The 57,119-nt window shown below is 73.5% G+C and carries 45 protein-coding genes, 1 tRNA gene and 1 other RNA gene (1 of these 47 running past the window's edge); 24 read left to right on the top strand and 23 right to left on the bottom strand.

Going from position 1 to position 57,119, the window contains the following annotated elements:
• Positions 1 to 778, bottom strand: partial view of a SidA/IucD/PvdA family monooxygenase gene (locus tag QDR37_RS00235; RefSeq protein ID WP_279711531.1) — the 5' portion only. It extends 944 nt beyond the left edge of the window; 778 of the gene's 1,722 nt are visible here — the first part of the coding sequence; it begins with the start codon at positions 776 to 778; the stop codon falls past the left edge of the window.
• A gap of 279 nt (positions 779 to 1,057) precedes the next feature.
• On the opposite strand from QDR37_RS00235, the gene QDR37_RS00230 reads away from it, so the two are divergent.
• The 3 genes from QDR37_RS00230 to QDR37_RS00220 all read left to right on the top strand — a co-directional run bounded on the left by QDR37_RS00230 (position 1,058) and on the right by QDR37_RS00220 (position 4,048).
• On the top strand, positions 1,058 to 2,008 hold the full coding sequence (locus tag QDR37_RS00230; protein ID WP_279711530.1) for an SPFH domain-containing protein: 951 nt from the start codon (positions 1,058 to 1,060) through the stop codon (positions 2,006 to 2,008).
• A 745-nt stretch (positions 2,009 to 2,753) separates the two neighbouring features.
• Positions 2,754 to 3,410, top strand: coding sequence for a transglycosylase family protein (locus QDR37_RS00225; protein ID WP_279711529.1), 657 nt, complete (start codon positions 2,754 to 2,756; stop codon positions 3,408 to 3,410).
• 134 nt (positions 3,411 to 3,544) lie between these two features.
• Positions 3,545 to 4,048, top strand: coding sequence for a flavin reductase family protein (locus tag QDR37_RS00220; protein WP_279711528.1), 504 nt, complete (start codon positions 3,545 to 3,547; stop codon positions 4,046 to 4,048).
• A gap of 42 nt (positions 4,049 to 4,090) precedes the next feature.
• Here the strand turns inward: QDR37_RS00220 and QDR37_RS00215 are convergent, their stop codons facing one another.
• A complete protein-coding gene (locus QDR37_RS00215; RefSeq protein ID WP_279711527.1) occupies positions 4,091 to 5,224 on the bottom strand; it encodes a hypothetical protein in 1,134 nt (377 codons plus the stop codon).
• A 77-nt stretch (positions 5,225 to 5,301) separates the two neighbouring features.
• Positions 5,302 to 5,568: a hypothetical protein gene (locus tag QDR37_RS00210; protein ID WP_279711526.1), complete on the bottom strand. Its 267-nt coding sequence runs from the start codon at positions 5,566 to 5,568 to the stop codon at positions 5,302 to 5,304.
• A gap of 102 nt (positions 5,569 to 5,670) precedes the next feature.
• Here QDR37_RS00210 and QDR37_RS00205 point away from each other — a divergent pair, with 102 nt between their 5' ends.
• The 5 genes from QDR37_RS00205 to QDR37_RS00185 all read left to right on the top strand — a co-directional run bounded on the left by QDR37_RS00205 (position 5,671) and on the right by QDR37_RS00185 (position 12,024).
• Positions 5,671 to 7,590: a prolyl oligopeptidase family serine peptidase gene (locus tag QDR37_RS00205; protein WP_279711525.1), complete on the top strand. Its 1,920-nt coding sequence runs from the start codon at positions 5,671 to 5,673 to the stop codon at positions 7,588 to 7,590.
• 78 nt (positions 7,591 to 7,668) lie between these two features.
• Complete coding sequence (locus tag QDR37_RS00200) at positions 7,669 to 8,505, top strand: DUF1684 domain-containing protein (RefSeq protein WP_279711524.1); 837 nt, start codon at positions 7,669 to 7,671, stop codon at positions 8,503 to 8,505.
• 157 nt (positions 8,506 to 8,662) lie between these two features.
• The gene (locus tag QDR37_RS00195; protein ID WP_279711523.1) at positions 8,663 to 10,354 is read left to right on the top strand and encodes a bifunctional 3'-5' exonuclease/DNA polymerase; all 1,692 of its coding nucleotides are present in this window, start codon (positions 8,663 to 8,665) and stop codon (positions 10,352 to 10,354) included.
• A 36-nt stretch (positions 10,355 to 10,390) separates the two neighbouring features.
• A complete protein-coding gene (locus QDR37_RS00190) occupies positions 10,391 to 11,350 on the top strand; it encodes an NADP-dependent oxidoreductase (RefSeq protein ID WP_279711522.1) in 960 nt (319 codons plus the stop codon).
• A 167-nt stretch (positions 11,351 to 11,517) separates the two neighbouring features.
• Positions 11,518 to 12,024, top strand: coding sequence for a DUF3145 domain-containing protein (locus QDR37_RS00185; protein ID WP_279711521.1), 507 nt, complete (start codon positions 11,518 to 11,520; stop codon positions 12,022 to 12,024).
• A 632-nt stretch (positions 12,025 to 12,656) separates the two neighbouring features.
• Here QDR37_RS00185 and QDR37_RS00180 read toward each other — a convergent pair.
• From QDR37_RS00180 to QDR37_RS00150, 7 genes are all read right to left on the bottom strand, one after another.
• Positions 12,657 to 13,892, bottom strand: coding sequence for a beta-ketoacyl-[acyl-carrier-protein] synthase family protein (locus tag QDR37_RS00180; protein ID WP_279711520.1), 1,236 nt, complete (start codon positions 13,890 to 13,892; stop codon positions 12,657 to 12,659).
• A 24-nt stretch (positions 13,893 to 13,916) separates the two neighbouring features.
• A complete protein-coding gene (locus QDR37_RS00175; protein WP_279711519.1) occupies positions 13,917 to 14,165 on the bottom strand; it encodes an acyl carrier protein in 249 nt (82 codons plus the stop codon).
• Between the two features lie 74 nt (positions 14,166 to 14,239).
• Positions 14,240 to 15,244: a ketoacyl-ACP synthase III gene (locus QDR37_RS00170; RefSeq protein WP_279711518.1), complete on the bottom strand. Its 1,005-nt coding sequence runs from the start codon at positions 15,242 to 15,244 to the stop codon at positions 14,240 to 14,242.
• Positions 15,241 to 16,146, bottom strand: coding sequence for an ACP S-malonyltransferase (locus QDR37_RS00165; RefSeq protein ID WP_279711517.1), 906 nt, complete (start codon positions 16,144 to 16,146; stop codon positions 15,241 to 15,243). The genes QDR37_RS00170 and QDR37_RS00165 overlap by 4 nt, the downstream gene beginning before the upstream one ends.
• A gap of 87 nt (positions 16,147 to 16,233) precedes the next feature.
• A complete protein-coding gene (locus QDR37_RS00160) occupies positions 16,234 to 17,514 on the bottom strand; it encodes a helix-turn-helix domain-containing protein (RefSeq protein WP_279711516.1) in 1,281 nt (426 codons plus the stop codon).
• Positions 17,515 to 17,537: 23 nt separating this feature from the next.
• Positions 17,538 to 20,279: a pyruvate dehydrogenase (acetyl-transferring), homodimeric type gene (gene aceE, locus QDR37_RS00155; protein WP_279711515.1), complete on the bottom strand. Its 2,742-nt coding sequence runs from the start codon at positions 20,277 to 20,279 to the stop codon at positions 17,538 to 17,540.
• A gap of 96 nt (positions 20,280 to 20,375) precedes the next feature.
• Positions 20,376 to 20,448, bottom strand: a tRNA-Val gene (locus tag QDR37_RS00150).
• A gap of 100 nt (positions 20,449 to 20,548) precedes the next feature.
• On the opposite strand from QDR37_RS00150, the gene QDR37_RS00145 reads away from it, so the two are divergent.
• Both QDR37_RS00145 and QDR37_RS00140 read left to right on the top strand, forming a co-directional pair.
• A complete protein-coding gene (locus tag QDR37_RS00145) occupies positions 20,549 to 23,224 on the top strand; it encodes a hypothetical protein (protein ID WP_279711514.1) in 2,676 nt (891 codons plus the stop codon).
• Positions 23,221 to 23,967: a hypothetical protein gene (locus QDR37_RS00140; RefSeq protein WP_279711513.1), complete on the top strand. Its 747-nt coding sequence runs from the start codon at positions 23,221 to 23,223 to the stop codon at positions 23,965 to 23,967. Before QDR37_RS00145 ends, QDR37_RS00140 begins: the two co-directional genes overlap by 4 nt.
• A 52-nt stretch (positions 23,968 to 24,019) precedes the next feature.
• Here the strand turns inward: QDR37_RS00140 and rnpB are convergent.
• Together rnpB and ppgK are read right to left on the bottom strand one after the other, a co-directional pair.
• Positions 24,020 to 24,410, bottom strand: an RNA gene (gene rnpB / locus QDR37_RS00135) — RNase P RNA component class A.
• Positions 24,411 to 24,439: 29 nt separating this feature from the next.
• On the bottom strand, positions 24,440 to 25,258 hold the full coding sequence (ppgK, locus tag QDR37_RS00130) for a polyphosphate--glucose phosphotransferase (RefSeq protein WP_279711512.1): 819 nt from the start codon (positions 25,256 to 25,258) through the stop codon (positions 24,440 to 24,442).
• A gap of 80 nt (positions 25,259 to 25,338) precedes the next feature.
• On the opposite strand from ppgK, the gene QDR37_RS00125 reads away from it, so the two are divergent.
• Positions 25,339 to 25,515: an SPOR domain-containing protein gene (locus tag QDR37_RS00125; RefSeq protein WP_279711511.1), complete on the top strand. Its 177-nt coding sequence runs from the start codon at positions 25,339 to 25,341 to the stop codon at positions 25,513 to 25,515.
• Between the two features lie 12 nt (positions 25,516 to 25,527).
• Here QDR37_RS00125 and panB read toward each other — a convergent pair whose 3' ends face one another.
• Positions 25,528 to 26,343: a 3-methyl-2-oxobutanoate hydroxymethyltransferase gene (panB, locus tag QDR37_RS00120; protein ID WP_279711509.1), complete on the bottom strand. Its 816-nt coding sequence runs from the start codon at positions 26,341 to 26,343 to the stop codon at positions 25,528 to 25,530.
• Between the two features lie 127 nt (positions 26,344 to 26,470).
• Here panB and QDR37_RS00115 point away from each other — a divergent pair, with 127 nt between their 5' ends.
• Both QDR37_RS00115 and QDR37_RS00110 read left to right on the top strand, forming a co-directional pair.
• Positions 26,471 to 27,811: a glutamine synthetase family protein gene (locus tag QDR37_RS00115; RefSeq protein ID WP_279711508.1), complete on the top strand. Its 1,341-nt coding sequence runs from the start codon at positions 26,471 to 26,473 to the stop codon at positions 27,809 to 27,811.
• Positions 27,780 to 30,764 carry a bifunctional [glutamine synthetase] adenylyltransferase/[glutamine synthetase]-adenylyl-L-tyrosine phosphorylase gene (locus tag QDR37_RS00110; protein WP_279711507.1) on the top strand — a complete coding sequence of 995 codons (2,985 nt, stop codon included), beginning with the start codon at positions 27,780 to 27,782 and terminating at the stop codon, positions 30,762 to 30,764. The genes QDR37_RS00115 and QDR37_RS00110 overlap by 32 nt, the downstream gene beginning before the upstream one ends.
• A gap of 115 nt (positions 30,765 to 30,879) precedes the next feature.
• On the opposite strand, the gene glnA is transcribed toward QDR37_RS00110, so the two are convergent.
• The 3 genes from glnA to QDR37_RS00095 all read right to left on the bottom strand — a co-directional run bounded on the left by glnA (position 30,880) and on the right by QDR37_RS00095 (position 33,582).
• Complete coding sequence (gene glnA / locus QDR37_RS00105) at positions 30,880 to 32,316, bottom strand: type I glutamate--ammonia ligase (protein WP_279711506.1); 1,437 nt, start codon at positions 32,314 to 32,316, stop codon at positions 30,880 to 30,882.
• 130 nt (positions 32,317 to 32,446) lie between these two features.
• Positions 32,447 to 32,887 (bottom strand): DnaJ domain-containing protein, encoded by a 441-nt coding sequence (locus QDR37_RS00100; protein ID WP_279711505.1) that lies wholly within the window; start codon positions 32,885 to 32,887, stop codon positions 32,447 to 32,449.
• A complete protein-coding gene (locus QDR37_RS00095) occupies positions 32,884 to 33,582 on the bottom strand; it encodes a DUF4191 domain-containing protein (RefSeq protein ID WP_279711504.1) in 699 nt (232 codons plus the stop codon). The genes QDR37_RS00100 and QDR37_RS00095 overlap by 4 nt, the downstream gene beginning before the upstream one ends.
• A 105-nt stretch (positions 33,583 to 33,687) precedes the next feature.
• Between QDR37_RS00095 and QDR37_RS00090 the strand changes: the two genes are divergently transcribed.
• Entirely contained in the window at positions 33,688 to 34,926 is a 1,239-nt protein-coding gene (locus QDR37_RS00090; protein ID WP_279711503.1) for a hypothetical protein, read from the top strand.
• Here the strand turns inward: QDR37_RS00090 and sucB are convergent.
• From sucB to QDR37_RS00075, 3 genes are all read right to left on the bottom strand, one after another.
• Positions 34,923 to 36,497 carry a 2-oxoglutarate dehydrogenase, E2 component, dihydrolipoamide succinyltransferase gene (gene sucB / locus QDR37_RS00085; RefSeq protein ID WP_279711502.1) on the bottom strand — a complete coding sequence of 525 codons (1,575 nt, stop codon included), beginning with the start codon at positions 36,495 to 36,497 and terminating at the stop codon, positions 34,923 to 34,925. The two genes, QDR37_RS00090 and sucB, sit on opposite strands and share 4 nt — an antisense overlap.
• Positions 36,498 to 36,561: 64 nt before the next feature.
• Positions 36,562 to 37,935: a dihydrolipoyl dehydrogenase gene (lpdA, locus tag QDR37_RS00080; RefSeq protein ID WP_279711501.1), complete on the bottom strand. Its 1,374-nt coding sequence runs from the start codon at positions 37,933 to 37,935 to the stop codon at positions 36,562 to 36,564.
• Between the two features lie 128 nt (positions 37,936 to 38,063).
• Positions 38,064 to 39,563 (bottom strand): leucyl aminopeptidase, encoded by a 1,500-nt coding sequence (locus tag QDR37_RS00075; protein WP_279711500.1) that lies wholly within the window; start codon positions 39,561 to 39,563, stop codon positions 38,064 to 38,066.
• 73 nt (positions 39,564 to 39,636) lie between these two features.
• Between QDR37_RS00075 and QDR37_RS00070 the strand changes: the two genes are divergently transcribed.
• From QDR37_RS00070 to QDR37_RS00060, 3 genes are all read left to right on the top strand, one after another.
• Positions 39,637 to 40,554 carry a PAC2 family protein gene (locus QDR37_RS00070; RefSeq protein WP_279711499.1) on the top strand — a complete coding sequence of 306 codons (918 nt, stop codon included), beginning with the start codon at positions 39,637 to 39,639 and terminating at the stop codon, positions 40,552 to 40,554.
• Positions 40,551 to 41,909, top strand: a complete 1,359-nt coding sequence (locus tag QDR37_RS00065) for an MFS transporter (protein ID WP_279711498.1) — start codon at positions 40,551 to 40,553, stop codon at positions 41,907 to 41,909. The genes QDR37_RS00070 and QDR37_RS00065 overlap by 4 nt, the downstream gene beginning before the upstream one ends.
• Before the next feature lie 177 nt (positions 41,910 to 42,086).
• A complete protein-coding gene (locus tag QDR37_RS00060) occupies positions 42,087 to 43,412 on the top strand; it encodes an RNA polymerase sigma factor (RefSeq protein WP_279711497.1) in 1,326 nt (441 codons plus the stop codon).
• A gap of 285 nt (positions 43,413 to 43,697) precedes the next feature.
• Here QDR37_RS00060 and QDR37_RS00055 read toward each other — a convergent pair whose 3' ends face one another.
• On the bottom strand, positions 43,698 to 43,931 hold the full coding sequence (locus QDR37_RS00055) for a hypothetical protein (RefSeq protein WP_279711496.1): 234 nt from the start codon (positions 43,929 to 43,931) through the stop codon (positions 43,698 to 43,700).
• 177 nt (positions 43,932 to 44,108) lie between these two features.
• Between QDR37_RS00055 and QDR37_RS00050 the strand changes: the two genes are divergently transcribed.
• The gene (locus QDR37_RS00050) at positions 44,109 to 46,193 is read left to right on the top strand and encodes a DNA topoisomerase IV subunit B (RefSeq protein WP_279711495.1); all 2,085 of its coding nucleotides are present in this window, start codon (positions 44,109 to 44,111) and stop codon (positions 46,191 to 46,193) included.
• An 80-nt stretch (positions 46,194 to 46,273) separates the two neighbouring features.
• Here QDR37_RS00050 and QDR37_RS00045 read toward each other — a convergent pair whose 3' ends face one another.
• Positions 46,274 to 48,712, bottom strand: a complete 2,439-nt coding sequence (locus QDR37_RS00045; protein ID WP_279711494.1) for a DNA topoisomerase IV subunit A — start codon at positions 48,710 to 48,712, stop codon at positions 46,274 to 46,276.
• Between the two features lie 158 nt (positions 48,713 to 48,870).
• On the opposite strand from QDR37_RS00045, the gene QDR37_RS00040 reads away from it, so the two are divergent.
• Positions 48,871 to 49,980, top strand: coding sequence for an alkaline phosphatase family protein (locus QDR37_RS00040; RefSeq protein WP_279713517.1), 1,110 nt, complete (start codon positions 48,871 to 48,873; stop codon positions 49,978 to 49,980).
• A 10-nt stretch (positions 49,981 to 49,990) separates the two neighbouring features.
• Here QDR37_RS00040 and sepH read toward each other — a convergent pair whose 3' ends face one another.
• Positions 49,991 to 51,208 (bottom strand): septation protein SepH, encoded by a 1,218-nt coding sequence (gene sepH / locus QDR37_RS00035; protein ID WP_279711493.1) that lies wholly within the window; start codon positions 51,206 to 51,208, stop codon positions 49,991 to 49,993.
• A gap of 271 nt (positions 51,209 to 51,479) precedes the next feature.
• Between sepH and QDR37_RS00030 the strand changes: the two genes are divergently transcribed.
• The gene (locus tag QDR37_RS00030; RefSeq protein WP_279711492.1) at positions 51,480 to 51,773 is read left to right on the top strand and encodes a DUF4193 domain-containing protein; all 294 of its coding nucleotides are present in this window, start codon (positions 51,480 to 51,482) and stop codon (positions 51,771 to 51,773) included.
• 101 nt (positions 51,774 to 51,874) lie between these two features.
• Here QDR37_RS00030 and QDR37_RS00025 read toward each other — a convergent pair whose 3' ends face one another.
• Positions 51,875 to 52,336, bottom strand: coding sequence for a DUF3093 domain-containing protein (locus QDR37_RS00025; protein ID WP_279711491.1), 462 nt, complete (start codon positions 52,334 to 52,336; stop codon positions 51,875 to 51,877).
• Between the two features lie 54 nt (positions 52,337 to 52,390).
• Between QDR37_RS00025 and dut the strand changes: the two genes are divergently transcribed.
• The 4 genes from dut to acnA all read left to right on the top strand — a co-directional run bounded on the left by dut (position 52,391) and on the right by acnA (position 57,111).
• Positions 52,391 to 52,846, top strand: coding sequence for a dUTP diphosphatase (gene dut, locus QDR37_RS00020; RefSeq protein WP_279711490.1), 456 nt, complete (start codon positions 52,391 to 52,393; stop codon positions 52,844 to 52,846).
• Positions 52,843 to 53,472 (top strand): DUF3710 domain-containing protein, encoded by a 630-nt coding sequence (locus tag QDR37_RS00015; RefSeq protein ID WP_279711489.1) that lies wholly within the window; start codon positions 52,843 to 52,845, stop codon positions 53,470 to 53,472. The genes dut and QDR37_RS00015 overlap by 4 nt, the downstream gene beginning before the upstream one ends.
• Entirely contained in the window at positions 53,469 to 54,173 is a 705-nt protein-coding gene (locus QDR37_RS00010; RefSeq protein ID WP_279711488.1) for a DUF3159 domain-containing protein, read from the top strand. Before QDR37_RS00015 ends, QDR37_RS00010 begins: the two co-directional genes overlap by 4 nt.
• 88 nt (positions 54,174 to 54,261) lie before the next feature.
• Positions 54,262 to 57,111, top strand: coding sequence for an aconitate hydratase AcnA (acnA, locus tag QDR37_RS00005; protein ID WP_279711487.1), 2,850 nt, complete (start codon positions 54,262 to 54,264; stop codon positions 57,109 to 57,111).
• Positions 57,112 to 57,119: the final 8 nt, after the last annotated feature.

Raw genomic sequence — 57,119 nt, 5'->3', positions numbered from 1 at the left:
CCTCGATCTCGGCCGTCGAGCTCTGCGAGGTGTGCAGGCTGCGGCCGCGGAACACCTCCGCGCCGGGGAGCCGCGGCACGGCGCCGTAGGCGGCCATGGACGCCCAGACGACGAGGTCGTACGGGCCCGAGGTCCGCCGCTTCCCGGTGCGGGGGTCGGTGATCGAGAGCGTCGCGGTGCGATCGTCCGACGAGTAGGAGAGGGAGTCGACGTTCGACGAGAGCTGCACGGCCGGCATCAGGTCGTTCGTGTCGGCGAACCGGTGGATGTACCGCTCCACCTCCTCGGCCATGACCTTGCCGCCCTGCACGTCGGGGTCGTCGCTGTAGGGGAGGCCGTCGAACGAGGTGACGGTCATGCTGCCGTGGATCTGCAGGCCGTGGTAGCGCAGGTGCGGCGACCAGGTGCCGCCGATCGTGTCGTACCGCTCGAACACGTCGACCTGGTCGACGCCGAGGGTCCGGAAGCGCGCGAGGGCCTGCAGGCCGCTCCAGCCGCCGCCGATGATCGCGACGCGGAGGTCCTCGGGGCGGCGCCGGTACCGCAAGGTCCGCACCCAGAGCCGGCGGACGCCGATCCAGAGCAGCACGAGCGGCGAGAGCACGAGGAACGCGCCGTAGAGCAGGAGCGCGCCGACGGCCACGAGCAGCCAGCCGGCGGGCGCCCACCAGGGTCGCGGCTCGGCCGGGGTGCCGAGCTCGGAGTAGCGCGTCACCATCGACGGCGGGGTGAGCAGGGGGGCCGAGGCGGCGCGGACGCCCTCGGACGCAGGCCTCATGGCGGGATGGTACCTATCGAAGGGCTCCGGTCGAAGGGCCTGTGCGCACGCCGTCCGGGGCGGTCCGCCGGCTCGGACGGCGTTCGGCCAGCCGGACGATGCGGGTCCGCCTGCCGGTGGCGCGCGATGTGCGGGAGCTCGCCCTCCGGCGGGATGACGTGGTCGTGCTCGCCGGTGTCCCCTGAGGCCGCCGCTCCGGCTCCCGGGAGGTGCCGGCGGCTTCTCCACAGGCCTCGGATCGCCCCGCTGATCAGGGGTTCGCGCGGCTAGCGTCGTCGCGTGTTCGCCGCCGCCCTGGTCTTCATCGTCCTCGCCGTCGTCGCGCTGCTGGCCGGCGTCGCGCTGCGGCGGCGGGAGCGCGCTGCGGCCGCCCAGCGCGGACCGCGGGCGTCCCGCTTCGTGCTCGCCGGCGGCGGCGGCCTGCTCGGTCTCGGCGTGCTGCTCACGGCGCTGTCCGCGTTCTACGCGCAGGACACCGGCGACGCGAGCGTCGTCGTCTCGTGGACCGGCGACATCCTCGGGCAGGAGGTCGCACCCGGCCTGCACGTGAAGGCGCCCTGGAGCACGGTGCAGACGTTCAACGTGCGCAACCAGCAGGTGGTGTTCGCGGGCAAGCGCGCGACGACCGACTACACGGGCGGATCCGCGCTCGGGCCCGACATCGTCGTGCAGGACGCGGACGGTGTCGCGAGCGACATCGACATCGCGGTGCGCTACTCCATCCGGCCCGACCAGGTGACGACGATCTACCGGCAGTTCCGCGACGAGACGAACTTCGTGTCGCAGTTCGTCACGCAGGACATCCGCTCGACCGTGCGCGACGCCCCGAACGACTTCTCGACCCTGCAGCTCATCACCAAGCGCGTCGCCGTCAACGACGCGATCCAGCGCGCGCTCGAGACGCGGTGGAAGGGCACCGGCGTCACGGTCGACTCCGTGAGCCTGCAGCAGATCACTCCGCCGGCGAGCGTCTCCGGCGCCTATGCGGCGGCGCAGGAGGCGCAGATCAAGGTGACCACCGAGCAGAACAACCTGAAGGCGGCGCAGGTCTCGGCGCAGCAGCAGGTGGTGCAGGCCGAGGCCAAGGCGAAGGCGAACGACACCCTGAACCGGTCCCTCACCGCGAACGTCCTGAAGCAGAACTACATCGACACGCTGTCGCGCCTCGCCGCGTCGGGCAACGTCGTCGTCGTGCCCGAGGGCTTCGGCGGCATCGTCAACGTGAAGTAGGGGCGAGTCGCCCTCGAGCCGATCCGGGAGCCGCTGAGCGCTCCGACAGAGGACGGAAAGCAGGGCGGCGGCACCCCTGGGAGCGGGGGCGACGAAGGTCCCGAGCGGCGACTTCGGAAAAAAAGATGTTCAGATGTCTGAACGCAGCTCTCTTGACGATAAAGAGGTCGCCCGCGTCGTGGTCGGCGGATGTCGCCGCCGACGTCCGCAGCTGAGCCGTCCGCAGCTCGTGGGGAGCGTTGCAGACGGTCCTCCCGCGCCCCTCCGACGAGGTACCCCTGGTCGCAGGCCGGATTGCTCCGCCCAGCCTTGATCGGCCGCTCATAGCATCCGTGGCGCTGATGTTCGGGTGGCATCCGGACCGTGTGCGGCCCGCGCCCCCTTGTTGCGCCGCGGACGCACGGACTCCATGCAACCCCCTCACCGCTCGCGTTCGCGGGAGCGAGAATGCCTGCTCAGAAGCCATACTGGGTCGCTGTCCAGGAGCGCCATCCGACACGCCGAGCGGTACGTATCGGTTTTGCAAATCCTTCCCGGGTCTGTCTACTCTCGACCCGCTCGACCGGCGCCGCGCTCCAGGAAGCTGCGGAACCCCCGCCAGGTCGAGACGTACGCCCGGTGCTGCCACGCTGCACGCTGCCCACATGCAGCACCGTTCGACTTGACCGCTATTCGTCAGGGTGGGCAGCGGTGCGACGACGTCCGGGGACGGACACGAGCACGAGCGACCCGCCGGAGCACGTACATGAAGATCCTGAAGAGCACCCGTGCCGCCGCCGGCGGCCTCGCCCTCGCCGCCCTGACCGCGGTCGGCGTCGGCATCTCCGCGGCCCCCGCCAACGCCGCCTCGGAGTCCACCTGGGACTCCCTCGCCCAGTGCGAGTCCAGCGGCAACTGGGCCATCAACACCGGCAACGGCTTCTACGGCGGCCTGCAGTTCACCCTGAGCACCTGGCACGCCTTCGGTGGCGCCGGTGAGCCGCAGTACGCCAGCAAGGCCACCCAGATCGCCGTCGCCGAGCGCGTGCTCGCCAGCCAGGGCTGGAACGCCTGGCCGGCCTGCTCCGCCAAGCTCGGCCTGACGGACTCCGCCAACCCGACCCCGATCCCGGCCGCGCCGGCCGCCCCCGCGGTGCAGGCCGCTCCGGCTGCCCCGGCTGCGCCGGCCCCGGTCGCCAAGGCCGCGCCCGCCGCGCCCAAGGCCACCGCTCCGGCTCGTCACGTCTCGTCGGTCGCGCTCTCGGGCAAGACCTACACCGTCCGCTCCGGCGACACCCTGTCGAAGATCGCGACCCGCCTCGGTGTGACCGGCGGCTGGGAGCGTCTCGCCGACGCGAACGCGAGCATCGTTCCGAACCCGAACCTCATCTTCCCGGGCCAGGTCCTGCGCCTTCCCCGCTGAGTCGGTTCTCCTCGAAGGGCGGTCGTCCGCTCCTGGCGCACCCCATGTGCGCCGGGACCGGGCGGCCGCCCTTCGGCGTCTCCCCGCGACAGCCACGACCGGGGGGCGGCAGGAGCACGCCGTAGCCTGGTGCGGTGACGGAACCGGGCACGGCGGAGACGCTCGACGAGGCGGACTTCCGCTCCGTGCTCGCCCGCTTCGCCACCGGCGTCGTCGTGGTCACGGGCAGCACCGAGGACGGTCCTGCCGGTCTCACCTGCCAGTCGTTCTCCTCGCTCTCGCTCGACCCGCCGCTCGTGCTGCTCAGCACCGCGCGCACGTCGAAGACGTGGCCGCGCATCGAGCGGACCGGCCGGTTCGCCGTCAACGTGCTCGCCTCGGGCCAGCGCGACCTGAGCGACCGGTTCGCCGTGAGCGGCGGCGACAAGTTCGCCGGTCTCGACTGGCGCCCCGGCGTGCTCGGCAACCCGCTGCTGCCCGGCGCGCTCGCGCACCTGGAATGCGCGGTGCACGCGGTGCACGACGGCGGCGACCACGTGATCGTGGTCGGTCGCGTCCGCGCGCTGGAGGCGCCCGGCCTCGACGACGACTCGCCGCTCGTCTACTACCGGAGCGCCTACCGCACCCTGTCCGGCTGACGATCGGCGGCCGGCTCCCGGCACCGCGCCGACGGAACGCGCTCAGTACCAGTAGGGGATGTGCGAGGTCTCGAACGAGTAGGCCGCGCACGGGGTGCCGTAGCGCCCCTGGATGTAGCCGAGACCCCACTCGATCTGCGTCGACGAGCTGGTGCGCCAGTCGGAGCCCGCGCTCGACAGCTTGTCAGCCGGCAGCGCCTGCGGGATCCCGTAGGCGCCCGACGACGCGTTGTAGGCGTCCCAGCGCCAGCCGGACTCGATGTTCCAGAGGCTGACGAGGCAGTTGAACTGCGAGGAGTCCCAGCCGTAGGCACCCATCCGGCCCGCCGCGTAGCTCTGCGCGCCCGCAGGGGAGAGGGAGCCGGCCCCGCCGCCGCCGCCGAGGGTCTCGTTCGCCCCGCCGCCCGCGCCCGCCGCAGCGGCTCGGGCCTTGGCGGCCTGCGCCTCCTTGTACGACTCCTCGAGCGACGCGGCGCGGTCCTGCAGCTGGGCGAGCTTCGCCTGCAGGTCGGCGACGCGCTGCTTCGTGCTCGCCACCTGGTTGTCGGCCGCGACCTGCGCTGCGTGCGCGGCGTCGGCGAGCGCCTTCGCCTTCTTCGCGAGCTCGTCGCGGATCCGCGCCTGCACATCCGCCTGCGCCGTGAGCGCCTGCGCGCTCCGCTCGTCCTGCACCGCCGCCTGCAGCAGCGCCGACGACGAGTCGCCGATGCGGGACAGCGCGCCCAGCTGGTAGAGCAGCGCGCCGGACTCCTTGCCGGAGAGCCACACCGAGAGCGTCGGGTCGCCGCCGCGGTAGAGCTGGGTCGCCACCGCGGCCGCCGTGCGCTTCGCCTTCTCGGCCTTCGCCTTCGCGGCGGCGGCCTGGCTCCGCAGCCCGTCGAGCGTGCGCTGGGCCGACTGCACCTGCGCCTGAGCCTGCGCCGAGGCGGCCGCCGCCTTGACCGCCGCCGCCGAGGCCCGCGCCGCGCCGGCCTGCGCCTCGCGGAGCAGGCCCTGGATCTTCTTCACCTCAGCGGCCTTCGCGGCGGCGTCGTGCTTCGCCTGCTGCACCTCGGCCCAGGTCGGGTCGCCCGCACGGGCGGCGTCGGCGCGGCCGCCGAACGCCAGCGGGGTCAGCCCGACGGCGAGCGCCACCGCGACGACCGCGAGCGCAGGCCGAGGTCCCCTCTTCCGCACGGCGTCAGGCTAGGACGCGGGACCCCGTTCCCGCGCCGGACACCACGGCGAGGGCGAAACCCGCAGGGTCGAGCGCCTCAGCGGTAGGTGCGGATCACCCGCCAGCCGCCGTCGCACCAGAGCAGGTCGAACACCAGGGTCTCGGCCGCGGCGTCGCTCGTGCCCTGGAAGCGCCACCCCCGCACGGGCAGCGGATGCGTGAGCAGCGTGCCGAGGGCGTCCTCGATGCGGGTCGGCTCGTCGGTGACCCGGTACTCGCGGGCGTGCCAGACCAGCCGCTCGGGGACCCCGTCGGCGGTCCGGAGCTCGGCGGCGCGATCCGCCCACGTCGTCGTGAAGTCCATGCCGCTCCTCCGTCCGCTCGAACACGTGTTCGAGTCCTCACTGTAGATCGGTCGGCCGGTGGTCGCAACGGACGGACACGCCGGCTCTTCTACGGTGGAGCCATGACCGGGAGCATCGAGGCGCCGTACGGCGAGTGGCGTTCGCCGCTGACCGCGGCGGACGTCGCCGAGGGGGCGCACCAGCCCGTCGAGGCCGCCTACGTGGGGGACGAGATCTGGTGGACCGAGCCGATCCCGGGGGAGCGTCGCATCACGCTCCACCGTGAGGGACCGGACGGCGCCGAGGTGCTGCTGCCGGCGCCGTGGAACATCCGCAGCCGTGTGCACGAGTACGGCGGGGGCGCGTGGGCGGCGGGCGAGGCGGGGGTCGCGTTCGTCCGGTACGAGGACCAGCGCCTCCACCGCTTCGACGGCGCAGGCACCGAGCCCGTGCCGCTGACGCCCGACGGCCTCGGCATGCGCTTCGGGGGGCTGTCCGTGGTCGGGAGCGACGTGCTCGCCGTCCGCGAGACGCACGTCGGAGAAGGACCGGGCGATCTCGAGCGCGACGTCGTCCTCGTGCCGCTCGACGGCTCCGCCGCGGACGACCCCGGCCGCATCACGAGCGTCGTCGGCGGGTCCCGCTTCCTCGCCCAGCCGCGGATCTCCCCGGACGGCGGATCGATCGCGTGGATCGCCTGGGACCACCCGGACATGCCGTGGGACGGCACCGAGCTGCGCGTCGCGCGGCTCGAGGACGGCCGGGCGACCGGTGTCCGCACGCTCCTCGGTCATCGCCGCGAGTCCGTCGTGCAGCCCGAGTGGCTCGATGACGCGACGCTCGCGGTCTGCTCCGACCGCACCGGCTGGTGGAACCTCTACCGCGTCGCCGCGGCGGGGGGCGAGCCGGAGCCGCTGCACCCGGAGGAGCGCGAGACCGGGGGCGCCCTGTGGGTGCTCGGGCTGCGCTGGTACCTGCCGCTGCCCGACGGCAGGTTCCTGCTCACCTCCACGCTCGGCGCCGACGAGCAGGCGCTGCTCGACCCGTCGACGGGCGAGGCCCGCGTGCTCCGCGAGCGCCGCTCGTACACCGACTGGCAGGCGCAGCGGCAGGGGCGCGCGCTCCTCATCGACCAGGCGGCGGGGGAGCCGGGTGCGCTCCGCGAGCTCGACGTCGCCACCGGCGTGTTCCGCGTCGTCCGGGCCGGCGTCGAGGGCCTGCCGCTCGAGGTGTTCCCCGAGGCGGAGCTGCACGAGGTCGACGGCGTCCACGCCGTCGTCTACCGGCCGAGGAACCCCGCGTACACCGCGCCGGAGGGCACCCTGCCCCCGTTCGTCGCCTTCGTGCACGGCGGCCCGACGACCCACGTGGGCCCGCAGCTGTCTGCGAAGTACGCCTACTACACGAGTCGCGGCATCGGCGTCGTCGACATCGACTACGGCGGCTCGACCGGCTACGGCCGCGCCTATCGGGAGCGGCTGAACGGGCAGTGGGGCGTCGTCGACGTCGCGGACGTCGTGACGGTGGTGCGCGGGCTCGGCGCGCGCGGCATCGCCGATCCCGAGCGGCTCGCGATCGAGGGGGGCTCAGCCGGCGGCTGGACCGTGCTCGCCGCGCTCACGACGACCGACGTCTTCGCCTGCGGCGCATCGTTCTACGGCGTCGCCGACGCGGTCGCCATCGCCGCCGACACCCACGACTTCGAGGCGCACTACACGGACGGACTGATCGGCCCGTACCCCGAGGCCGCCGCGACGTACGCCGAGCGGGCGCCGATCAACCACGTCGACGGGCTCCGCGTCCCCGTGCTGCTGCTCCAGGGCGCGGACGACCCGGTCGTGCCGCCCGCCCAGTCGCGCACCTTCCGCGACGCGCTCGCCGCTCGCGGCATCCTGCACGCCTACCTCGAGTTCGAGGGCGAGTCGCACGGGTTCCGTGGCCGGGACGCGCTCGTCGCCTCGCGCGAGGCGTGCCTCTCCTTCTACGGTCAGGTGCTCGGCTTCACGCCGCCCGGCGTGCCGGTGCTGCCGCTCGAGCGCTGAGCCCGCCTCGCGCGGGAAGGGAACCACGCCCGCGCGCGTTGCCTCCCTTCAACCCCGCCCACCTCCGGAAGGACCACGATGACCGACACCGCGACCGCCGCCCCCGCCACCGCCGCAGACCGCTACGAGCGGTTCCACGCGCTCCGGGAGCAGTCGGTGCGGACGCCGACCGGGTTCCTCGCCCTCGTGAACACCCAGTGGGTCAGCGAGGAGCAGACGATCTGGGGCGTGCCGGGCGTGTGGGCACCGCGGCCCGAGGCCGAGTCCGGCCTGCTCCTCACCGCCTCGGCGAGCGACGGCATCCGCGTCGACGGCGAGCTCGTCGACGGCCAGGTCGTGGTGCGCGGCAAGGACGACCCGGCGCCGGGCGCCATCGTCTTCGACGACCACACGACCGGGACCGTCATCCGCGGTGAGGACGGCCAGTACGCGCTCCGGGTCTGGGACGCGCAGTCGGAGGACATCCAGCGCTTCGGCCGCATCGACGCCTTCCCCCACAACCCGGGCTGGATCGTCACCGGGCGCTTCACCCCGAACCCCGCCGGCACCACGGTCGGCTTCTCGCACATCAAGGACGAGGGCGCGACGCGCGAGCTGCCCGTGCCCGGCGACATCGTCGTGACGCTCGAGGGCACCGAGTACCGCATCGCCGCGTTCAGGGACGGCAACCGCCTCCAGCTCGTGTTCGCCGACGCGACGAGCGGCGACGACACCTACGGCGTCGGGCGCTTCCTCTTCCTCGCGCCGAACCCCGACGGCACGATCACGCTCGACTTCAACTACGCGGTGCTGCCGCCCTGCGCCTTCAGCTACAACTTCAACTGCCCGATGCCTCCGAAGCAGAACCGGTTCCCGTTCCGCATCGAGGCGGGGGAGAAGCAGGTCCTCGACCGCGAGGGCCAGCCCCTGCACTGACGCCCGTTCGACGAGCGGCCCGCTACCGCGTGTAGGTACTTCGTCCCGGTGTAGGTGGGAAACCGCGTTCCGCACCTACACCAGGACGGATCACCTACGGCCGGTGCGCGGACACCGTGCCGCGGGCGGTGTCGTCGCCTCCGCCTACGGTGTCGGCGTGACCCTGACCGCGCCCGCGCACCACGCGACCGCTGCGGCCGTGGTGCCGGCGGTCGCGCTCGAGGCGCACGACGACGGCTACCGGCTCACGCCGCTCGCCGACGACGGTGCGGCGGATGGAACGGCCGAGCGCGTGCCGGCCGCGGCCCTGCCCGAGCGGGTGGCCGGGCTCGAGGCCGCCGGCGTGCGCTGGGTCTGGGACACCGCGGCGGTCTACCCGGCGCTGCTCGCCGCGGGCGTCCGTGTGGAGCGGGCGCACGACGTCCGCCTCGCCCGCGCCATCCTGCGCGGCACGACCGTCCCGCTGCCCGCCTACGCGAACCTGCCTCGCGACGGCTGGGACGAGCCCTCGGCCGACCCGGCCGACGGGCTGTTCGCGCTCGACCGCGCCGCGGCCGACGTGTCCGCCGCCGACGAGCACCGGCGCCAGCAGCAGGTCGTCGCGGCGTCGCCACGGCCGGGTGCGCTGCGGCTGCTGCTCCGCGCCGAGTCCGCGGGAGCGCTCGCCGCGGCCGAGATGTCCGCGGCCGGGCTGCCCTGGCGTGCGGACGAGCACGAGCGCATCCTCGCCGGGCTGCTCGGCCCGCGGGTGCCGTCCGGGCAGCGGCCGGAGGCGCTCGAGGTCCTCGTCGCACACATCCGCGAAGCGCTCGGCGCCCCGCGGCTGAACCCGGACTCGCCCGTCGAGCTCGTCCGCGCCCTGCGGGCGGCCGGGCTGACCGTCGAGACGACGCGGTCGTCGGAGCTCCGCCGCCTCGAGCATCCGGTGATCGAGCCGCTCCTCTCCTACAAGAAGCTGTCCCGGCTGCACACGGCGAACGGCTGGCACTGGCTCGACACCTGGGTCGCCGACGGCCGGTTCCGGCCCGACTACGTCGTCGGCGGGGTCGCGACCGGCCGCTGGGCCACCCGCGGCGGTGGGGCGCTGCAGCTGCCGAAGCAGGTGCGGGGCGCGGTCGTCGCGGATCCCGGCTGGCGGCTGGTCGTCGCCGACGCCGCGCAGCTCGAGCCGCGGGTGCTCGCGGGACTCGCGCGCGACCGGTCGATGGCCGAGGCGGGCCGCGGACGCGATCTGTACGACGGCATCGTCGCCACAGGGGCGGTGGCCGACCGCAGCGCCGCCAAGTACGGCATGCTCGGCGCCCTCTACGGCGCGACCCAGGGGGCGGGTGGCCGGCTCGTGCCGCGGCTCGCCGCGCGGTTCCCGCAGGCGCTCGGCCTCGTCGAGCAGGCGGCGCGGGCGGGGGAGCGCGGCGCCGTCGTCGGCACGCTGCTCGGCCGCGGATCGGGATCGCCCTCCGACGCCTGGCGGGCTGCGCAGGCGGCCGCGTCCGACCTCGACGCCTCGGACGCGGTCGTCCGGCGCGCACGGTCGCTCTCGCGCGAGCACGGCCGCTTCACCCGGAACTTCGTGGTGCAGGGCACCGCTGCGGAGTGGGCGCTCTGCTGGCTCGCCGACCTCCGGCGCCGGCTCTGGGCGCTCGGCGCCGGGCGCCTCGCGGAGCGCCCGCACCTCGTCTACTTCCTCCACGACGAGGTCCTCGTGCACACGCCCGAGCACCTCGTCGACGAGGCGGCCGAGGCGGTGCGGGAGGCCGCGGCGGCGGCGGGGCGACTGCTGTTCGGCGACTTCCCCGTCGACTTCCCGCTCGACGTCGCCGTCGTCGAGCGCTACAGCGATGCGACCTGAACGCGTGCGCAGCGGGATCGGAGTTGAATCGCTGTCATGACGCTCGACGCCCCGCTGTCCGCCCGCCAGGTCCTCGCTCCCCGCTACGGCGGCCCCGACGTGCTCGAGGTCGTCGACGTCGAGATCCCGCAGCCCGGCCCCGGCCAGGTCACGATCGATGTCCGCGCCGCCGGCGTGAACCCTGCGGACTTCAAGGGCTTCTCGGCCGGCCCGAACCGCGACGAGGCGAAGCTGCCGATCCGGCCGGGCTACGAGGTGGCGGGAGTGATCGCCGCGATCGGCGCCGACACGGAGATCGCCACGGGAGGCGGCGCGATCGGCGACCCGGTGCTCGCCTTCCGCGTGAGCGGCGGCTACTCCTCGGCGATCACCGTGCCGGCGGCGAACGTGTTCGCCAAGCCCGACGCGCTCGACTTCCCGTCGGCGGCGAACCTGCTGCTCGTCGGTGCCACCGCCGCCGACATGCTCCGCGTCGTCCCGGTCGAGCGCGGGCAGACGATCCTCGTGCACGGCGCGTCCGGCGCCGTCGGTGTCAGCCTCCTCCAGCAGGCGGCCGAGGTCGGGGTCTCCGTGATCGGCACGGCGAGCGAGCGCAGCTTCGAGACCGTGCAGCGCTTCGGGGGCATCCCCGTCGCCTACGGGAGCGGCCTCGAGCAGCGCGTCCGCGACCTCGCGCCGAACGGCATCGACGGCGCGTTCGACTGCATCGGCACCGACGAGGCGGCCGACGTGTCGCTCGCCCTCGTACCGGCCGACCGCATCGTCACCATCGCCGGCTTCGCTCGCGCGAAGCGCGACGGCTTCCACGCGGTCGGCGGCAGCGATCCGGAGAGCTCGCGGTTCCGCAACGAGATCCGCGCGCGGCTCGTCGAGCTCGCCGCGCAGGGCAAGCTGGTCGTGCCCGTCGCGCGAACGTACCCGCTCGCGGAGGCCGGCGAGGCGCTCGCATTCCTCGCCGAGGGGCACCCGGGAGGCAAGCTCGCGCTGCTCCCGTAATGGGGTCGCGCCGACGGCGCGCCGATCTCCTTGCGATTCCGGCGTGTCGTCGGCCATACTTCCGGGGAGCCGGATAGGGCTCCGCTAATTTCATATCGGTGGCATCGGGTCGCACCGTTCACCAGGTCGTTGGGGAAGACGCATCTGTTCGAACGGAGGACGAATCCATGGTCACCACCTCCGCCCGTGGCGTGCTGTACGTGCACTCGTCGCCGCGTGCACTGTGCCCCCACGTCGAGTGGGCGGCCGGGCGCGCGATCGGCCGTGCCGTGAGCTTCACCTGGGCTGATCAGCCTGTGCTTCGCGGAGCGATGCGCACGGACTACTACTGGGAGGGCGCGCCGGGCACCGGTGCCGCCATCGCTTCGGCGCTGCGCGGCTGGGAGCACCTGCGCTTCGAGGTCACCGAAGACGCCCGTGACGGCGTCGACGGCAGCCGCTGGCTGCACACCCCCGACCTCGGCATCTTCCACGCCCAGACCGACGCGGCGGGCAACGTCGTGGTCCCCGAGGACCGGATCCGGGCCGCGATGGACGTCGCCGGCACGAGCGTCATCGACCTCCATCGTGAGCTGCGGCTCGCGCTCGGTCAGGCCTGGGACGACGAGCTCGAGCCCTTCCGTCACGCGATGGGATCCTCGTCCGTCACCTGGCTGCACCGCTCCGCGGTCTGATCCGGGACTGCCGGAAAAAGAGGGTGACACTCTCGTAATTACCGGCGTGTCACCCTCGTCCCGGAAGCCCTTCCCCGGTACGTTCGAGGTGTCAGCGAGTGCGTCTCTTTCAGTGTTCGGGCTGTATGGGTAGCGGCCCTCGAACCTCTGCACCGCTGCATGAGGAGCCCCCGTCCGGATGGGTACCGCACGGGGGCTCCTCCCTGTGCTGATCGGCGCGCCGCCGCTTCTGCGGCGCGCGTCGCGGGCGGTCCAGCCGGACCGGCGTGGCGGCCCGGCCTCTCGGATCAGGGTCGAGGCCGTCTCGGTCGCTGGTGTCGTCGCTGCTCGGCCTTCGCCCCGCGCGACTCGTCAGCGCGTCCTAAGGGGCCCGCGGCCAGCGGGCTGGTCTCGGCTTCTGTAGGGCGTGAGGACTGCTGTAGGCGCTCGTACGGCTGCAGATGTCCCGGCGGCATACGCACCGGCTATCGGGTGTCCTGAGCCGCCTGCGCCGCTGCTGCAGCTCCTGCAGGGCTTCGGGACGTCTGGAGGCGCTCGTACCGCTGCAGGTGTCCGACGGCATACAGGCGCGGGCGGGGCGCCGGGGACGACGAAGGCGGGGCCCCGCAGGGGCCCCGCCTTCGTGTCGTCGGTCAGGCCGTGGCGAGCACGATCACCGCGTTGTGGCCGCCGAAGCCGAACGAGTTGCTGAGCGCCAGCACCTCGCCCTCCGGCAGCTCGCGCGGGCTCGACGCCACGTCGAGCGGGATCTCGGGGTCCTGATCCGTGAGGTTGATCGTCGGCGGCGCGACCCGCTCCGACAGCCCCTTCGCGGTGAACAGCGCCTCGATGGCGCCGGCGCCGCCGAGCAGGTGCCCGGTCGACGCCTTCGTCGCGCTCACCACGATGTCGTCGAGGTGCCCGCCGAACACCTTGCGCATCGCCTGGTACTCGGCGATGTCACCGACCGGCGTGCTCGTCGCGTGCGCATTGATGTGCCGGATGTCGTCCGCGGCCACATCCGCGTTCTGCATCGCCTGCGTCATGGCGCGGGGCACCGAGCCCTCCGGGTCGGGCGCGCTGATGTGGTACGCGTCGCTCGTGACCGCGCCGCCGAGGATCCGCGCGTAGATGCGCGCCCCGCGGGCGCGGGCGTGCTCCTCGGTCTCGAGCACGAGCGCCGCGGCGCCCTCCCCGAGCACGAAGCCGTCGCGCCCCTTGTCGTACGGGCGCGACGCGGCCGCGGGATCGTCGTTGCGCTTCGACAGGGCCTGCATCTGCGCGAACGCCGCGAGCGGCAGCGGGTGGATCGAGGCCTCGGTGCCGCCCGCGATGATCACGTCGGCGAGACCGGCCTGCAGGTGCGCGACCGCGTTGCCGACCGACTCGGTGCTCGAGGCGCAGGCGGACACGGCGGTGCGTGCACCGGCCCGCGCCTTGAACTCCATCTCGATCGTCGCCGCCGGAGCGTTCGGCATGAGCATCGGGACCGTGAGCGGCGGGACGCGCCGCGCTCCCTTCTCACGAAGGGTGTCCCACGCGTTCAGCAGGGTCCAGACGCCGCCGATGCCGGTCGCCCAGTCGACGCCGAGCCGCTCCGGGTCCACGTCGGGCCGGCCCGCGTCCTCCCACGCCTCACGAGCCGCGATGAGCGAGAACTGGCTGCCGCGGTCGAGGCGCTTCGCCTCGACCCGCTCGAGCGCGGTGTCGGGCTCGTGCTTGACGGACGCGGCGAACGTCACCGGCAGCTGCAGCTCGGACACCCAGGGGTGCTCGAGCGAGCGGGCGCCGGACTCGCCGCCGAGGAGGGCCGACCACGACTCGGCGACGTTCGCCCCGAGGGGTGAGAACGTGCCGAGACCGGTGACGACGATCGTGGGTGCGGGCATCGGTGCGCTTCGGCTCCTAGCGGCTCAGGACTGGGCGTTGACGATGAAGTTCACCGCGTCGCCGACGGTCTTCAGGTTCTTGACCTCTTCGTCCGGGATCTTCACGTCGAACTTCTCCTCGGCGTTCACGACGATGGTCATCATCGAGATCGAGTCGATGTCGAGGTCGTCCGTGAACGACTTGTCCATCTCGACCGTGTCGGTCGCGATGCCCGTCTCGTCGCTGACGAGCTCGGCGAGGCCGGCGAGGACTTCTTCGGTGGACTGAGCCATTCGTGGTGCTCCTTGTCGTAGGGAGTGGTCTGGGCGGGTCGGTTGGAAGTGTATTGGGCGGGCTCGGACGGCTCTCAGGGCAGCCGCACGACCTGGGCGCCGAACACGAGTCCGGCGCCGAAGCCGATCAGCAGCGCGAGGCCGCCGGACGCCTCCGGGTGCTCCGCGAGCAGCGCGTGCGCGGCGAGCGGGATCGAGGCGGCCGAGGTGTTGCCGGTCGTCACGATGTCGCGGGCGACGAGCACCGATTCCGGCAGCTTCAGCTGCTTCGCCAGCTCGTCGACGATGCGGACGTTGGCCTGGTGCGGGATGAACGCGGCGAGGTCGGCCGCCTGCAGGCCGGCACGGTCGAGCGCCTGCTGCGCGACCTTGGCCATCTCCCACACCGCCCAGCGGAAGACGGTCGGCCCCTCCTGGCGGAGGGTCGGCCAGTCGACCGCGCCCGCGCCGTCGCGGTACGCCACGAGCGGGCTGTCCATGCCGACGACGTCCCACTTCGAGCCGTCCGACCCCCAGACGCTCTGCGAGACGCCCGGCTCGTCGGAGGGCCCGAGGATCGCGGCGCCCGCGCCGTCGCCGAGCAGGAACGAGATCGTCCGGTCGGTCGGCTTGGCGTACTGCGAGAGCTTCTCGGCGCCGACCACGAGCACGTTGCGGGCGAGGCCCGAGCGGATGAACGCGTCGGCCTGCGCGATGCCGTACGTGAACCCTGCGCACGCCGCGGAGATGTCGTAGGCGGGGGCCGGCGTCGCGCCGATGCGCTCGGTGAGCAGCGCGGCGAGCGACGGGGTCTGCACCGAGTTCGACACGGTCGAGACGATGACCGCGTCGATCGTCGCCGGGTCGATGCCCGCGCTCGCGATCGCCTCCTTCGACGCCTGCTCGGCGAGGTCGACGGTGTCGAGCTCCGCCGAGGCACGCCGTCGCTCGACGATGCCGGTGCGCTGCCGGATCCACTCGTCGGAGGAGTTGATCGGGCCGGCGATGTCGTCGTTCGTGACGATGAGGTCGCCGCGCGAGGCGCCGAAGGCGAGGATGCGGGAGCCGGGCGCGCCGGCGGCCTGAGGGAGGGCGGTCATGCGGTCCGATCGATGAGGTCCTGCGCCGCGGCGAGGTCCGCGGGCGTCTTCACCGCGACGGCCGGCACACCCTTCAGGGCCCGCTTGGCGAGCCCGGTGAGGGTGCCGGCCGGAGCCAGCTCGATCAGCCCGGTGATGCCGGCGGCCGAGAACGACTCCATGGTGCGGTCCCACCGTACCGGCGACGCGACCTGGCCGACGAGCAGCTCGAGGAAGCGCGTCCCGTCCTTCACCTCGCTGCCGTCGGCGTTCGTCCAGAGCCGAGCCGACGGGTCCTTCGGGGCGAGCGCGGCCGCGAAGTCCCGCAGCGCGTCGACCGCGGGACGCATGACGGGGGAGTGGAACGCGCCCGCCACCTGCAGCGGGACGACGCGCGTCTTCGCGGGCGGCTCGGCGGCGAGCGCCTCGATCCCCGGCAGGTCGCCGGCAGCGACGATCTGGCCGCCGCCGTTGAAGTTCGCGGGCACGAGCCCGAGCTCCTCGAGGCGCGCGAGCACGACGGCCTCGTCGCCCCCGACGACGGCGGCCATCCCGGTCGGACGGCTCGCCGCGGCCTCGGCCATCGCACGGCCGCGCACGGCGATGAGGCGCATGCCGGCCTCCTCGTCGAGCACACCCGCGGCCACGGCGGCCGTGATCTCGCCGACGGAGTGCCCCGCGACCGCCTTCACCGGCCTATCGAGCGCGGTGAGCGCGACGAGCCCGGCCGCCACGATGAGCGGCTGCGCGACGTCGGTGCGGCGGATCGTGTCGGCGTCGGCCGTCGTGCCGAGCTCGACGAGGTCGAGCCCCGCCGCCTCCCCGAGCCGCTCGAGGTGGTGCTTCGCGGCGGGGTCCTCGACCCACGGCGCGAGGAACCCCGGGGTCTGCGAGCCCTGGCCGGGCGCGACGACGACGATCACGGCACCCAGTCTGCCGGACGGCTCGCGCGCTTCTCTGAGATCCCTGCCAACGAACCGGGGCAGTCGCTGTCGGGAAGCGACAAGCGATCAGCGCGCGGTGCGGCGTCTCGTCGGCACCGGTTCGCTGATCGCGCCGAGGATGAGCGCGGCGTGCAGGATGAGCGCCTCGCGGGCCCCGGTGGCGTCCCAACCGAGCAGCTCGGTGATGCGCTTCAGCCGGTACCGCACCGTGTTCGGGTGCACGAAGAGCTCGCGGGCGGTGGCCTCGAGGCTGCGGCCGTTGTCGAGGTAGGCCCAGAGCGTGGCGAGCAGTTCGGGGGAGGAGTGGTCCTTCAGGGGCCGGTAGATGCGGCCGACGAGGGTCGTGCGGGCGAGCGGGTCGCCGGCGAGCGCCCGCTCGGGCAGCAGGTCGTCCGCGAGGACCGGCCGCGGCGCCGAGCGCCACGCCCGCACCACCGCGAACCCGGCCAGCGCGGCGCGGGCGCTGCGCGACGCCTCGACGAGGTCGGGCACGGCGTGCCCGAGCACCACGGGCCCAGGCCCGAAGCCCGGCTCGAGGCGGGTGGCGATGTCGAGGAACGTCAGCTGTGGAGCGCCCTCCTCGCGCGGCTCGTCGCCGCCCTCGGTGGACGCGGGCGCGTCCTCGACGTCGGGCCGGCTGCGGCTCACGTGCTCACGGGGCGGGATGCTCCAGCCGGTGCCCTCGAGCGCCCGGCCGATGACGAGCACGAGGCGGTTGCCCTGCACACCAATGAGCACGTCGGCCGCGAGGTGACGCGCGGTGCGGCGCAGCTGGTCGACGTCGAGCACGGGCGGCGTGGTGCCGACGAGCACCGCGACCTCGCCGTGGCCGTGCCAGCCGAGCGCGGCGATGCGGCTCGGCAGCGCGTCGTCCGCCTCACCCGAGAGGATCGAGTCGACGACGAGCGCCTCGAGCCTGGCGTCCCAGAGCCCACGCGCCTCGGCGGCGCGGGCGTAGACGTCGGCGGCGGCGAACGCGATCTCGCGCGAGTAGAGCAGCATCGCCTCGCGCACGGAGTCCTCGTTGCCGGCGACGCGCTCCTCGACGACCTCGACCGTCGCGCGGATGAGCTGCAGGGTCTGCTGCAGGCTCACCGACCGGAGCAGCTCGCGCGGCGCCGTGCCGAAGACGTCGGCGGCGATCCATGGGGTCGACGTCGGGTCGTCGTACCAGCTGATGAACGAGCGGATGCCCGCCTGGGCGACGAGGCCGACGGCGCTTCGTCGCCCGGGCGGCATCTCCCGGTACCAGGGCAGGGTGTCCTCGAGGCGCTTCAGCGTCGCGGTCGCGAGCTCACCCGCGATCTGCCGGAGCCACGCGAGGGTCTCCGGCTTGCTGCGCGCCACGGACGGTCCGACTCCTGCCTACGTCAGCTCTCGCCGCCGGCGGTGCCCGTGGTACCCGCGTTCACGTCGAACAACCGGTAGCGGTCGATCGCCTGCTGCGGCACCTCGGTCCCGACCTTCCCCTCGGCGGCGAGCAGCTCGAGCGCCCGCACGACGACGCTCGGGCCGTCGATGTGGAACCACCGGCGGGCGGCCGCGCGGGTGTCCGAGAAGCCGAAGCCGTCGGCGCCGAGGGTCGCGTAGGTGCGCGGCACGAACTCGCGGATCTGGTCGGGGACCGAGTGCGCGTAGTCCGTGACGGCGACGACGGGGCCCTCCGACTGCTGCAGCCGCTCGGTGACGAACGGCGTGCGGGCCGGCTGCTCCGGGTGCAGGAACGCCTCGTTGCGGGCGTCGAGCCCGTCGCGGCGCAGCTCGGACCAGGAGGTGACGCTCCACACGTCTGCGGCCACACCCCAGTCCTTCGCGAGCAGCTCCTGCGCCTCGAGGATCCACGGCACCGAGACGCCGGAGCTGAGCAGCTGCACGCGCGGCCCGTCGTGCTCGGCGCGCTTCAGCAGGTAGATGCCCCGCTTCACGCCCTCGACGTCGAGGCCCTCCGGCTCCGCGGGCTGCGGCATCGGCTCGTTGTAGACCGTCAGGTAGTACATGACGTTCGGGTCGCGGTGGCCCTGGCCGTCGGGGCCGGGGCCGTACATGCGGTCGAGGCCGTCGGCGACGATGTGGCCGATCTCGTAGCCGTAGGCCGGGTCGTACGCGATGACGGCCGGATTCGTCTCGGCGAGCGTCGGCGAGTGCCCGTCGGCGTGCTGCAGGCCCTCACCCGTCAGCGTGGTGCGGCCGGCGGTCGCGCCGATGAGGAAGCCGCGGGCCATCTGGTCCGCCGCGGCCCAGAGCGCGTCGCCCGTGCGCTGGAACCCGAACATCGAGTAGAAGACGTAGACCGGGATGAGCGGCTCGGCCTGCGTCGCGTACGAGGCGCCGAAGGCGGTGAACGCGGCGACCGCGCCCGCCTCGTTGATGCCGACGTGCACGATCTGGCCCTGCGGGCTCTCCTTGTAGGCGAGGAGCAGCTCGCGGTCGACCGACGTGTAGTGCTGGCCGCGCGGGTTGTAGATCTTCGCCGTCGGGAAGAAGGCGTCGATGCCGAACGTGCGGGCCTCGTCGGGGATGATCGGCACGACGCGCTCGCCGAAGTTCTTCGTGCGGACGAGGTCCTTCAGCAGGCGGACGAACGCCATGGTCGTCGCCACGGGCTGGGTGCCCGAGCCGCGCTTCACGACCTGGTAGGCCTTCTCCTCCGGCAGGTTCACCGGGGCGTGGTTCGTGCGGCGCTGCGGCAGGTAGCCGCCGAGCGCACGGCGGCGCTCCTGCAGGTACTGGATCGCGTCGTCGTCCTGACCCGGGTGGTAGTACGGCGGCAGGTACGGGTTCTCCTCGAGCTGCGCGTCGGTGATCGGCACCTGCATCTCGTCGCGGAACTGCTTCAGGTCGCCGAGGGTCATCTTCTTCATCTGGTGCGTGGCGTTGCGACCCGCGAAGTGCGGTCCGAGCCCGTAGCCCTTGATGGTCTTCGCGAGGATGACGGTCGGCTGGCCCTTGTGCAGCATGGCCGCCTGGTAGGCCGCGAACACCTTGCGGTAGTCGTGGCCGCCGCGCTTCAGGTTCCAGATCTGCTCGTCCGAGAAGTCCTCGACGAGCCGCGCGGCGCGCGGGTCGCGGCCGAAGAAGTTCTCGCGGACGTACGCGCCGTTCTCGGCCTTGTACGTCTGGTAGTCGCCGTCCGGGGTCTGGTTCATGAGGCGCAGCAGGGCGCCCTCGGAGTCGCGGGCGAGCAGGTCGTCCCACTCACGGCCCCAGATGACCTTGATGACGTTCCAGCCGGCTCCGCGGAAGAAGCTCTCGAGCTCCTGGATGATCTTGCCGTTGCCGCGCACCGGGCCGTCGAGGCGCTGCAGGTTGCAGTTGATCACGAACGTGAGGTTGTCGAGCCCCTCGTTCGCCGCCACCTGCAGCTGGCCGCGGCTCTCGACCTCGTCCATCTCGCCGTCGCCGAGGAACGCCCAGACGTGGCTCTCGGAGGCGTCCTTCAGGCCGCGGTTCGTCAGGTACTTCGCGAGCTGCGCCTGGTAGACCGCGTTGATCGGCCCGAGGCCCATCGACACGGTCGGGAACTGCCAGAAGTCCGGCATGAGACGCGGGTGCGGGTACGAGGGGATGCCGTGCGGGGCCTTCGAGCGCTCCTGGCGGAAGCCGTCGAGGTCCTGCTCCGACAGCCGGCCCTCGAGGAAGGCGCGGGCGTACATGCCCGGGGACGCATGCCCCTGGAAGAACACCTGGTCGCCGCCGCCCGGGAAGTCGGGTCCGCGGAAGAAGTGGTTGTAGCCGACCTCGTAGAGCGTCGCCGACGACGCGTACGTCGAGATGTGGCCGCCCACCGAGATGTCGGGCCGCTGCGCGCGGTGCACGGTGACCGCCGCGTTCCAGCGGATCCACTTGCGGTACCGCCGCTCGATCTCCTCGTCGCCCGGGAACTCCGGCTCGTCCTCCACCGCGATGGTGTTGACGTAGTCGGTCGTCGGCACCATGGGGATGCCGAGGTGCAGCTCCTGGGACCTGCTCAGAAGGCTGAGCATGATCTCCCGCGCCCGCTCGTGGCCCGCCTGCGCGACGAGCGTGTCGAGGGACTCGCGCCATTCGGCGGTCTCGGCCGGATCCCGGTCGAGCGTGCCGGCGAGGTAGGGGTTCTGGTCGTTGATCGCCACCCGCGTCTCACTTCCTGTCGAAGCGGCGCGAGTCTAGTCCGCGGGATCGAGGTCGCTGTCGGCAGGCGCACGGTGTGCGCCCGGACTCGCTCGGGGTGGGCCCTACGCGACTCGAACGCGTGACATCCACGGTGTAAACGTGGCGCTCTACCGACTGAGCTAAAGGCCCGGGGCCGGGGCACCGGCCGCCCGTCACGGTACTCCGCGCGGCGCACCCGGGTCCTCCCGGGCCGCCGGCTCGCCGCCGCCCCGTCGATACGATGACGGCCATGACGGACGACCGGCCCGTGGGAGCTGCGACGGGGCCGTCCGAACGGATCCATGACGACGACGAGCTCGCCGAGGCGATGGCAGCCGAGCTCGCCCGCTACACCGGCGCGATCCCGATCCTGGCGCCCGCTCGCCCCGCCGCGGAGGCGGAGCAGCAGGCCGCGACCGCGGCGCCGCGCACGCCGCGCGTCGAGCCGGCCGCGCCCGTGCCGGTCGACTCCGCGGTGCCCGCGGCGCCGATGCGCTCGGCGAGCGTCGCTCCGACCGGCTCGTCCGGATCCGCCCCGGTCCCGCCCGCACCGTCCGTTCCGATCGTGCCGGTTCCGGCCCCATCGTCGACGGACGTCGATGCGCCCGCCGCTGCTCCCGCGCGGGCGGAGCCCCCGGCGCCCCCGCCTGCCGCCGCGAACGCCGAGCCCTCCCGCTCGCTGCATCCGGCGAAGCACGTCGGGCCCATCACGGGCGCCGTGCCCATCACCGGCGCGCCGTCCGGCAGGCGTGCGGCGCGCGCCGCTGCGGTCCCGCTGTCGGCCGAGCGGCCCGCCGACGCGATGCCGCGGTCCGCCGCGCGCCACGACGCGCCCGCACCCGCGCGGCCGGTCGAGGTCGAGGAGCCGGCCCGACCGGAGCCCCGAGCGCGATTCGAGGAGCCGCCGCTCTTCACGGGTGAGACGCCCGTGCCCTCGATCTACGAGGCCTGGGAGCGCTCGATCCGATCGATCGGGCTGCCGCTGCTCCCGGACGCCTCGCCCTTCCGGCGCCCCGCCGAGGACGCCCCGGTGCAGGGCGACCTGGACGGCGGCCCCCACGACGGCGAGGAGCCCGAGGAGACGCAGGCGCTCGACCGGGCCGCGCTCGGACCGCTCCCCGAGCCCTACCTGCCCCTGCCCGATGACCCCGATCGCCGCGCCGCCGCCGAGCCGCCGCCGGTGGGGGAGCCGGGCGCGCCGGAGCCGAGCGCACCGGAGCGCGAGGAGCCGGAGGAGGCGGCAGCGTCCGTCGACGATGCGCGGTCGCCCGACCCCGACGCCGCGACCGACGCGCTCGCGCTCGACGCGAACGCCGTCGGCGCGTCCCTCCTGCCGCCCGTCGCCCCGTTCCGCCGCGAGCGCGCCGCACGGCGCCGCGAGTCCCGGCGCCGCTCCCGCGCGGACCAGCCGAAGGACGCCGGAGCCGGCACGACGGCGCAGGACGGGGACGAGCACGGCGAGCCTGCCGAGCTCGACGAGGTCGAGACCGGGATCCCGGCGGTCCTCGCGAGCGATACCGCGGCCATCGACCTGCCGCCGCTCGTCGAGACGCCGTCGACCGCGACCGGCTCGATCGCGGTCGTGCCCGGGGAGGCGCCGATCTCGGTGACGGGGTCGCCCTGGGTGGCGACGGGCCTCTGGGTCGGCGCGGTCTCCTCACCGCTCGTCGTGCTGCTCGGGGGCGCGAGCAGCGGGGGGTCGCCGGCGGCGGTCCCCGCGATCCTCGCCGGGCTGCTGCTCGGTGCCCCCGCCCTGCTCCGGCTCGCCGCCTCGGGGCTGACGGGCACCGCGGCGGTCCAGCAGGTCCTCGGGCACCGCCCGGGCGTCGCCGGCGCGGCCGTCCTGCTGCTCGCCCGGCTGGCGGCCGCCACCGTCGCGCTGCTCGCCGTCGGGGACCTCGCCGCGGCGTACACGACGCGGACCGGCGTCGGCGGGTCGGCGGGCACCGCGTCGGTCGGCGCGGTGCTGCTGACCGGGCTCTTCGCCCTCGCCGCGACGGCCTGGCCCCGACGGGTCTCCGTCGGGGTGCTCCTCGCCCTCGGTGCCGTCGGCCTGTTCGGCACGGTCGTGCTGCTCGGCGTGCTCGGCCGCTCCGGCGGGGGAGCGGCGGCCGCCGGCGGGAGCCCGTTCGGCACCTGGGCGGCCGCCTTCGCCGTCCTCGGCCTCGTCCTGCCCGCCGCGTGGCCCGACCTGCTCCGCTCGGGCGCCGCGGGCAGCAGGCGCGAGGCGCTCGCCGCCGCCGCGGTCGCCGCCGCAGCGGGGGCCGTGCTCCTCGGTGCGGCGGCCGTGGTGACCGGCTCGGCGGGCGGCGCGGATGCGGCGTCCGGCCTCGTCGGGGTCTTCGCCGACGCCACGCCCGCCTCGGCCGCCGCGCCGCTCGCAGCGCTGCTGCTCGTCGCCGCCGTGCCGATGCCGGCGCTGCTCCTCCGGTCCGTCGGCGACGGCGCCGCCGTCCTGCTGGGCGGGGGCCGCTCCGGCCGCCTCGGCACCGTGGCGGCGGGCCTGCTCGCGCTCGCGGTCGCGCTCGCGGTGGTCGCGTCCGGCGGCGACGCCGGCACGGCGCTGCCCGTCGTCGGCGCGGTGCTCGGCGTTCCCCTCGCGGTCTGGGCGGGAGTGCTCGCGCTCACGCCGCTGGAACCGCTCGCGGACGCCGTGCGCGCGGTCCTCGTGCGCGGCGCGGTCGCCGCGACGCTCGTCGGTTGGCTGCTCACCGACGCCCTGCTCGTGCCGGGGGAGCGCAGCCCGCTGCTCGGTGCGCTCGCCGCCCCGTGGCGCGGCACGCCCGCGCTCGGCCTGCTGGTGGCGTTCGTGCTCGGCGTCGTGGTCGGTGGCGGCGGCTGGCTGGTCGCCCGCCGTGGGATGCCGCCCTCGCCCGAGCGGATGCGCTCCGGCGAGGAGCAGCCCGTCGATAGTCTGGGCTCGTGAGCATCGCGGGGGTCGTCGCACCGCCCGCCGTGCAGGCGCGGCTGCTCGAGCTGCAGGGCCACGACGACGAGCTGCGGCGCATCGCCGCGCACCGTCGCCGCCTGCAGACGGGCGGCGACCTCGCGGCGGCGATCGAGGAGCGGGCCGCGTCCCGCCGCGCATCGGTCGACGACCGCGGCGCCGTCGACGACCTCCGCACCCGCGTGCGCCGGCTGGAGTCCGACGTGGCGCTCGTCGAGCAGCGGCTCGAGCGCGACCGCGGCCGGCTGGCGGCCACCTCGTCGGCGAAGGACGCGCAGGGCCTCGAGCAGGAGATCGCGTCGCTGCTCAGGCGTCGCTCGACCCTCGAGGACGAGGAGCTCGAGCTCATCGAGGCGCTCGAGGCGGCCGAGGCGCGCGAGGCGGCGTCCCGCGCCGCGCTCACGAGCGCGGAGGAGCGCGTGCGGGCCCTCGAGGCCGATCGCGACGACGCGCTCGCCGGGCTCGACCGGCAGGAGTCCGAGGCGACCGCGAAGCGCGCAGCGCTCGTCGCCGAGCTGCCCGAGGACCTCGTCGCGCTCTACGACCGGCAGCGCACGCGCTACGGCGTCGGTGCCGCCCGGCTCGTCGGCACCGTCTCCGAAGGCAGCAACATGGCGCTCACGGGCGCCGACCTCGCCGAGGTGCGCGCCGCGCCGCCGGACGCGGTCGTGCTCGACCCGGAGAGCAACTGCATCCTGGTGCGCACGCCGCCCGGCCAGTAGGCGGGCGGCTCCTGCCGCCTCCGCCCCGCCTGCCGGCGGGACGGAGCGTGAGGGGGGCGGGTCGGCGATACGCCGGGTTCTGTCCCGCCTCCCGCAACCGGGAGGCGGTGACGGCCATCTATCTCGGGGCTGCGTCGCCGCAGCCCTCCAGCGGTCCACCCGGGACCATCGGCGAGCCACCGTATCGGTCCCTGTTCGACCTTGCTCCGGGCGAGGTTTACCCAGCGGATCCGGTCACCCGGACCCCTGGTGGTCTCTTACACCACCGTTTCACCCTTACCCCGCGCACCTCGCGGCACGCGTGGCGGTCTGCTCTCTGTTGCACTTGCTCTCGGGTCACCCCGGGTGGGCGTTACCCACCGCCCTGCTCTGCGGAGCCCGGACGTTCCTCGGCGACCGCACGGGTCTCCCCGCACGGTCGACGCGACCGTCTGCCGGCCCGTCCCCGCGGAACAGGATAGACGCCGGCAGGTCAGACGCTCGGCGCCCGCTCGTTCGTCTCCCGCACGAGGTGCTCGGCACCCTCGGTGCGCCGCTCGCCGGAGCCGTGCAGCGCGAGCGCCGCGGCGCCGAGGATGCCCGCGTTGTTCCGCAGCTGCGCCGGCACGATCGGGGTGTCGAGGTTCAGCAGCGGCAGGAACTCGTCGGCGTGCTTGCTCACGCCGCCGCCGACGATGAACAGGTCGGGGGAGAACAGCCGCTCGAGCGTCTCGTAGTAGGTCTGCAGCAGGTCGGCCCACTTCTTCCAGGAGAGCTCCTTCTTCTCCCGGACGAGGTTCGACGCGTACTTCTCGTAGTCGTGCTTCGAGCCGATGTCGATGTGCCCGAGCTCGGCGTTCGGCACGAGCAGGTTGCGGTAGATGATCGCGCTGCCGATGCCCGTGCCGAGGGTGGTCATGAGCACGAGCCCGTCGACGTCCTTCGCGGCGCCGAACTCGCTCTCGGCGTAGCCGGCGGCGTCGGCGTCGTTCACGAAGGTGATGTCGCGGGCGAGCGCGCGCTCGAAGAGCTGCTCGGCGGCGAGGCCGATCCACCGCTTCGACACGTTGGCCGCCGACATGGTGCGCCCGTTCCGCACGACGGCGGGGAAGCAGACGCCGATCGGGGCGTCGGCGGCGTGCTCGTCGAGCTCGCCGAGGATGCTGCGAACCACGTCGACGATGTCGTCGGGCTCACCGCCCTCGGGCGTCGAGCGCTTGATGCGCTCGGAGAGCATCTCGCCGGACTGGATGTCGACGAGGCCGCCCTTGATGCCCGTGCCGCCGATGTCGATGCCGATCGCCTGGACCACGAGCGTCACCCTAGCGCGGCGGCATATCCTGCCCCTGGGCCCGAACGAGCCCTGCGGAAGGCCGACCTGAGGAGCGCTGCATGGCCGACGAGCAGTGGTGGTACAACACCCGGACCGGTCAGGTCGAGCAGGGCGCGAAGTCGCCGTGGAGCGACCGCGCGGGCCCCTACAAGACGCGCGAGGAGGCCGAGGGCGCCCCCGCCCGCCTGGCCGAGAACTCGCGGCGCTGGTCCGAGGACGACTCCCGCGACAGCTGACCCGGGTCCGGATCAGTCCGGGTACTCGTGCTCCGGAGCGGGGTAGCCGCCGCTCGCGACGTCCTCGCGGAACGCCTCGGCCGCCTCGGTGAGGGTCGAGCGCAGATCGGCGTACTGCTTCACGAACCGGGGCACGCGTCCGCCGGTGAGACCGGCGAAGTCCGACCAGACCATCAGCTGGCCGTCGACGTGCGGTCCCGCACCGACGCCGATCGTCGGGATCGAGAGCAGCTCCGTCGCCCGCTTCGCGACGCCCGACGGCACCATCTCGAGCACGACGGCGAAGGCGCCCGCGTCCTCGACCGCCTTCGCGTCGGCGAGCAGCTCGTCGGCGTCGGCCCCGCGGCCCTGCACGCGGTGGCCGCCGAGCCGGTGCTCGCTCTGCGGCGTGAAGCCGATGTGCGCCATGACGGGGATGCCGGCCTCCACGAGGCGGGCGATCTGCGTGGCGCTGCGGCGGCCGCCCTCGAGCTTCACCGCCGAGGCGCCTGTCTCCTTCATGAACCGGAAGCCGGTCTCGAGCGCCTGGTCGGGGCCGTGCTCGTACGAGCCGAACGGCATGTCGGCGATGACGAAGGCGCGTCGCACCGCATGCGCGACCGCCCGGGTCAGCGGGATCAGCTCGTCGACCGTCACCGGCACCGTGGAGTCGTAGCCGAGCACGACGTTGCCGGCCGAGTCGCCGACGAGCAGGAAGTCGATGCCCGCCTGGTCGAAGATCTGCGCGGTCTGCGCGTCGTAGCTCGTGAGCCCGGTGATGCGGACGCCGCGCTGCTTCGCCTGCGTGAAGTGGCGGGTGCGCACCTTCGCGCGGGGCTCGTCGGTCATGCCCGACAGGCTAGGGGAGCGCGACGGGAGCCGGGCGGTGCATCGTGCGCCGGACAGGTGCCCTCGGATAGGTTGAGGAGCGGCCCCGGGGCCGGTTCACCAGCACCTGCAGGAGGAGACGCCGACCGTGGTCGACAAGCAGCGCGACTTCGTGCTCCGCACGATCGAGGAACGCGGCATCAAGTTCGTGCGGCTGTGGTTCACCGACGTGGTCGGCACCCTGAAGTCGGTGGCGATCGCGCCCGCCGAGGTCGAGGGCGCCTTCGCCGAGGGCATCGGGTTCGACGGCTCCGCCATCGAGGGCTTCACCCGCTCGTACGAGGCCGACGTGCTGGCCCAGCCCGATCCCGCGACGTTCCAGGTGCTGCCCTGGCGGGGCGAGATCGACCCGACGGCGCGGATGTTCTGCGACATCACCACCCCCGACGGTCAGCCGGCGGCGGCGGACCCGCGCAACGTGCTGAAGCGGGCGCTCGCGAAGGCCGCCGACCACGGCTTCACCTTCTACACGCACCCCGAGATCGAGTTCTACCTGCTGAAGTCGAGCGACATCGGCCCTGCGGGGCCCGAGCCGGTCGATTCGGCGGGCTACTTCGACAACGTTCCGGGCGGCACCGCGCACGACTTCCGGCGCCGCAGCGTGCGCATGCTCGAGGACCTCGGCATCTCGGTCGAGTTCAGCCACCACGAGGCGGGTCCCGGCCAGAACGAGATCGACCTGCGCTACGCCGACGCCCTCACCACCGCCGACAACGTGATGACGTTCCGCACCGTCGTGAAGGAGGTGGCGATCGAGCAGGGGGTCTACGCCACCTTCATGCCGAAGCCGATGACGAACCAGCCGGGCAGCGGCATGCACACGCACCTGTCGCTGTTCGAGGGCGACTCGAACGCCTTCTACTCGGCGAGCGGCGAGTACCAGCTGTCGACGATCGGGCGCCGCTTCATCGCCGGCCTGCTGAAGCACGCGCCCGAGATCACGGCGGTGACGAACCAGTTCGTGAATTCGTACAAGCGGCTCTGGGGCGGCGACGAGGCCCCGAGCTACGTCTGCTGGGGCCACAACAACCGCTCCGCGCTCGTGCGCGTGCCGCTCTACAAGCCGCGCAAGGGGCAGTCCTCCCGCGTCGAGTACCGCGCCATCGACTCCGCCGCCAACCCCTACCTCTCCTTCGCGCTGCTGCTCGCCGCGGGTCTCAAGGGCATCGAGCAGGGCTACGAGCTGCCGCCCGAGGCCGAGGACGACGTGTGGAAGCTGTCCGACGGCGAGCGCCGCGCGCTCGGCTTCGCGCCGCTGCCGTCGAACCTCGACCACGCCGTGCGGCTCATGGAGGACTCGGAGCTCGTGGCCGAGACGCTCGGCGAGCAGGTGTTCCGCTACGTGCTCGCGAACAAGCGGCGCGAGTGGCAGGCGTACCGCTCGCAGGTGACCCCGTATGAGCTCGCCACCAATCTCGAGCTCCTCTGACCGCCGGGCGTCGCGCTACGGCCGGCTCGCCCGCGCCGGCTTCGCGGACCTCGGCGGCGCCGCCCTTCGGCTCGAGCGGCTCGACGCGCTCGCGGGCGTCGCGCCCGGTTCCGTCCTCGCGCTCTTCGAGCGGCCGGTCGCCGATCCGGACGACGCGCTCACGGGGCTCGAGCGGCTCGCCGAGCGGTCGCCCGAGCGGTTCGTCGAGTCCGTCGCCGAGCCCGGGGCCGCCCGGCGGCTGATCGCGGTGCTCGGGGCGTCGAACGGCCTCGCCGACTTCGTCGTCCGGCACCCCGACGAGGTCGCGGCGCTCCGCGCGCCCCTGCCGGCGCCGCCGTCCGCCGCGGAGCTGCTCGCCGCTCTGCGGGCAGCGGTGCGGGACGACGGCGGCGTCGCCCGGCTGTCCGGCCCCGAGGGGCGCCGCGCGCTCCGCGTGGCGTACCGGCGCGAGCTGCTCCGGATCGCCGCATGGGACCTCGAGCAGGTCTCCGGCACCGAGGCCCTCGAGCCGGTCGCCGCCGCGCTCGCCGACCTCGCCGGCGCGGCGCTCGAGGCCGCCCTCGCCGTCGCCCGCGCCGAGGTCGGGGCCACCGGCGGTGCCGCACCGGTGGCGCGCACCCGGCTCGCCGTCATCGGCATGGGCAAGGCCGGGGCGCGGGAGCTGAACTACCTGAGCGACGTCGACGTGATCTTCGTCACCGAGCGGGCGGACGACGACGAGCGGTTCGATCCCGTCCCGGTCGCGACCCGGCTCGCCGTGACGCTCATGCGGGTGCTCGACGAGACGGACGTCGAGCCCGCGCTGTGGCAGGTCGACGCGAACCTCCGGCCCGAGGGCCGCAACGGGGCGCTCGTCAGGACCCTCGCCTCGCACCTCGGCTACTACGCGAAGTGGGCGTCGCAGTGGGAGTTCCAGGCCCTGCTCAAGGCGCGGCCGATCGCGGGCGACGAGGACCTCGGGCGCCGGTACGTCGACGGCGTCCGCGATCGGGTGTGGACCGCGTCGGCGCAGCCCGACTTCGTGGCAGGCGTGCAGCGCATGCGCGAGCGCGTCGAGCAGCACATCCCCGCCGGTCAGGCCGACCGGCAGCTGAAGCTCGGCCCGGGCGGCCTGCGCGACGTCGAGTTCACCGTGCAGCTGCTGCAGCTCGTGCACGGCCGCACGGACGACGGGGTGCGGCAGCGCGCGACGCTCCCCGCGCTGCGCGCGCTCGCGGACTCCGGCTACATCGGTCGTGCGGAGGGGGCCGAGTTCGGCGAGGACTACCGGTTCCTCCGCCTCCTCGAGCACCGGCTCCAGCTGCGGCGGCTGCAGCGCACGCATCTCATGCCGACCGACGAGGCCGAGCTGCGGGCACTGGCCCGCGGCAGCGGGCTCGCCGCGGGCGCGACCGAGCTCCTCGAGCGCTGGACGCGGGTCCGCGCGCGGGTCCGCGGCCTCTACCAGCGGCTCTTCTACCGTCCCCTGCTCACGGCCGTCAGCCGCCTGCCCACCGACGACCTGCAGCTGACGAGCGCCGCTGCCGCGGACCGTCTCGCCGGCATCGGCTTCCGCGACCCCCGGAGCGCCCTCGGCCACATCGCGGCGCTCACCGAGGGCGTCTCGCGGCGGGCGGCGATCCAGCGCACCCTGCTGCCGGTGCTGCTGCAGTGGTTCTCCGAGGGTCCCGACCCGGACCTCGGGCTGCTCGCGTTCCGTCGGCTGTCCGAGCGGCTCGGGGAGACGGCCTGGTACCTCCGCCTGCTGCGCGACTCGCAGAGCGCCGCCCGGCGGCTCGCGACCGTGCTCGCCGAGTCGCGCTTCGTCACCGGCCTGCTCGAGACGCATCCCGAGGCGGTCGCGTGGCTCGAGCGCGACGCGGACCTGCGGCCGCGCTCCTGCGAGGCGCTCCGCGAGGAGACGACCGCGACCGTGCTGCGGCATCCGGACCGCGACCGCGCCGCCGCCGCGCTGCGCACCGCGCGGCGCCGCGAGGTGCTGCGCCTCGCGCTCGGCGCGCTGCTCGGCACGATCACGGTCCGCGAGCTGGGACCGGCCCTGTCGGACGTGACGACGGCCATGCTCGTCGGCGCGCTGCGCTCGGTGCGCCGTGACGAGGGGCCCTGGCCCGAGTTCGCCGTGATCGCGATGGGCCGGTACGGCGGCGCGGAGCTCGGGTTCGGCTCCGACGCCGACGTGATCGTCGTCTTCCGCGCGATCGCCGGCATGACGCCCGAGGTCGCGCACCACCAGGCGGAGGTGCTCGTCGCCGAGCTGAAGCGCCTCACGGCCGATCCGCGCCTGCCCCTCGACCTCGACTTCGACCTGCGGCCCGAGGGCCGGAACGGCCCGGTGGTCCGCTCGCTGCGGGCGTACGAGGCCTACTACGCGCGCTGGTCGGTGACGTGGGAGTCGCAGGCGCTGCTCCGCGCCCGTGGCGTCGCGGGCGACCGGGCCCTCGTCGAGGACTTCGAGGCGCTCGCCGACCGGATGCGGTACCCGGACGGGCTCGACGACGCCGCGCAGCGCGAGATCCGGCGCATCAAGGCGCGGATGGAGGGGGAGCGGCTGCCGAAGGGCGCCGACGCGAGCCGGCACCTCAAGCTCGGCCGCGGGGGCCTCTCCGACGTGGAGTGGATCGTGCAGCTGCTCCAGCTGCGGCATGCCGCGCGCGTGCCGGGTCTGCGCACGCAGAGCACGCTCGCCGCGCTCGACGCCGCGCTCGGCGCCGGCCTCATCGATCACGCCGACGCCATGCAGCTGCGCGAGGCGTGGCTGTTCGCCTCCCGCGTGCGCAGCGCGATCACGCTCTGGACGAACCGGACGAGCGACCTGCTGCCGGTCGACCGGGCCGCCCTCGAGGGCGTCGCGCGCATCCTCGAGTACCCGCCGGGTTCCGCGTCGGTGCTCGAGGAGGACGTCCTGCGGGTGATGCGCCGCGCGCGGGCGGTCTTCGAGCGCCTCTTCGCCTGACGACCTGCACGCGGGGGGAGCGCGTCGGAGGTCGGCGCCCGGCCGAGGCGCGGCATAGGCGAAGGCCCGTCGCCCTCCGTGCGGAGATGTGCGACGGGCCTTCGGCGGAGCGTGCTCAGACCCCGAAGTACAGCTCGTACTCGAAGGGGTGCGGGCGCGCGGCGAGCGGCTTGATCTCGCGCTCGCGCTTGTAGTCGAGCCACGTCTCGATGAGCTCGCCGCTGAACACGTTGCCCGCGGTGAGGTACTCGTTGTCGGCCTCGAGCGCGTCGAGCACGGCGTCGAGCGAGCCCGGCACCTGCGGGATGAGGCGCGCCTCGTCCGGCGGCAGCTCGTAGAGGTCCTTGTCGACCGGCTCGTGCGGCTCGATGCGGTTCTGGATGCCGTCGAGGCCCGCCATCAGCTGCGCGGCGAACGCGAGGTACGGGTTGCCGGAGGCGTCGGGCGCGCGGAACTCGATGCGCTTCGCCTTCGGGTTCGTGCCGGTGATCGGGATGCGGATCGCCGCCGAGCGGTTGCCCGCCGAGTAGACGAGGTTCACCGGCGCCTCGAACCCGGGCACGAGGCGGTGGTAGCTGTTCGTCGTCGGGTTCGTGAAGGCGAGCAGGCTCGGCGCGTGCGCGAGCAGGCCGCCGATGTACCAGCGCGCGGTGTCGGAGAGCCCGCCGTAGCCGGCCTCGTCGTAGAACAGCGGGCGGCCGTCGTTCCAGAGGGACTGGTGCGTGTGCATGCCGGAGCCGTTGTCGCCGAAGAGCGGCTTCGGCATGAACGTCGCCGTCTTGCCCCACTGCTTCGCCGTGTTCTTCACGATGTACTTGAACTTCAGGATGTCGTCGGCCGCGTGGACGAGGGTGTCGAACTTGTAGTTGATCTCGCCCTGGCCGGCGGTGCCGACCTCGTGGTGGCTGCGCTCGACGGCGAGCCCCGCCTCGATCAGCTTCAGCACGATGTCGTCGCGGAGGTCCGCGTGCTGGTCGACCGGGCTGACCGGGAAGTAGCCGCCCTTGAAGGGCGTCTTGTTGCCGAGGTTGCCCCCGACCTCGTCGCGGCCGGAGTTCCAGGCCGCCTCGGACGAGTCGACCTTGTAGAAGCTCGAGCCCTGCGCGACCTCGTAGCGGACCTCGTCGAAGATGTAGAACTCGGCCTCGGGGGCGAAGAACGCCGTGTCGGCGATGCCCGTCGAGGCGAGGTACTTCTCGGCCTTCTTCGCCACCTGGCGCGGGTCGCGGGCGTAGATCTCGCCGTTGCGCGGGTTGTAGATGTCGAAGACGAGGATCAGGGTGCGCTCGACGCGGAACGGGTCGACGTACGCCGTCGTGATGTCCGGGATGAGCTGCATGTCCGACTCGTGGATGTTCGCGAACCCGCGGATCGAGGAGCCGTCGAACAGCTGCCCGACCGAGAAGAACTCCTCGTCGACCGTGGAGGCCGGGATGTTGAAGTGCTGCTGCACCCCGGGGAGGTCCGTGAAGCGGATGTCGAGGTACTTCACGTCCGTGTCCTTGATGAACCGGATGACCTCGGACGAGTCGCTGAACTGAGGATTTGGCATGCGGCGGGATCTCTCCTGGGTGTCGGTCTGCCGGGATCGCTGCGCGCGGGCGCGGCGGCTGTCCTCCCGAGGGTCGCAGGGACCCGTTTCGCCGACGTGACCTCTCTGTTTCGGGGAGGTTTCGCCGTCGTCAGGGCGTGACGGAGGATCCGGGCGTCGGCGCCCCGGGCTCGAACGACGGCCGCCGCGCGGCGTCGTCGAACGAGACGAGCGCGACGAGCAGGAACGCGAGCAGCACGAGGACGACGAGCGAGCCGCCGATGCCGCGGCCCGGGACGGGCCGGTAGAGCGGGCCGTCGGGCTCCATGGGCCTGTACCCGTCGTCCGGAGCACCGGGCGGAGGGGTCGGGGGAGGAGGCGCGAGCAGCACCGCCCGCGCGCGGACGAGCCGGTCGAACCGCTCGGCGGCGGCACGTCGCTCGGCCTCGGTGGCGCCGGGCAGCGCATCGGGATGCGCGGTGCGCACGAGCCTCAGGAACGCGCGCTGCACCTCGGCGGCACGCGCGGTCAGGGCCACACCGAGCACCTCCGCGGCCTCGGCCCGCGACATCGCCGCCCGGGGAGCGGTCACCGTCGGACGGGACGCAGCCTCGTCGGGTCGACGCCCTTCGGCACCGGCAGACCCGCGGTGAGCGACTCGAGCCGGTTGCTCACCGCGAGCACCTCGGCCCGCGTGAGCCGCGGCTTCAGCCGGGCGAGGCGCCGGTTGATCTGGGAGAGACGGATGGCGCCCTCCTCGGTCCCGACGTGCAGCACCGACACGGGCACGTTGGGGGCGACGCGGGCGACCTTGCGGCGCTCCTCGTCGACGAGCCGCTGCGTGCGGGCCTTCGGGCCCTCGATGAGCAGCACCACGCCGGGACGTCCCACGGCCCGGTAGACGGCGTCCTTCGTGCGGCCGTTCACCGCGACGGGGACCTCGCTGCCGCGCCAGCCCCGGCGCAGCGCGGTACGGAGCACGGCGCCGACGGCGCCCGGCCGGCCCTCGATCTGCGCGTAGGCGGTGCGCTCGGCTCGGCGGTTCAGGATGATGAGCGCCGCGAGGCCGCCCGCCATCACGCCGACGAGCACCCAGACGATGATGCTGAAGACGTTGCCGCCGCCGAGGACGACCGCGAGCACCACGCCGAGCGCGACGCCGACGACGAAGCCGAGCAGCATCCACCAGACGACGTTCGGGTCGGACTCGCGCGTGATGCGGAGGACCTGCAGGAACTGCTTGATGCGCCCGGGCTCCTTGGCCGGTGCGGCGCTGGGTCGGGCCATGCGCTCATGGTATCCGCTCCTCCCCAGGCGGCCGGGGCGGACGCGGTGCCCCAGATCGCGGGATCCTGGCCGTGGGGGTCCGCTCGGCACGTGCAGGATCCCGGCGTGGACGAGCACCGCGACGACGGACCCCGGCACGGCGAGGCGCTGCTCGTGGTCGATCCCGCCGACAGCGGCGCCGTCGCGGCGCTCGAGGCGCTGCTCGCCGGTGCGGGCCCGCACCTGCAGCGCGTCCTCGACGTCGGCACGTCCGCGGACGGCGTCGTCGTCGCCGTGCTCGAGCCGCTGCCCGTCGGCCTCGACGCGCTGCTCGCGGTGCCGGGCTGGCCGACGGCCGGCGAGGCGGTCACGGTGCTCGTGCCGCTCGCCCGCCTCGTGCTGCGCCTGCATGCCGCGGGCGTCGCCGGGCTCGGGCTCACCGCCCGGGCGGTGGGCTTCGACACCGCCGGCAGCCCGGTGCTCGTGGCGCCGCCCGGGTTGCGGACCGGGAGCGCGGCCGGCGCCGCGGGCTTCGCGCTGCTCGCCGCCGACGACCGCCGGGCGCTCGTCCGGCTGGCCTCGGCGGTGCTGCGCGGGTCGGGGGTCGTGCCGGCGGTGCTCCCCGACGATCCCGAGCGGCTCGAGGACGTGCTGTTCGAGGTCGCCGAGCCCGTACCCGTCCGGCTGCATCCGGCGCCCGCAGCGGTTCCGCGCGCCGCACCGCCCGCGCGCCTGCTCGTGCCGATCCTCGAGGCGGTGCAGGAGGACGGACCCGACGAGCGTGCGGTCCCGTCGTGGTCGCACGGGATCGCCCTGCTGGGTCGACTGCGCGCGGACAGCGCGCGCCACCTGCGGACGGTCCGGCGCCGCACGTGGGTCGCGGCCGGCGCGAGCGCCGCGCTGCTCGTCGCCGCAGTCGCGCTGCTGCCCGCCCGCGAGGCGGGTGCGAGCGCCGCGCCCCCGGTGCGGTCCACGGTCTCCGCGGCCAGGGCGCCGAGGCCGTCGGCGCCGGTCCGGACGCAGCGGGCCGCTGCGAGGGCGCTGCCGCCGCGCGACGCCGCCCCGGTCGATGCGGCCCGCACGCTGCTCGACGCCCGCGCCGTGTGCCTCGCGCAGCGCTCGCTGCGCTGCCTGCGGCCGCTCGAGGCTCCCGGCTCACCCGTCGCCGTGCTCGACGCCGCGGCCGTCACCGCCGGGGTCGATGCGGTCGCCGTGCCCTCGGTCGCGCCGCGGCTCCTCCGCACGAGCGGCGGTGCGGCGACCCTCGACGTCGGCGGCGCGACCGTCCTGCTCGTGCAGGAGCCGGCCGGCTGGCGTCTGCGTGACGCCGACCGGCCGGCTCCGAACGGGGGCGAGCGGGACTAGATGCCGAGCGACCCCGTGAAGTCGCCGCCCTCGAGGCGGGCGCGCACCGACGACAGGAAGCGTGCGGCGTCGGCGCCGTCGACGATGCGGTGGTCGTAGCTGAGCGCCAGGTACACGACGGAGCGCACGGCGATCGCCTCGGCGCCGTCGGCCGTCTTCACGACCCGCGGCAGCTTCTGCACGGTGCCCGTGCCGAGGATCGCGACCTGCGGCAGGAACACGAGCGGCGTGTCGAACAGCGCGCCGCGCGACCCCGTGTTCGTGAGCGTGAAGGTGCCGCCCGCCAGCTCGTCGGGCTTCAGCTTGTTCTCGCGCGTGCGCGAGGCGAGGTCGGCGATCTGCGCGGCGAGCTCGGCGATCGAGAGACTGCTCGCGTTGCGCACGACCGGCGTGAGCAGTCCGCGCTCGGTGTCGACCGCGATCGAGAGGTTCTCGGTGTCGGGATAGACGATCGAGTCGCCGTCGACGGTCGCGTTGATGATCGGGTACTGCTGCAGCGCCTCGACGGCGGCCAGCGCGAAGAAGGGCAGGAACGACAGCTTCTGGCCGGTCTTCTGCTGGAACTCGCCCTTGACCCGGTCGCGGAGCGCCGCCACGGCGGTGACGTCGGCCTCGACGACCGTCGTCAGCTGCGCCGTCGACTGCATCGAAACGACCGCGCGCTCGGCGACGACCTTGCGGAGGCGCGACATCTTGACGGTCGTGCCGCGCAGGGGCGAGGGCTCGGGCTTCGCCGCGGGGGCCGCGGTGGTCTGCTGCTGCGACGCGCCCTGCGTCTCGGCGGCCGCGAGCACGTCCTCCTTGCGGATCCGCCCGCCGACGCCCGAGCCCTGCACCGAGCCCAGATCGACGCCGCGGTCGTGGGCGAGCTTGCGGACGATCGGCGTGACGTAAGGAGCCGCGGCGTGGGAGCCCGACCCGGCGCCGCCGGAGGGCTGCGCGGACGCGGTCGGCGCAGCACCCGGGGTGCGCGGGGCTGCGGCGGGCGCGGGCGCTGCTGCCTGCACCGGCGCCGGCTGCGCAGGGGTGGGCGGAGCGGTCGGCGCCGCGGCGGGGGCCTCGTCCTGACCGAGGTCCGCCTCGGTCGAGCTCGTCGCCTCCTGCGCGAGCGGGGGCTGCCCGCCCTGGTCCTGCTGCCGGCCCTGGTCCTGCGGCTGCTGCGCGACCTCGCGCTCGGGCTCCGGCTCCGTGTACGACGACCCGGCTTCGGCGACCTCCTCGGGCTCGTTCTGCACGACCTGCTGCGGCGCCGGCTGCGGCGTCGAGTCGACCGGTGCGGACTCGGCCTCCTCGGGCTGCGGCGCGGGCTCGCTGCCGCCACCACCGGCCCCGGAGCCGTCGCCGATCTTCACGAGCGCGGTGCCGACCTCGACCGTCTCGTCCTCCTGGACGAGGATCTCCTCGACCACGCCCGCGACGGGCGACGGGATCTCGGTGTCGACCTTGTCGGTCGACACCTCGAGCAGGGGCTCGTCCACCTCGACCTGGTCGCCGACCTGCTTCAGCCAGCGCGTCACGGTGCCCTCGGTGACGCTCTCGCCCAGGGCCGGGAGGGTGACGGACTCACTCATCGCGTTGTTCCTTTCGAGACGGCCGCGTGCCGCCGGTGGTTGCTCCCGTGCGCCATCGCGACGGTCAGAGCGCGTGCAGGGGCTTGCCGGCGAGCGCGAGGAACGCCTCGCCGAGCGCCTCGTACTGGGTCGGGTGGCCGTGGATGTAGGGCGCGATGTCCTCGGGGTACGCCTCCCAGTTGACCACGAGCTGCGCCTCGCCGATCAGCTCGCCGACGCGGGCGCCGATCGCGTGGACCCCGAGCACCGGGCCCTCCTTGCGTCGCACGACCTTCACCGAGCCGGTGGTGCCGATGATTTCGCTGCGCGCGTTGCCGGCGAGGCTGAAGTCGTAGGCGACGACCTCGTCGCGGCCGTACTGCTCGACGGCGCGCGCCTCGGTGAGCCCCACCGACGCGACCTCGGGGTCGCAGTAGGTGATGCGCGGGATGTTCACGTCGGAGACGACCGGCGGGTTGAGCCCCGCGATCTGCTCGGCGACGAAGATGCCCTGCTGGAAGCTGCGGTGCGCGAGCTGCAGGCCGAACACGATGTCGCCGACCGCGTAGACGCCCTTGAGGCTGGTCTCGAGGTGCTCGTCGACCTCGACGAAGCCGCGGTCGATCGTCACGCCCGCCTCCTCGAAGCCCATGCCCGCGGTGTTCGGGCCGCGCCCCACGGCGACGAGCAGCAGGTCGGCCTCGATGGTCTCGCCGTTCTCGAGCGTGACGACGACGCCGGAGTCGTCCTGCGTGACGCCGGAGAAGCGGATGCCGAGCCGGTAGTCGATGCCGCGCTTGCGGTAGGCGCGCTCGAGCGCCTTGCTCAGCACTTCCTCCTCGTTCGGCACGAGGTGGGGGAGCGCCTCGATGATGACGACGTCGGCGCCGAACGACTTCCAGACGCTCGCGAACTCGACGCCGATGACCCCGCCGCCGAGCACGGCGACCTTCTTCGGGACGTAGTCGAGGTCGAGGGCCTTCTCGGAGTCGATGACGCGGCCGCCGAGCTCGAGGCCGGGCAGGCTGCGCGAGTAGGAGCCGGTCGCGAGCACGACGTGCTTGCCGGTGACGACCTGGTCGCCGACCTGCACCGTGGTGGCCGAGGTGAGGCGGCCGGCGCCCTCGATCGTGGTGATGCCGCGGGCCTTCAGCAGCGACTGCAGGCCGCGGTGCTTCTTCGCGACGATGCCGGTGCGGTACTTCGTGACCTGCGGCACATCGACGCCCTCGAGCGTGGCGCGGATGCCGTAGTTGGCGCTCTCACGCGACGCGTCGGCGACCTCGGCGGCGTGCAGCAGGGCCTTCGTGGGGATGCAGCCGCGGTGGAGGCAGGTGCCGCCCACCTTGTCCTTCTCGACCATGCCGACCGACATGCCGAGCTCTGCGGCACGCAGCGCCGCGGAGTACCCGCCGCTGCCGCCGCCGAGGATCACGAGGTCAAAGGACTGGTCCGGCACTCGTCCGTTCTCCGTTCCGTCGGCGCCCGGCGCGCTCCGGGCGGTGCGGATCCCGCACCCCGGAAGCCCGCACCAGGCTCTCGAAAACCGCCGGGACGACCCTACTCCCTGGCACCCCGGCGTCCCTGTCAGACCGCGTCGACGGAGCCCTCGGCGAGGTCCCGCACGAGCTCCACGAGGGTGCGCACCATCACGCCGGTCGGACCAGCGCCGGTGACGCCCCAGGGCGAGCCGCCGTTGTTCGCGGCGCCCGCGATGTCGAGGTGGACCCACGGGATCCGCTCGCCGTCCGGGCCGTCGCCGACGAACTCCTTGAGGAACTGCCCGGCGACGAGCGCGCCGCCCGCCGTGCTGCCGATCTTCACGTTCGCGAGGTCGGCGACGTCCGAGTCGAGCACCCGGCGGAGCTCCTCCGGCAGGGGCAGGTGCCAGACCAGCTCGCCGGCCCGCTGCGCCGCGGCCTGCGTGCGGGCGACGAGCGCGCCGTCGCCCATCGCGCCCACGTAGCGGTTGCCGAGCGAGACGATGATCGCTCCCGTGAGCGTCGCCACGTCGACGATCGCGTCGGGCCCCTCCTCGCTCGCCGCGACGAGGCCGTCGGCGAGCACGAGGCGGCCCTCCGCGTCGGTGTTCAGCACCTCGACGGTGCGGCCGCCCCGGATCGTGAGGACGTCGTTCGGGCGCAGCGCGCTGCCGGACGGCAGGTTCTCCGCGATGCAGAGCCACGCGGTGACGCCCACGGGCAGCCGGAGCGCGGCCGCGGCCCGTACGACGGCGAGCACGGTGGCGGCACCGGCCATGTCCGTCTTCATGCCGACCATCGAGGCCGGCGGCTTCAGCGACAGGCCGCCGGAGTCGAAGGTGATGCCCTTGCCGACGAGCGCGACCGTCGCCGGCGCGCCCTCGGGGGCCCACCCGATGCGCACGAGGCGCGGCGGCCGCACGGAGCCCGCCCCGACGCCGAGGATGCCGCCGAAGCCACCATCCTGAAGCGCCCGCTCGTCCCATACCCGCGTCTCGACCTCGAGGCCCTCGACGGCCGCGAGCGCCGCGTCGGCGAGCGCCGCGGGGGAGAGGGCGTTCGGCGGGGCGTTCACGAGGTCCTTCACGAGCGCGACGGACTCGGCCAGCACGGTCGCGCGCCGCACGGCGTCGGGGTCGTCGGCGCCGAGCACGGTGATCCCGGCGACCGGGGCCTTCTGCTGCTCGAGCGTCTTCCCCCGGTGCTCCGTGTAGGCGTACGAGCCGAGGGCCGCGCCCTCGAGCACCGCGGCGACGAGCGCGGGCTCCGCCGCGGGCAGCGCGAGCGCGACGGACGGCGTGCCCGCGAGCCGGCGGACGGCGCTCGCCGCCGCGATGCGGAGGGCGTCGGCGTCGCCGGCCCCGAGCCCGACGAGGGCGATCGACCCCGCTGCGACCCCGCGCGCCGGCAGGCGCAGCAGCTCGCCCGCCGCGCCGCTCGCGCCGAGCGCGACGAGGTCGACGTCCTCGAGGCCGAGCGCGACGGCGTCCGCGCCGTCCGGCAGCGCCAGCGCCGGGGTGCCGCCGCCGGTCAGACCGAGGACGAGGACGTCGGTCTCGGCCTCCTCGGGGCGGACGGACGAGGTGGCGAGCGCGGGCACCGGCATGGGTTCGAGCCTAGGCAGCGGGCGCTGCGAGCCCCGCCCGGGCGGGTCCCGCCCCCGCGGGTACGCTGGAACGATGCGCACGCCGGAGGATCTCTACGAGCTCACCCCGGCGGCCGACGAGGTGCCGCCGGGCCTGCCGCTCGTCGCGGGCCTCACCGGGTTCGCCGACGCGGGCGGCGCCGTCCAGCAGCTGAGCGAGTACTTCGAGGCGACCGTCGACCCCGTGCCGGTCGCCGTCTTCGACCACGACGAGCTGCTCGACTACCGCGCCCGCCGGCCGATCATCGAGTTCGACCAGGACCACCTCACCGGCTACACCCCGGCGCGCCTCGTGCTCTCGAAGGGCCGCGACGAGATCGGCCGGCCGTTCCTGCTGCTGTCCGGCTTCGAGCCCGACTTCCACTGGGAGCGGTTCACGGCCGCCCTCCTGTCGCTCATCGAGCGCTTCCAGGTGTCGACGACCACCTGGGTGCACGCGATCCCGATGCCCGTGCCGCACACCCGCCCGATCCAGGTGACGGTCGGCGGCAACCGGCAGGACCTCATCGACACGATGAGCGTGTGGCGTCCGACGACCCGGGTGCCGTCGAACGTGCTCCACCTCGTCGAGTACCGCCTCGCCGAGATCGGGCACCCCGTCGGCGAGTTCGTCCTGCTCGTGCCGCACTACCTCGCCGACACCGAGCTGCCCGAGGCCGCCGTGAAGAGCCTCGAGGTGGTGCAGGCGGCCACCGGGCTGCTGCTGCCCACCGACGCCCTCCGGGAGCAGTCGCGCGACTTCCTCGCCCGGGTCGACGAGCAGGTGAACGCGAACGACGAGCTCGCGCAGCTCGTGCGCACGCTCGAGACCCGCCACGACACGTACATGGCCGGCAACCCGCTCCGCTCGCCCCTCACCGACGGCGAGGGCGAGGTGCCGAGCGCCGACGAGCTCGCTGCCGAGCTCGAGAAGTTCCTGGCGATCCGTCGTCACAGCGACGACGACGCGTGACGGCGCCGCCGTCCCCGTTCCGCGCCCGCCTCGTGCTCGCCGGGGCCGTCGTCGCCTATCTGTGCGCGGTCACCCAGCGCAGCAGCCTCGGGGTCGCCGGGGTCGCCGCGGCGAGCCGGTTCGACGTGACCGCAGCCGCCCTCTCGACGCTCGGCGTGCTGCAGCTCGCCGTCTACGCGGTGCTGCAGGTGCCGGTCGGTGTGCTCGTCGACCGGTACGGACCGAAGATCGTGATCACGATCGGCGCGGTGCTCATGATCGCGGGCCAGGTGGTCGTCGCCCTCGCCCCGGTGCTGCCGGCCGCCGTCGCGGGCCGGATGCTCGTGGGAGCGGGTGACGCCACGACGTTCGTCGCCGCCCTGCGGCTCGTGAACGTCTGGTTCCCGCCGCGTCGCGTGCCCGTGATGACGCAGTGGCTCGGCAACCTGGGGCAGCTCGGCCAGGTGCTCTCGCTCGTGCCGTTCGCGGCGCTGCTGCACCTCGCCGGGTGGACCCCTGCGTTCCTCGCCGCCGCCGGGCTGTCCGGGGTGGCGCTCGTCGTCGTGCTCGTGCTCGTGCTCGTCGCCGACGCGCCCGGCGGCGCGGTGCCGCCCGACCTCCGGACCGCGCTCGCCTCGCTGCGCGCGGCCGCGGGCCGTCCGGGGACCCGCCTCGGCTTCTGGGCGCACTTCGTCACGCAGTCGAGCGGCGTGGTCTTCGCGCTGTTCTGGGGCTACCCCTACCTCGTGCGGGCCGTCGGGGTGGACCCGGCGTCCGCCTCGCTGCTGCTCAGCCTGCAGGTGCTCGCCGGCTTCCTCGTCGGACCGGTGCTCGGCGTCCTCACCGCCCGCTTCCCGTTCCGCCGCTCGAACCTCGTGCTCGGCATCGTCGGGGTCATGGCGGTCGCCTGGACCCTCGTGCTCGCCTGGCCGGGCCGGCCGCCGATCGTCCTGATCGTGCTGCTGCTGCTCACCCTCGGCGTCGGCGGCCCGGCATCGCAGATCGGCTTCGACTACGCGCGCACCTTCAACCCGCGGTCCGCGCTCGGCGGCGCGAGCGGCCTCGTCAACGTGGGCGGCTTCACCGCGAGCTTCTCGATGATGTTCCTGATCGGCCTCGTGCTCGACCTCGAGCACCGCACGACGGGCGTACCGCTCTACTCGGTCGAGGCCTTCCGGGGCGCCTTCGCCGTGCAGTACCTCGTGGTCGGCCTCGGTGTCGTGGCGCTGCTCGTCGCCCGTCGGAGCACCCGCCGCGACCTGCAGGCGAGCGAGGGCATCGTGGTCGGACCCGTCTGGATCGCCTACGGGCACTGGCTGCGGCGACGCGCCCTCGCGAGACGTGGTGACACGCCGACGTCGCGTGTACAATTGTAGGGAAGTTGCCGGGCAGCCCTCCCGTCGTGCCCGGAATACGGGTGCCGCACCCCGGGTTCTCTCCCGGGGAAGGGGGACGGGCACCGTTTCTCCGCATCTTCTGGACCGACGGCGGCGACCCACCGCCTTCAGCAGTGTCCGTACCTGTTCGCGCTCGACGCAGTTGGGGGATATCCGATGACTCTTGAGACCACCGTGATCGAGGCCGAGGTCGACGAGGCCGCCGTCGCGACCCCGCCGAAGCGCACCCGGAAGGCCGCCCCGAAGAAGGCGGCGACGAAGGCCCCGGCCAAGAAGGCGGCGACGAAGGCCACCGCGGGCGACGCCGACGAGGTCGACGACGAGTCGAGCGACGAGCTCGACGGCCCCGACGAGGTCGTCGCCGACGACGAGGCCGAGGTCGAGGAGACCGCCGAGGTCGAGACCGCCGACACCGACGAGGAGTCGGCCGACGAGACCCCCGAGGCCGCCACCGAGGAGGAGGCGGTCGAGGAGCCCACCGGCGTCGTCGAGCCGCTGCCCACGGGCGCGCTCGTGCTGTCGATGTCCGACGAGGACGAGCTCCCCGTCTACTCGACCGCGATCACCGGCGCCACGGCCGACCCGGTCAAGGACTACCTGAAGCAGATCGGCAAGGTCCCCCTGCTGAACGCGGCCGAGGAGGTCGAGCTCGCCATGCGCATCGAGGCGGGCCTCTTCGCCGAGGAGAAGCTGCAGACCGAGGGCGACAAGCTCGACAAGGAGCTGACGCGCGAGCTGAAGTGGGTCGCCCGCGACGGGCAGCGCGCGAAGAGCCACCTGCTCGGTGCGAACCTGCGCCTCGTCGTGTCGCTCGCGAAGCGCTACACGGGCCGCGGCATGCAGTTCCTCGACCTGATCCAGGAGGGCAACCTCGGCCTCATCCGTGCGGTCGAGAAGTTCGACTACACCAAGGGCTTCAAGTTCTCCACGTACGCCACCTGGTGGATCCGGCAGGCCATCACCCGCGCCATGGCCGACCAGGCCCGCACCATCCGCATCCCGGTGCACATGGTCGAGGTCATCAACAAGCTCGCCCGGGTGCAGCGGCAGATGCTGCAGGACCTCGGCCGCGAGCCCACCCCCGAGGAGCTCTCGCGCGAGCTCGACATGACGCCCGAGAAGGTCGTCGAGGTGCAGAAGTACGGCCGCGAGCCCATCTCGCTGCACACGCCCCTCGGTGAGGACGGCGACAGCGAGTTCGGTGACCTGATCGAGGACACCGAGGCCGTCGTGCCGGCCGACGCGGTCGGCTTCACCATGCTGCAGAAGCAGCTGGAGAGCCTGCTCGACTCGCTGTCCGAGCGCGAGGCGGGCGTGATCCGCATGCGGTTCGGCCTCGGCGACGGCATGCCGAAGACGCTCGACCAGATCGGCGACACGTTCGGCGTCACCCGTGAGCGCATCCGCCAGATCGAGAGCAAGACCATGGCGAAGCTGCGTCACCCCTCGCGGTCGCAGTCGCTGCGCGACTACCTCGAGTAGGTCGACGAGCAGTACGAAGGGCCCGGTCCGTCACGGACCGGGCCCTTCGTCGTCGTCGGCCTCCGGATCCGGTCCGCCGGCGACATCCGGTGCCGCGCCCCGAATCGGTGGCGGTGGTCGGTACCGCGGCTCAGGACGGACCGGCGCCTGGGCCAGGATGCAGGACCGGCGGTCCTGCATCCGTGACGTCGTCCTGGAACGGTGCGGCGCCCGGCGTGGCCCTACAACGCAGGAAGGCCCGATCCGTATACGGATCAGGCCCTCGAACGTTCGTGGAGCGGCGGGTTACGCCTTCGTCTCCTCGAGCAGCTTGCTCGACTCGTCGTGCCAGCTCTGGGCGATGCCCGCGAGCTTCTCCTGGTACTTCTTGCCGTGGTGGGCGCAGAAGAGCAGCTCGCCGCTGTCCAGCTGGACGCGGATGTACGCCTGCGCGCCGCAGCTGTCGCAGCGATCGAGCGCGGTGAGCGAGAACTGCGACTCGAGCGAGTCGAGCGGGCCGTGGTCAGCCGATCGCGTCATCGTGGACCTCCTTGCGGTGCGTGGTGCTTGCCGTGGTGAACCCATGTAAGCACGGGGATGTTTCGACGGTGCGTCAAGTCTCCGGGTCGTTCGCTGTACGCGTAGCACATCGAAACGCCCCCACAAGAGGGCGCGTCCCGCGCGGCCGCGTCCGTGCCCCCGGTTACCGTGAACCCGATGGCTTCCAACGACTACTCCGCCCGCCACCTCTCGGTCCTCGAAGGCCTCGAGGCGGTGCGCAAGCGCCCCGGCATGTACATCGGCTCGACGGATTCCCGTGGGCTCATGCACTGCCTCTGGGAGATCATCGACAACTCGGTCGACGAGGCGCTCGCCGGTCACGGCGAGAGCATCGAGGTGGCGCTGCACCCCGACGGCAGCGTCGAGGTGCGGGACCAGGCGCGGGGCATCCCCGTCGACGTCGAGCCGAAGACCGGTCTCACGGGCGTCGAGGTCGTCTTCACGAAGCTGCACGCCGGCGGCAAGTTCGGCAGCGGCTCCTACGCGGCCTCCGGCGGCCTGCACGGCGTCGGCGCCTCCGTCGTCAACGCGCTGTCGGAGCGCCTCGACGTCGAGGTCGACCGCGGCGGCAAGACCTACGCCATGTCGTTCCACCGCGGCGAGCCCGGCGTCTTCATCGACGACCCCGCGGTCGGTCCCTCGCCCGATGCCCCGTTCGAGCCCTTCGTGAACGACAGCGAGCTGCGCGTCATCGGCAAGGCGCCCCGCGGCCGCACCGGCACCCGGGTGCGCTACTGGGCCGACCGGCAGATCTTCATCCGCGACGCGCGCTTCTCGCTCGACGAGCTCACGGCGCGTGCCCGGCAGACCGCGTTCCTCGTGCCCGGCCTCGCCATCGTCATCGAGGACCGCCGCGGCCAGGAGGTCACCTCGCAGACCTTCCACTACGAGGGCGGCATCGCCGAGTTCGTCGACCACCTCGCCACCGACGCCCCGCTCACCGACGTGTGGCGCATCCAGGGCTCCGGCGACTTCACCGAGACCGTGCCGGTGCTGCAGCCGAACGGCCACCTCGAGCCGGCCGAGGTGCGCCGCACCTGCGAGGTCGACCTCGCCGTGCGCTGGGGCACCGGCTACGAGACCGCCGTGAAGAGCTTCGTGAACATCATCACGACGCCGAAGGGCGGCACCCACACGCAGGGCTTCGAGGCCGGGCTGTTCAAGGTGCTGCAGACGCAGGTCGCCGAGAACGCGCGACGGCTCAAGGTGTCGTCGACCGAGAAGCTCGAGAAGGACGACGTGCTCGCCGGCCTCACCGCGGTGCTCACGGTGCGCCTGCCCGAGCCGCAGTTCGAGGGCCAGACGAAGGAGGTGCTCGGCACCCCCGCGGTCCGCAACATCGTCCGCTCGGTGGTCACCGAGGCGCTCACCGCGCGGTTCACCTCGACGAAGCGCGAGGACAAGACGCAGACGGGCGTGCTGCTCGAGAAGGTCGTCGGCGAGATGAAGGCGCGCATCTCCGCGCGCACCCACAAGGAGACCCAGCGGCGCAAGACGGCGCTCGAGTCGTCCCAGCTGCCGGCGAAGCTCTCCGACTGCCGCTCGAACGACGTCGCCGAGACCGAGCTCTTCATCGTCGAGGGCGACTCGGCGCTCGGTACCGCGAAGCTCGCCCGCAGCAGCGAGTTCCAGGCCGTCATGCCGATCCGCGGCAAGATCCTGAACGTCCAGAAGGCGTCGATCGGCGACATGCTCGGCAACGCCGAGTGCGCGGCGATCATCCAGGCCGTCGGCGCGGGCTCGGGCCGCACCTTCGACCTCACCGCGGCGCGCTACGGCAAGGTCATCCTGATGAGCGACGCCGACGTCGACGGGGCGCACATCCGCACCCTGCTGCTCACCCTGTTCTTCCGCTACATGCGTCCGATGCTCGAGGAGGGCCGCGTGTTCGCCGCGGTGCCGCCGCTGCACCGCGTCGTCGTGGTCGGAGCCCGCAAGTCCGAGCCGATCTACACGTACAGCGAGGCCGAGCTGCACGGCGTGCTCGCACAGCTGAAGCGCGAGCGCAAGCGCTACCAGGATCCGATCCAGCGCTACAAGGGCCTCGGCGAGATGGACCACCAGCAGCTCAAGGTCACGACGATGGACCGCCGCTACCGCACCCTGCGGCGCGTACGGGTCTCCGACGCGGCGGCCGCCGAGCGCACCTTCGAGCTGCTCATGGGCAACGAGGTCGCTCCGAGGCGCGACTTCATCATCGAGGGCAGCAACGCCCTCGATCGCGAGCGCATCGACGCCTGAGCCGCGCCGACCCGATCAGCAGGAACGGGCGCTTCCCGGGCCGGGGAGCGCCCGTTCCTGCCGGATGGGCGGTGGCGGGCTCAGCGAGCGCGCGTGCCGAAGGCGTCCACGACCGCGTCGAGCGGCAGGCCGGGAGCGTCGCGCTTCACGAGCGTGTCGGGGAACCGGCGCGCGGCGCCGTCGCGGGCGACCGCGAGCGCGGGTGCCGGACCGACCCAGGCGACCGTGAGGCCGGTCTCCCCACGGCCGAGCGCCTGCGCACGCACCCCGCCGGTGGCGCGGCCCTTCGCGGGGAAGTCGGTGAGCGAGGTGAGCTTGCCTCGGCCCGGGTCGATCTCGTCGAGCGTCGTCGCCGTGGCCGAGACGGTGGCCACGACGGCCTCGTCGGCGTCGACCGCGGCGAAGGCGAGCACCCGGGCATCGCCCCCGAGGGAGATGCCCGCCATGCCGCCCGCGGCGGCCCCCTGCGGCCGCACCGCTCCCGCCGGGAAGCGCAGCAGCTGCCCCTCCGTCGTCACGAAGACGAGCGCCTGCTCCTCGTCGCCCTGCCCGACGCCCACGACCTCGTCGCCGTCCTTCAGCGCGATCAGGTCGAACACGGGCTTGTTCGGCCAGTTGCCCGGCGCGACGCGCTTCACGACGCCGCCCGCGGTGCCGAGCGCGATCGGGCGGTCGTCGAGCGCGACGAAGCCGAGCACGTGCTCGTCCTTGCCGCCGACGCCGAGGTAGGCGCCGATCGGGGTGCCCGCACCGAGCTGCACGGCGCCGGACGGCACCACCGGGAGGTCGACGGGGGAGAAGCGCACGAGCCGACCCCGGTTCGTCACCGCGCCGAGCTCGCCGCGGCTCGTGCCCGACACCTGGGAGCGGATCGCGTCGTGCCGGCTGCGCCGCGAGGCGGGCGTCACCGCCTCGCCCTCGGGCAGGTCGATGCGCACCGCTCGCCCTGTCGTCGAGAGCAGCACGCGGCAGGGGACGTCCTGGATCTCGAGCACGGGCGCCGCCTTCGAGGAGGACTTCGGCGGCTGCGCCGCGCCCTCGGTGAGCAGCGTGCGGCGGGGCGTGCCGAGCAGCTCGGCGGCCTGCCCGAGCTCGTCGGAGACGAGGGTGCGGAGCCTGCCCGGGTCGTCGAGCAGCGCGCGGAGCTCGGCGATCTCGTCGCGGAGCTGCTGCGCCTCGGCCTCGAGCTCGAGGGTCGAGAAGCGGGTGAGGCGACGCAGCCGCAGCTCGAGGATGTACTCGGCCTGCACCTGTGACAGCGAGAACGCCGCGATGAGGCCGGTGCGCGCGGCGTCGGTGTCGTCGCTGCCGCGGATGATCGCGATCACCCGGTCGATGTCGAGGATCGCGACGAGCAGGCCCTCGACGAGGTGCAGCCGCTCCTCGCGGCGGCCGAGCCGGTAGCGGGTGCGGCGGGTGACGACCTCGATGCGGTGCCCGATGTAGACCTGCAGCAGCTCGAGCAGGCCGAGCGTGCGGGGGCCGCCCTCGACGAGCGCGACGTTGTTGATGTTGAAGGACTCCTCGAGCGGGGTGTACCGGTACAGTTGCTCGAGCACCGCCATCGGGTCGAAGCCCGTCTTGATCTCGATGACGAGCTTCAGCCCCTGCTCGCCGTCGGTGAGGTCGTCGACGCCGGAGATGCCCTGGAGCTTCTTCGCGTTCACCCCGTCCTTGATCTTCTCGATCACCCGCTCGGGGCCGACCGTGTAGGGCAGCTCGGTCACGACGAGTCCCGACTTGCGGGCCGTCACCTGCTCGACGTGCACCTTGGCCCGGGTCCGGAACGCACCGCGTCCCGTCGCGTACGCGTCGCGCACGCCGGCGAGGCCCACGATGGTGCCGCCGGTGGGCAGGTCGGGCCCGGGGATGAACCGCATCAGGTCGTCGAGCGTGGCGTCGGGGTGCGCGATCAGGTGCCGCGCGCCGTCGATGACCTCGACGAGGTTGTGCGGCGCCATGTTCGTGGCCATGCCGACGGCGATGCCGCTCGCCCCGTTCACGAGCAGATTCGGGAAGCTCGCCGGCAGCACGTCGGGCTGGTCGAGCTGGTTGTCGTAGTTCGGCACGAAGTCGACGACGTCCTCGTCGAGATCGGCGACCATCGCCATGGCGGCGGCGGCGAGCCGCGCCTCGGTGTACCGGGCCGCGGCGGGGCCGTCGTCGAGCGAGCCGAAGTTGCCGTGCCCGTCGATGAGCGGCAGCCGCATCGAGAACGGCTGCGCCATGCGCACGAGGGCGTCGTAGATGGCGCTGTCGCCGTGCGGATGCAGCTTGCCCATGACGTCGCCGACGACACGGGCGCTCTTCACGTGCCCGCGATCGGGCCGGAGGCCCATGTCGGCCATCTGGTAGAGGATGCGTCGCTGCACCGGCTTCAGCCCGTCGCGGGCGTCGGGCAGGGCACGCGAGTAGATGACGGAGTACGCGTACTCGAGGAAGGACCCCTGCATCTCGGCCGAGACGTCGACGTCCTCGATGCGTTCGCCGGACGCCGGCCCCGGTTCGATCGTGGTCATGGCTGCTCTCCGATACAGGACTTCTGGCGTGCGTGCCCGGCGGGCGCGCGACGGCGAGCGCGGGTGGAGCGGGCGACGCACCGGCGGACCCGCCCGCAGGATGCTGCCGTGCAGGGGAGCCGGGAGGCCGTAGGGCACACTGCGTGTCCGTGAGCGACATGGTACCGGCCGCGTCGGACCGGCCCGTGGCGCTCCGCGACGTGCTGCCCGCGTCGCTCGACGCGGTGCGGAGGCGCGGCAACCGCCTCGGCCTCCCGGCTCTGAAGCGGGTGCTCGTCGTGCTCGTCGACGGCCTCGGCGCGGAGGCGCTCACGGCGCGCGCCGGCCACGCGCGCACGCTCGCCGGAGCGCTGGGCCGGCGCAGCCGCATCCCGACCGGTTGCCCGACGACCACGGCGGCCGCGCTCACCACGCTGACGACGGGCGAGGACCCGGGCGTGCACGGGATCATCGGCTACTCGGTGCTCGAGCCGGGCGGCGACCGGGTGGTGAACCAGCTGCACGGCTTCGACGACGGATCGCTGCCCGCCGGCTGGCAGCGATGCACGACCGTGTTCGAGCGCGCCCGCGCCGAGGGTGTCCGACCGCTCGCGATCGGGCCCCGGCACTACGCCGACTCGGGCTTCACCCGCGAGGTGCTGCGGGGCGCGGACTACATCGGCGCGCGCACGCTGCCCCAGCGCTTCGAGGCCGCCTTCGAGGCGCTGCGCGAGCAGGACGAGGCGGTCGGCTACCTCTACGTGCCCGAGCTCGACCAGACCGCGCACCACGCGGGCTGGTCGTCCGGCGCCTGGACCGCGGGGCTCGAGGACCTCGACGCGGCGCTCGCCGAGGCGGTGCGCGGGCTGCGCCGCGGCGAGGCGGTGCTCGTCACGGCGGACCACGGCATGGTCGACGTGCCGTCGGAGCGGCACCTCGTCGTCGACGCGGTGCCGGGCCTGCTCGACGGGGTCCGGCACGTCTCGGGGGAGCCGCGGCTGCGTCAGCTGCATCTCGAGCCCGCCGCCGACGCGGCGGCGCTCGTCGAGCGGTGGCGCGCCGCCTTCGGGAAGCGGGGGGACGTGCGCACCCGCGGCGAGGCCGTCGAGGCCGGCTGGTTCGGGCGGGTGGATCCCGCCGTGCTGCCGCGCATCGGCGACGTGCTCGTCGCCGCGCGGTCGAAGGACGCCTTCTACGAGGAGGCGAGCGCCGGTCGCGGCATGGTCGGCCAGCACGGCGCCTGGACCGATGCCGAGCGGATCGTGCCGCTGCTGCGCTTCGGCGCCTGAGCGGGCCGGCTCAGGACTGGTCGCCCTCGCGGCCGAACACGATCTCGTCCCAGCTCGGCATCGCCTGCCGGCTGCGCCGGGAGCGCGGCGCCTGCTGCACCGGGATCGCCTGCGTCGGCTCGGGGTCGGCGTGCACCGACCGCGTGAACGACCGGCCGTCGTTCGCCGGCCGGTTGCCACGCTGCCGCGGGCGCTTCATCGGGCGCTCCGGCTTCGCCGGCTCCGGCTCGGGCTCCTGCGCGGCGGGCTCGGGGAAGCGGCCCCGGGTCACGGTGCCGGGCGCGGGGCGCACGGGCTCGGGCAGCGTCGCGAACGCGTCGTCGAGGTCCACCGCGTCGATCGGGCCGGTCACCGGCAGCGACGCGGTGCCCACGCTCGGCTGCCGGTCGGCGCGCCGCCGGTCGAGGGACTCGATCTGGTCGGTGCCCGCGTGGCGGCCGGTCGGCGCCTCGGGCTCGGGCTCGGGCTCGGGCTCGGGCTCCGGCTCCGGCTCCGCGTCGGCGGGCTCCTCGGCGACGCCGGGCAGGGCGGGCTTCAGGTCCGGGAAGGCGAAGATCGCGCTGTCGAACCGCGAGGTGTCGGGCTCGTCGGCGTGCTCACGCGCGACGTGCTCCGGCGGCGCCGCGGCGATGACGGGGATCGCCGTCGTCGGCTCGAGGGCGCGCAGCCGGGGCGTCAGGGCCGCGGGCGTCCCGAGCTGCGAGAGCGTCGCGGCCTCGGTGTTCTCCGCCGTCAGCTGCCGGCGCTTCGGGTCGAAGCGCCAGCGCGCGCCGTGCTCGATCTCGTCGGCCGTGAAGGTGGCCTGCACGATCCAGCCCTCGGGCTCCTTCGCGCTCGACCAGACGACGTCGCGAGCGGCGAGCTGCTTCAGGCGCTCGGACATCACCGTGCCGAAGCTGCGGCGCGAGCCGCCCTCGATCTCGGGCGGCAGCTTCACGGCGAGCGCGGACTCGACGATGTAGGCGCGCTCGGCGAGCACCGGGCCCACGAACCGCTCGACGTCGGCGACGGACGCGCCGGTGAGCGCGGCGACCTGCTCGGCGGACAGCCCGGCGCGGATGTGCGCCTGGATCTCCCGCGGCGACAGGCGCCGGCTCGGGGGACGGGTGTCGGCTTCGCGCAGCACGGTGCGCAGCTCGTCGTCGACGGGGATGCGGAAGCGCTCCCCGGTCGGGGACGCGGCGACGAGCGCCCCGTCCTCGAAGCCGAGCACGCTCAGCGTCTGCATGCGGCCCCCCGGGTTCGAGTGGATGTGCGGGGCGCGCTTCTGGCGCGCCTGCCTGCGTGCGGGCAGCACGCAGGCCGAAAGGATCGCACGGGTTCGGGCCCTCGTCGGGGAAGAACGGGGGCGCGCCGGATGTTGATGCGGCGACACCTGGGAACACTCCGGTGCCGAGGCGTTTGCATCAGCATTCCGCCTCATGCATACTGTCGCCGCTTCGCGCCCCGGACACCCCAGGAGCGCGACCAGGCCGACGCGCTCAGAGAACGGAATTCGAATGGCGACCGACTACGACGCCCCGCGCAAGACCGAGGACGATTCCGACTCGATCGAGGCGCTCAAGGAGCGGGTCCCGGACAAGATGTCCGGGGTCGTCGACGTCGAGGACGCCGACAACCCGGCCGGCTTCGAGCTGCCCGGCGCCGACCTGTCCGACCTCGACCTCGACGTGGTGGTGCTGCCGCCGCAGGCCGACGAGTTCACCTGCGTCAGCTGCTTCCTCGTGAAGCACCGCTCCCAGCTCGACCACGAGTCGAAGCTCGGCCCGATCTGCCGCGAGTGCGAGGCCTGACCGAGCCTCCCTCCGCACCGGACGTCCCGCCTCGCGACGCGGGGCGGTTCGGCCTTCTGGACGCCCCGCCCGGTGCGGGGCGTTCGTCCGTCTCCGGGCGGTCAGCGCGACGGCGAGCCGGCGACCGCCCGCGCGTCCTCGAGGGCCGCGGCGAGCCGCTCGGGGTGGCGGGTCGAGAGCACCCAGTAGGGGGCCGGGTCGGCCGGGTCGAGGATCGGCACCCGCACGACCGGGTCGACCCAGCCGCGCAGCACGGTGTAGGCGCGCGCGTCCAGCTCGACTCCGCGTGACCGCGTGGCGTCGGCCGCCCGGAACACCTCGGCCGCTCCGGTGAGGCCCACCTCGATGTGGGCGCGTCCGGCGCGCAGCTCGCCGCTCGTCACCTCGAGCACCGGGGCGGTGAGCACGAGCGCGACCTCGACCGCGATCGTGCCGAGGATCGCGACGACGACCCCGAGGGTCGGATCGATGGGAAGCAGGATCAGGAGCAGTCCCGGTGCGAGCAGCAGGAAGGCCAGCATCGTGCCGATGCCGGGGACGAGTCGTTCGCGGTACGCCTGCATGGCTCCATTCGACCACTGCTGCAGCCGCCCCCGGGCCCGCTAGCCTGCCTGCTCGTGATCGAGGTGCTGGTCGAGGGCGGTGGTCTCCCGGCCCCCGCGCACCCGGGTGACGCGGCCGTCGACCTGGCCGCCGCGGAGGCCGTCGAGCTCGCGCCGGGGGAGCGCGCGACGATCGGCACCGGCGTGCGCATCGCGCTGCCCGTCGCCTGCGCGGCGCTCGTGCTGCCGCGCAGCGGCCTCGCCGCCCGGCACGGCATCACGATCGTGAACGCTCCGGGCCTCGTCGACGCCGGCTACCGGGGCGAGATCCGCGTGACGCTCCTCAACACCGACCTCGAGCAGCCGTACCATGTCGCGGTCGGTGACCGCATCGCGCAGCTGCTCGTGCTGCCGCTTCCGGCCGTGCGCTTCGTCCCCGTCGCCGCGCTGCCCGGCAGCCACCGCGGCGCCGCGGGCTTCGGATCCACCGGGATCCGGCCTGTTCCCCCCGACCGGAAGGAAGCCGGATGAGCGACGAGGACTTCGACGAGCCGTTCGAGAAGTCGGCCCCGGAGGACCGCGAGGTCAACGGTCCGTTCGACGAGTCCGAGGCGAACCCCGTCCGCCCCTACGTCGATCTGGGCGGCGTGCGCATCCTGCCGCGCGAGGGCCTCGGGCTGCGCCTCGAGGTCGAGGAGGGCACCGGCCGCGTCGTCGCCGTCGGGCTCGACTTCGCCGACTCGAGCCTGCAGGTGCAGCCCTTCGCGGCGCCCCGCTCGAGCGGCCTGTGGCACGAGATCCGCGAGCAGCTGAACCAGCAGGTGCTCGCCCAGGGCGGCACCACCCGCGTGGTCGAGGGCGGCCTCGGTCCCGAGCTGCTCGCGCAGATCCCCACCCAGGCCGGTCCCGGGCAGCCGCCGGTCGCCCGCATCGCGCGGTTCGTGGGTGTCGACGGGCCCCGCTGGTTCCTCCGCGGCGTGATCTCGGGCGAGGGCGCCGTCGATCCGCGGGCCGGCGCGGCGATGGAGGAGCTGTTCCGCAGCGTCGTCGTCGTGCGGGGCACCGCGCCGATGCCGCCCCGCGACCTCATCCCGCTGCACATGCCGCAGGGGACGGTCGCGGACGCCGACGGGCTCGGGCCGGCGTTCGGCGCATGACGGGCCGGCGGGACGCTCCCGCGACGGGCCTCGCGCGGGCCGCGTCGGCCGAGCAGATGTCGCTGCGCGGCCTCGTCGCCGCGATCGGCGGCCCCCTCGCGATCGTCGAGAGCGTGCTGCCCGCCCTCGTCTTCGTGGTCGCGTACCAGACCGCCGCGCTGCTCGCCGCACCCGCGCAGGTCCCGCGCAGCGCCCTCGTGCCCTGCGTCGTCGCGCCGCTCGTGCTCGCCGCGCTCTTCCTCGCCTGGCGCCTGGTCCGCCGGCAGCGGGTGATGGCGGCCGTCGGGGGCGCGGTCGCGGCGGCCGCGTCCGCCGTGCTCGCGCTCGTCACCGGCGACGCGAACGAGAACTTCGTGCCGGGCCTCATCACGAACGCCGCCTACGCGGCGGTGATCCTGCTCACGCTGCTCGTCCGCCGGCCGCTGATCGGCCTCGCCGTCGGCGTGCTCGTCTCCGACCCGCGGTGGCGCGACGACCTCGCGAAGCGCCGGGCGTTCACGTGGCTCACCCTGCTCTGGCTCGCGCTCTTCGCGGTCCGCCTCGTCGTCGAGGTGCCGCTCTACCTCGCGGGCGACCAGGTCGTCGCCCTCGGCATCGCGCGCATCGCGCTCGGCCTGCCGCTCTACGCGCCGGTGCTGCTGCTCACGGTGCTCGTCGTGCAGGCGCTGTACCGGGGCCGGCGCACCGCCCCGGTATCGTGATCGGCGGGGCCCCGGACCGCCTCTCCCGCCTCTGATCGAGCGGCAGCGGTCCGCGTCGAGCTCCGAGGCCGAGTCGAAGGAGTGTCGGATGGCTGCGGTGAACAGCTTCGGAGCGCGCACCACCCTCCCGGTGGGCGACGACGAGTACGAGATCTTCGCGATCGACACGGTGCCGGGCCACGAGCGCCTGCCGTTCAGCCTCAAGGTGCTGCTCGAGAACCTGCTCCGCACCGAGGACGGTGCGAACGTGACCGAGGCCCAGATCCGCGCCCTCGGCTCCTGGGTGCCCCAGGCCGAGCCGGACACCGAGATCCAGTTCACCCCCGCCCGCGTCGTCATGCAGGACTTCACGGGCGTCCCCTGCATCGTCGACCTCGCGACCATGCGCGAGGCCGTCGCCCAGCTGGGCGGCGACCCGAAGCGCGTCAACCCGCTCGCGCCGGCCGAGCTCGTGATCGACCACTCGGTCATCGCCGACCTCTTCGGCCGTCCGGACGCGTTCGAGCGCAACGTCGAGATCGAGTACGAGCGCAACGGCGAGCGCTACCAGTTCCTCCGCTGGGGGCAGACGGCGTTCGACGACTTCAAGGTCGTGCCGCCCGGTACCGGCATCGTCCACCAGGTCAACATCGAGCACCTCGCCCGCGTCACCTACACGCGCGAGGTCGACGGCGCCCTGCAGGCCTACCCCGACACCCTCGTCGGCACCGACTCGCACACGACCATGGTGAACGGCCTCGGCGTGCTCGGCTGGGGCGTCGGCGGCATCGAGGCCGAGGCGGCGATGCTCGGCCAGCCCGTCTCGATGCTCATCCCGAAGGTGGTCGGCTTCAAGCTGACGGGCACGATCCCGGCCGGCGTCACCGCGACCGACGTCGTGCTCACGATCACGCAGATGCTCCGCAAGCACGGCGTCGTCGGCAAGTTCGTCGAGTTCTACGGCGAGGGCGTCGGCCAGGTGCCGCTCGCGAACCGCGCCACGATCGGCAACATGAGCCCCGAGTTCGGCTCGACCGCCGCGATCTTCCCGATCGACGACGTGACGCTCGAGTACCTGCGGCTCACCGGCCGCTCCGAGGAGCAGATCGCGCTCGTCGAGGCCTACGCGAAGCGCCAGACGCTGTGGCACGACCCGTCGCGCGAGCCCGACTACAGCGAGTACCTCGAGCTCGACCTCTCCACGGTCGTGCCGTCGATCGCGGGCCCGCGCCGGCCGCAGGACCGCATCGAGCTCTCGCGCGCGAAGCAGCAGTTCGCGGTCGACCTCGAGGACTACACCGACTACGACGAGGCGGCGTCGCTCGTCGACGTGGCGGTCGAGGGCACGTTCCCGGCCTCGGACCCCGTCGGCCTCACCTCGCAGGACGAGTCGACCGCCCACGGCAAGCGACGGAACCCCCACGAGCACACGGCGAAGGCCCCGAACGTGTCGAAGCCGACGAAGGTCGAGACCGCGTCTGGCGAGTTCGTGATCGACCACGGCGCGGTCGCGATCGCGGCGATCACGTCGTGCACGAACACCTCGAACCCGTCCGTGATGCTCGCCGCGGGCCTGCTCGCGAAGAAGGCCTCGGAGAAGGGCCTCAAGGCGAAGCCGTGGGTGAAGACCACGCTCGCGCCCGGGTCGAAGGTCGTCACCGACTACTACGAGAAGGCCGGGCTCATGGGCCCGCTGCAGGACCTCGGCTTCTACCTCGTCGGCTACGGCTGCACGACCTGCATCGGGAACTCCGGCCCGCTCGAGGACGAGATCTCCGAGGCCGTGCAGCAGAACGACCTCGCCGTCACCGCGGTGCTCTCCGGCAACCGCAACTTCGAGGGGCGCATCAACCCCGACGTGAAGATGAACTACCTCGCGAGCCCGCCGCTCGTCATCGCCTACGCGCTCGCCGGCAGCATGAACTTCGACTTCGAGACCGACCCGCTCGGCCGCGACGCGGACGGCAACGACGTGTTCCTCAAGGACATCTGGCCCGACGCGTCCGAGGTGCAGCAGACGATCGACTCGTCGATCTCGACCGAGATGTTCGAGCACGAGTACGCGAGCGTGTTCGAGGGCGACGAGCGCTGGCGCAACCTGCCCACCCCGACCGGCGCCACGTTCGAGTGGGACGAGCAGTCGACGTACGTGCGGAAGCCTCCGTACTTCGACGGCATGACCCTCGAGACGACGCCGGTGACCGACCTCTCGGGCGCGCGCGTGCTCGCGAAGCTCGGCGACTCGGTCACGACCGACCACATCAGCCCCGCGGGCTCGATCAAGGCCGACAGCCCGGCGGGCCAGTACCTCACGGCGCACGGCGTCGACCGCAAGGACTTCAACTCCTACGGCTCGCGCCGCGGCAACCACGAGGTGATGATCCGCGGCACGTTCGCGAACATCCGGCTGAGGAACCGGCTGCTCGATCAGTTCAACGAGCACAGGGGCGTCGAGGGCGGCTACACGCGTGACTTCACGCAGGGCGACGGCCCGCAGGCGTTCATTTACGACGCGGCCGAGCACTACCGCGAGCAGGGAGTGCCGCTCGTCGTGCTCGCCGGCAAGGAGTACGGCTCGGGCTCGAGCCGCGACTGGGCCGCGAAGGGCACGAACCTGCTCGGCGTCCGCGCCGTGATCGCCGAGAGCTTCGAGCGCATCCACCGCTCGAACCTCATCGGCATGGGCGTGCTGCCGCTGCAGTTCCCGGCCGGCGAGACCGCCGACTCGCTCGGGCTCGACGGCACCGAGGAGTTCTCGATCAGCGGCATCACCGCGTTGAACGACGGCGAGACGCCGAAGACGGTGCACGTGACGGCCGCGCCGACGGCGCACTCGCCCGAGTCGAAGCAGACGGTCGAGTTCGACGCCGTCGTGCGCATCGACACCCCCGGTGAGGCCGACTACTACCGCAACGGCGGGATCCTGCAGTACGTGCTCCGCAGTCTTGTGGAGGCGTGACCGAGGCG

The sequence above is a fragment of the Amnibacterium sp. CER49 genome, from assembly GCF_029846255.1.
Classification (GTDB): domain Bacteria; phylum Actinomycetota; class Actinomycetes; order Actinomycetales; family Microbacteriaceae; genus Amnibacterium.
The sequence above is the reverse complement of the archived record's forward strand: the minus strand, read 5'-3'. Positions and strand labels throughout refer to the sequence as shown.

Excerpts from the sequence above, each read along its gene's own strand:
- QDR37_RS00055 (WP_279711496.1), bottom strand. The coding sequence starts at position 43,931 with ATGACGCGATCGGCTGACCACGGCCCGCTCGACTCGCTCGAGTCGCAG.
- QDR37_RS00190 (WP_279711522.1), top strand. The coding sequence starts at position 10,391 with ATGACGCTCGACGCCCCGCTGTCCGCCCGCCAGGTCCTCGCTCCCCGC.
- panB (WP_279711509.1), bottom strand. The coding sequence starts at position 26,343 with ATGACCGACGAGCCCCGCGCGAAGGTGCGCACCCGCCACTTCACGCAG.
- QDR37_RS00050 (WP_279711495.1), top strand. The coding sequence starts at position 44,109 with ATGGCTTCCAACGACTACTCCGCCCGCCACCTCTCGGTCCTCGAAGGC.
- QDR37_RS00225 (WP_279711529.1), top strand. The coding sequence starts at position 2,754 with ATGAAGATCCTGAAGAGCACCCGTGCCGCCGCCGGCGGCCTCGCCCTC.
- QDR37_RS00170 (WP_279711518.1), bottom strand. The coding sequence starts at position 15,244 with ATGACCGCCCTCCCTCAGGCCGCCGGCGCGCCCGGCTCCCGCATCCTC.
- QDR37_RS00015 (WP_279711489.1), top strand. The coding sequence starts at position 52,843 with ATGAGCGACGAGGACTTCGACGAGCCGTTCGAGAAGTCGGCCCCGGAG.
- QDR37_RS00045 (WP_279711494.1), bottom strand. The coding sequence starts at position 48,712 with ATGACCACGATCGAACCGGGGCCGGCGTCCGGCGAACGCATCGAGGAC.
- QDR37_RS00110 (WP_279711507.1), top strand. The coding sequence starts at position 27,780 with ATGAGCTCGCCACCAATCTCGAGCTCCTCTGACCGCCGGGCGTCGCGC.
- QDR37_RS00040 (WP_279713517.1), top strand. The coding sequence starts at position 48,871 with ATGGTACCGGCCGCGTCGGACCGGCCCGTGGCGCTCCGCGACGTGCTG.
- QDR37_RS00205 (WP_279711525.1), top strand. The coding sequence starts at position 5,671 with ATGACCGGGAGCATCGAGGCGCCGTACGGCGAGTGGCGTTCGCCGCTG.
- QDR37_RS00145 (WP_279711514.1), top strand. The coding sequence starts at position 20,549 with ATGACGGACGACCGGCCCGTGGGAGCTGCGACGGGGCCGTCCGAACGG.
- QDR37_RS00125 (WP_279711511.1), top strand. The coding sequence starts at position 25,339 with ATGGCCGACGAGCAGTGGTGGTACAACACCCGGACCGGTCAGGTCGAG.
- QDR37_RS00095 (WP_279711504.1), bottom strand. The coding sequence starts at position 33,582 with ATGGCCCGACCCAGCGCCGCACCGGCCAAGGAGCCCGGGCGCATCAAG.
- QDR37_RS00030 (WP_279711492.1), top strand. The coding sequence starts at position 51,480 with ATGGCGACCGACTACGACGCCCCGCGCAAGACCGAGGACGATTCCGAC.
- QDR37_RS00075 (WP_279711500.1), bottom strand. The coding sequence starts at position 39,563 with ATGCCGGTGCCCGCGCTCGCCACCTCGTCCGTCCGCCCCGAGGAGGCC.
- QDR37_RS00010 (WP_279711488.1), top strand. The coding sequence starts at position 53,469 with ATGACGGGCCGGCGGGACGCTCCCGCGACGGGCCTCGCGCGGGCCGCG.
- QDR37_RS00025 (WP_279711491.1), bottom strand. The coding sequence starts at position 52,336 with ATGCAGGCGTACCGCGAACGACTCGTCCCCGGCATCGGCACGATGCTG.
- sucB (WP_279711502.1), bottom strand. The coding sequence starts at position 36,497 with ATGAGTGAGTCCGTCACCCTCCCGGCCCTGGGCGAGAGCGTCACCGAG.
- sepH (WP_279711493.1), bottom strand. The coding sequence starts at position 51,208 with ATGCAGACGCTGAGCGTGCTCGGCTTCGAGGACGGGGCGCTCGTCGCC.
- QDR37_RS00210 (WP_279711526.1), bottom strand. The coding sequence starts at position 5,568 with ATGGACTTCACGACGACGTGGGCGGATCGCGCCGCCGAGCTCCGGACC.
- acnA (WP_279711487.1), top strand. The coding sequence starts at position 54,262 with ATGGCTGCGGTGAACAGCTTCGGAGCGCGCACCACCCTCCCGGTGGGC.
- glnA (WP_279711506.1), bottom strand. The coding sequence starts at position 32,316 with ATGCCAAATCCTCAGTTCAGCGACTCGTCCGAGGTCATCCGGTTCATC.
- QDR37_RS00175 (WP_279711519.1), bottom strand. The coding sequence starts at position 14,165 with ATGGCTCAGTCCACCGAAGAAGTCCTCGCCGGCCTCGCCGAGCTCGTC.
- QDR37_RS00185 (WP_279711521.1), top strand. The coding sequence starts at position 11,518 with ATGGTCACCACCTCCGCCCGTGGCGTGCTGTACGTGCACTCGTCGCCG.
- QDR37_RS00180 (WP_279711520.1), bottom strand. The coding sequence starts at position 13,892 with ATGCCCGCACCCACGATCGTCGTCACCGGTCTCGGCACGTTCTCACCC.
- QDR37_RS00070 (WP_279711499.1), top strand. The coding sequence starts at position 39,637 with ATGCGCACGCCGGAGGATCTCTACGAGCTCACCCCGGCGGCCGACGAG.
- QDR37_RS00060 (WP_279711497.1), top strand. The coding sequence starts at position 42,087 with ATGACTCTTGAGACCACCGTGATCGAGGCCGAGGTCGACGAGGCCGCC.
- QDR37_RS00200 (WP_279711524.1), top strand. The coding sequence starts at position 7,669 with ATGACCGACACCGCGACCGCCGCCCCCGCCACCGCCGCAGACCGCTAC.